36 protein-coding genes and 4 pseudogenes are annotated in these 45,350 nt (G+C 64.8%); 20 read left to right on the top strand and 20 right to left on the bottom strand.

The features are described from left to right. From EG19_RS14425 to EG19_RS05525, 12 genes and pseudogenes are all read right to left on the bottom strand, one after another. Positions 1 to 589, bottom strand: a pseudogene (locus EG19_RS14425) (alpha/beta fold hydrolase); the annotation flags it as partial. Positions 590 to 591: 2 nt separating this feature from the next. Further along, positions 592 to 721: pseudogene (locus tag EG19_RS14420) on the bottom strand (AIM24 family protein); the annotation flags it as partial. Between the two features lie 45 nt (positions 722 to 766). Continuing rightward, on the bottom strand, positions 767 to 1,531 hold the full coding sequence (locus tag EG19_RS12510; protein WP_053334953.1) for a class I SAM-dependent methyltransferase: 765 nt from the start codon (positions 1,529 to 1,531) through the stop codon (positions 767 to 769). A gap of 5 nt (positions 1,532 to 1,536) precedes the next feature. Then, positions 1,537 to 2,469, bottom strand: coding sequence for a radical SAM/SPASM domain-containing protein (locus tag EG19_RS05565; protein ID WP_152543936.1), 933 nt, complete (start codon positions 2,467 to 2,469; stop codon positions 1,537 to 1,539). Between the two features lie 17 nt (positions 2,470 to 2,486). Then, on the bottom strand, positions 2,487 to 3,968 hold the full coding sequence (locus EG19_RS05560; RefSeq protein WP_053334952.1) for a class I adenylate-forming enzyme family protein: 1,482 nt from the start codon (positions 3,966 to 3,968) through the stop codon (positions 2,487 to 2,489). Further along, positions 3,965 to 4,477 (bottom strand): hypothetical protein, encoded by a 513-nt coding sequence (locus tag EG19_RS05555; protein ID WP_038048426.1) that lies wholly within the window; start codon positions 4,475 to 4,477, stop codon positions 3,965 to 3,967. The genes EG19_RS05560 and EG19_RS05555 overlap by 4 nt, the downstream gene beginning before the upstream one ends. Positions 4,478 to 4,518: 41 nt before the next feature. Then, complete coding sequence (locus EG19_RS05550; protein WP_038048424.1) at positions 4,519 to 4,905, bottom strand: response regulator; 387 nt, start codon at positions 4,903 to 4,905, stop codon at positions 4,519 to 4,521. Continuing rightward, complete coding sequence (locus EG19_RS05545) at positions 4,898 to 6,184, bottom strand: dihydroorotase (RefSeq protein ID WP_038048423.1); 1,287 nt, start codon at positions 6,182 to 6,184, stop codon at positions 4,898 to 4,900. The genes EG19_RS05550 and EG19_RS05545 overlap by 8 nt, the downstream gene beginning before the upstream one ends. Further along, entirely contained in the window at positions 6,165 to 7,121 is a 957-nt protein-coding gene (locus tag EG19_RS05540) for an aspartate carbamoyltransferase catalytic subunit (protein ID WP_038048421.1), read from the bottom strand. The genes EG19_RS05545 and EG19_RS05540 overlap by 20 nt, the downstream gene beginning before the upstream one ends. After that, complete coding sequence (gene pyrR / locus EG19_RS05535; RefSeq protein WP_038048419.1) at positions 7,118 to 7,669, bottom strand: bifunctional pyr operon transcriptional regulator/uracil phosphoribosyltransferase PyrR; 552 nt, start codon at positions 7,667 to 7,669, stop codon at positions 7,118 to 7,120. The genes EG19_RS05540 and pyrR overlap by 4 nt, the downstream gene beginning before the upstream one ends. A 49-nt stretch (positions 7,670 to 7,718) precedes the next feature. Continuing rightward, complete coding sequence (locus EG19_RS05530; RefSeq protein ID WP_053334951.1) at positions 7,719 to 8,579, bottom strand: DMT family transporter; 861 nt, start codon at positions 8,577 to 8,579, stop codon at positions 7,719 to 7,721. Continuing rightward, on the bottom strand, positions 8,576 to 10,390 hold the full coding sequence (locus EG19_RS05525) for an N-acetylmuramoyl-L-alanine amidase family protein (RefSeq protein ID WP_038048418.1): 1,815 nt from the start codon (positions 10,388 to 10,390) through the stop codon (positions 8,576 to 8,578). The genes EG19_RS05530 and EG19_RS05525 overlap by 4 nt, the downstream gene beginning before the upstream one ends. A 136-nt stretch (positions 10,391 to 10,526) precedes the next feature. Here EG19_RS05525 and EG19_RS14415 point away from each other — a divergent pair. Beyond that, a pseudogene (locus tag EG19_RS14415) lies at positions 10,527 to 11,416 on the top strand (hypothetical protein); the annotation flags it as partial. A 317-nt stretch (positions 11,417 to 11,733) separates the two neighbouring features. Here the strand turns inward: EG19_RS14415 and EG19_RS05510 are convergent. Then, a complete protein-coding gene (locus tag EG19_RS05510) occupies positions 11,734 to 14,274 on the bottom strand; it encodes a M14 family metallopeptidase (protein ID WP_038048414.1) in 2,541 nt (846 codons plus the stop codon). 43 nt (positions 14,275 to 14,317) lie between these two features. Further along, a complete protein-coding gene (locus tag EG19_RS05505) occupies positions 14,318 to 16,636 on the bottom strand; it encodes a penicillin acylase family protein (RefSeq protein ID WP_038048412.1) in 2,319 nt (772 codons plus the stop codon). 104 nt (positions 16,637 to 16,740) lie between these two features. Here EG19_RS05505 and EG19_RS12500 point away from each other — a divergent pair, with 104 nt between their 5' ends. From EG19_RS12500 to EG19_RS05420, 17 genes and pseudogenes are all read left to right on the top strand, one after another. Then, entirely contained in the window at positions 16,741 to 17,751 is a 1,011-nt protein-coding gene (locus EG19_RS12500) for a PIG-L deacetylase family protein (RefSeq protein WP_152543933.1), read from the top strand. 24 nt (positions 17,752 to 17,775) lie between these two features. Continuing rightward, positions 17,776 to 19,155 carry a sensor histidine kinase gene (locus EG19_RS05495; protein WP_038048410.1) on the top strand — a complete coding sequence of 460 codons (1,380 nt, stop codon included), beginning with the start codon at positions 17,776 to 17,778 and terminating at the stop codon, positions 19,153 to 19,155. After that, entirely contained in the window at positions 19,152 to 19,511 is a 360-nt protein-coding gene (locus tag EG19_RS05490) for a response regulator (RefSeq protein WP_038048408.1), read from the top strand. The genes EG19_RS05495 and EG19_RS05490 overlap by 4 nt, the downstream gene beginning before the upstream one ends. Further along, positions 19,508 to 22,012 (top strand): sugar phosphate nucleotidyltransferase, encoded by a 2,505-nt coding sequence (locus EG19_RS05485; protein ID WP_038048405.1) that lies wholly within the window; start codon positions 19,508 to 19,510, stop codon positions 22,010 to 22,012. Before EG19_RS05490 ends, EG19_RS05485 begins: the two co-directional genes overlap by 4 nt. Further along, positions 22,012 to 23,952, top strand: coding sequence for a hypothetical protein (locus EG19_RS05480; protein WP_053334948.1), 1,941 nt, complete (start codon positions 22,012 to 22,014; stop codon positions 23,950 to 23,952). Before EG19_RS05485 ends, EG19_RS05480 begins: the two co-directional genes overlap by 1 nt. A gap of 36 nt (positions 23,953 to 23,988) precedes the next feature. Further along, a complete protein-coding gene (gene galT, locus EG19_RS05475; protein WP_038048402.1) occupies positions 23,989 to 25,035 on the top strand; it encodes a galactose-1-phosphate uridylyltransferase in 1,047 nt (348 codons plus the stop codon). Further along, on the top strand, positions 25,032 to 26,600 hold the full coding sequence (locus tag EG19_RS05470) for a 1,4-alpha-glucan branching protein domain-containing protein (protein ID WP_053334947.1): 1,569 nt from the start codon (positions 25,032 to 25,034) through the stop codon (positions 26,598 to 26,600). The genes galT and EG19_RS05470 overlap by 4 nt, the downstream gene beginning before the upstream one ends. A 9-nt stretch (positions 26,601 to 26,609) precedes the next feature. Further along, positions 26,610 to 28,037 (top strand): glycogen synthase GlgA, encoded by a 1,428-nt coding sequence (gene glgA, locus EG19_RS05465; RefSeq protein WP_038048463.1) that lies wholly within the window; start codon positions 26,610 to 26,612, stop codon positions 28,035 to 28,037. A gap of 101 nt (positions 28,038 to 28,138) precedes the next feature. Next, positions 28,139 to 28,717, top strand: a pseudogene (locus EG19_RS14410) (GTP-binding protein); the annotation flags it as partial. Positions 28,718 to 29,394: 677 nt separating this feature from the next. Further along, entirely contained in the window at positions 29,395 to 30,993 is a 1,599-nt protein-coding gene (locus EG19_RS05455; protein ID WP_053334945.1) for a LysM peptidoglycan-binding domain-containing protein, read from the top strand. Positions 30,994 to 31,225: 232 nt separating this feature from the next. Then, positions 31,226 to 32,341, top strand: coding sequence for a Re/Si-specific NAD(P)(+) transhydrogenase subunit alpha (locus tag EG19_RS05450; protein WP_038048399.1), 1,116 nt, complete (start codon positions 31,226 to 31,228; stop codon positions 32,339 to 32,341). After that, positions 32,341 to 32,622, top strand: a complete 282-nt coding sequence (locus EG19_RS05445) for an NAD(P) transhydrogenase subunit alpha (protein ID WP_038048397.1) — start codon at positions 32,341 to 32,343, stop codon at positions 32,620 to 32,622. The genes EG19_RS05450 and EG19_RS05445 overlap by 1 nt, the downstream gene beginning before the upstream one ends. Before the next feature lie 10 nt (positions 32,623 to 32,632). Continuing rightward, complete coding sequence (locus tag EG19_RS05440; RefSeq protein WP_038048396.1) at positions 32,633 to 34,018, top strand: NAD(P)(+) transhydrogenase (Re/Si-specific) subunit beta; 1,386 nt, start codon at positions 32,633 to 32,635, stop codon at positions 34,016 to 34,018. 144 nt (positions 34,019 to 34,162) lie between these two features. Continuing rightward, the gene (locus tag EG19_RS05435; RefSeq protein WP_038048392.1) at positions 34,163 to 35,314 is read left to right on the top strand and encodes a GGDEF domain-containing protein; all 1,152 of its coding nucleotides are present in this window, start codon (positions 34,163 to 34,165) and stop codon (positions 35,312 to 35,314) included. A gap of 58 nt (positions 35,315 to 35,372) precedes the next feature. Then, entirely contained in the window at positions 35,373 to 36,590 is a 1,218-nt protein-coding gene (locus tag EG19_RS05430) for an MFS transporter (RefSeq protein ID WP_038048389.1), read from the top strand. Positions 36,591 to 36,611: 21 nt separating this feature from the next. Beyond that, positions 36,612 to 36,794, top strand: a complete 183-nt coding sequence (locus EG19_RS05425) for a YgaP family membrane protein (protein WP_038048388.1) — start codon at positions 36,612 to 36,614, stop codon at positions 36,792 to 36,794. Positions 36,795 to 36,849: 55 nt separating this feature from the next. Then, positions 36,850 to 37,707: a metallophosphoesterase gene (locus EG19_RS05420; protein ID WP_053334944.1), complete on the top strand. Its 858-nt coding sequence runs from the start codon at positions 36,850 to 36,852 to the stop codon at positions 37,705 to 37,707. A gap of 9 nt (positions 37,708 to 37,716) precedes the next feature. Here EG19_RS05420 and sppA read toward each other — a convergent pair whose 3' ends face one another. The 3 genes from sppA to queA are packed head-to-tail and all read right to left on the bottom strand — an operon-like array spanning position 37,717 to position 42,327. Beyond that, a complete protein-coding gene (gene sppA, locus EG19_RS05415) occupies positions 37,717 to 39,432 on the bottom strand; it encodes a signal peptide peptidase SppA (protein ID WP_053334943.1) in 1,716 nt (571 codons plus the stop codon). A 21-nt stretch (positions 39,433 to 39,453) separates the two neighbouring features. Beyond that, a complete protein-coding gene (gene pepF, locus EG19_RS05410) occupies positions 39,454 to 41,262 on the bottom strand; it encodes an oligoendopeptidase F (RefSeq protein WP_053334942.1) in 1,809 nt (602 codons plus the stop codon). Between the two features lie 42 nt (positions 41,263 to 41,304). Then, positions 41,305 to 42,327 carry a tRNA preQ1(34) S-adenosylmethionine ribosyltransferase-isomerase QueA gene (queA, locus tag EG19_RS05405; RefSeq protein ID WP_038048439.1) on the bottom strand — a complete coding sequence of 341 codons (1,023 nt, stop codon included), beginning with the start codon at positions 42,325 to 42,327 and terminating at the stop codon, positions 41,305 to 41,307. 129 nt (positions 42,328 to 42,456) lie between these two features. Here queA and EG19_RS05400 point away from each other — a divergent pair, with 129 nt between their 5' ends. After that, on the top strand, positions 42,457 to 42,768 hold the full coding sequence (locus EG19_RS05400) for a nucleotidyltransferase family protein (RefSeq protein ID WP_038048384.1): 312 nt from the start codon (positions 42,457 to 42,459) through the stop codon (positions 42,766 to 42,768). Continuing rightward, the gene (locus EG19_RS05395) at positions 42,752 to 43,168 is read left to right on the top strand and encodes a nucleotidyltransferase substrate binding protein (RefSeq protein ID WP_053334941.1); all 417 of its coding nucleotides are present in this window, start codon (positions 42,752 to 42,754) and stop codon (positions 43,166 to 43,168) included. Before EG19_RS05400 ends, EG19_RS05395 begins: the two co-directional genes overlap by 17 nt. A gap of 153 nt (positions 43,169 to 43,321) precedes the next feature. Here the strand turns inward: EG19_RS05395 and EG19_RS05390 are convergent, their stop codons facing one another. The 3 genes from EG19_RS05390 to EG19_RS05380 form a co-directional block, all read right to left on the bottom strand. Then, positions 43,322 to 43,915, bottom strand: coding sequence for a YceI family protein (locus EG19_RS05390; RefSeq protein WP_038048382.1), 594 nt, complete (start codon positions 43,913 to 43,915; stop codon positions 43,322 to 43,324). 65 nt (positions 43,916 to 43,980) lie between these two features. Next, a complete protein-coding gene (locus EG19_RS05385; protein ID WP_038048380.1) occupies positions 43,981 to 44,451 on the bottom strand; it encodes a tRNA (cytidine(34)-2'-O)-methyltransferase in 471 nt (156 codons plus the stop codon). A gap of 288 nt (positions 44,452 to 44,739) precedes the next feature. Continuing rightward, positions 44,740 to 45,195 (bottom strand): transposase, encoded by a 456-nt coding sequence (locus EG19_RS05380; RefSeq protein ID WP_081799946.1) that lies wholly within the window; start codon positions 45,193 to 45,195, stop codon positions 44,740 to 44,742. Between the last annotated feature and the right edge of the window lie 155 nt (positions 45,196 to 45,350).

Raw genomic sequence — 45,350 nt, 5'->3', positions numbered from 1 at the left:
ACACCGGTTTTTCCAGGGTCGGCAGGTGCCCCGCTTCCGGAATCACCACCAGCCTCCCCCGGGGGGCCTGGGCGGCCGTTTCTCTGGCGAGCTCGTGGGGGATCAAAGGATCCGCCTCTCCCACCACCACACCCACCGGCACCTCAAGCTTCCGCACCGTTTCGGTGTGGTCCTTCCGCGCCGCCATGGCTTGCAAAAAGCCCACCAGCACCTGGTCGTTCACCGCCTCGGCCATGGCCCGCACTTCCTCCAAAAGCCGGGGCGCGTGCTGCCGGGTCCAGGGGCTTGGGAGCCGGGCCAAAAAGCCCTCCAGGAACTCCGCCCGTCGCCCCTGGCGGATGGCTTCCACGCCTTCCTGCCTTTTGGCCCTGGCTTCGGGGGTGTCGGCCCGCGGGTGGGACGCCAAAAGCACCAAGCCGGAAAGCAGTTCCGGCCTTTGCGCGGCCACCTCCAAGGCCACGTAGCCGCCCATGGAGTGCCCGATCAAAACCGTGCCTTGCAAGCCCAGGGCTTGCAGGAAAGCAACGATTTCCTTAGCCACATCGGCCAAAGAAAACCCGGGGGAAAGCGGCGGGGACTGGCCAAAACCNNACCCGGCAGGTCCACCGCCACCACCCGCCCCACCTGGGCCAGGGCCGGCATCACCGGGGCAAAAATGTCCCGGCAAAAGGGGAACCCATGGAGCAAAACCACCGGGATGCCTTCCCCCGCTTCTTCCCACGCCAACCTCGGCGCCTTGCCTGCTTCGGTCATGGCTGTCCTTCCTTTAGTTTACCTTCGGGCCAGCAGCCTTCTGAGCAAAAAACAACAAGCCCACGCCCCGGCCCGAACCCTCAAAAAGGCTGTCAAACGCAAAAAGCCAGCGCACCGCCGCCACCACCCAACGCCAGCGCCCGATTCTTGCCACCCAGCGGAGCTTGGGGTCCCCAGCTGCAGGTCCGGAAATCTCCAGGCGCCGGCGGTTCACCCGGCGGAGGAAAACCGCGTCGTAAAGCCGAACCAGAGGAAAGCCCCAATCCGTAACGCGGGCACGGAAGCCTGCTTGCGCAAGCTTTTCCAAAAGCTCCTCCTGCCGGTAACGGCGTACATGCCCGGCCCATTCGTCCCAAGCCGACCACTGCTTGGGATCGTGGGGCACGCTCCCCGCCAGCACCCCCCCTTCCTGCAACACCCGGGCAAACTCCGACAGGGCCTGCGAGTCCTCGGGGAGGTGCTCCAGGGTTTCCGCCGAAGTGGCCGAAGAAAAGGTGCCGGGGCGAAAGGGTAGCCGGCAAGCATCGGCAACCACCGGGAAAAACGCCCCAGCTCCGGCCAGCTTTCTGGCCACGGCCAACGACTTCAGGGAAGCATCCACCGCCACCACACGAAAGCCCCGGGCCGCCAGAGCCCGGCTCAACGAACCGAGACCGGCAGCGCACTCCAAATGCAAACCGGGCTTAGTGTCAGCCAGCAAACGGAGGATCCGGCTTTCCCGAGCCCCGTGTCGGGGACCGAAAAACTCCGCGTCCTCCCCCCACTGCGCTTTGGGCACGGTGCTTACCGGTTGATGAGGCGCCGAGCCAGAGGAACCACAGGCAGAGAGCGCTCCAGCCGGCGGCCCGAAGCAATGAGGAAGTCGTAAAAGGGCGGCTTGGCTTCAGCGTTTTTGTAGCACTCACCGCAGCGCGGTAAGGTTCCCCAATCCTTGGCCTTGAACGCCTCCATCATGGCGGGAATTTTGGCGCTTTCGAGGATTTCCTCCACGCTTTGGGTTTTCAAATCGCCAATGCACTGCTGACCATGGGCGTCGTAGCAGCAGTGGGTTACCCTGCCATCGGCTAACACGATGAACCAGGCAAAGGGGTAGCCCTGGAAGCAGCCGTAAAAGCTCTCGTGGAGGGGGGTTTCGTCCGAAGTGTCCAGCGGCTCGCAGGTTTTTTCAATGACCTTGGCTTGCGGGTAGCGGTCCAGTCCAAAGAACTCCTGGAAATCCCGCACGCTTTCATGGGCGGTTTGGGTGGTAATCATCCGCTGGATTTCCACCACGATGTCCTTGCCCTTGGAAAGCTCCAGGAACGTGCGGATGTTGGCCACCACCTCCTCAAAGATGCCACCCCGCCGGATGAACGGGTAAACCCGGGGGTTTACGGTGTCCACGCACAGGCGGATGCGCCGTAAGCTGGTTTGCAGGAGCCTGCGCCCCATTTCTTCGTCCAAAAGCATGGCGTTGGTGGAAACCGAGCAACCGGGGAAAAGGTCAATGGCTTCCGGCAGGCGCGGGTACAGGAGCGGCTCCCCCATTTCGTGGAGCCAGTTCACCCGGATGCCCAAGCGGGCAAATTCCCCGGCTACCTTTTCCACCAGCCACCACGGCATGTCGGCATCCGGACGGCCCAGCTTGTTCATGGGGCACATGCCGCAGCGCAAGTTGCAGCGGTTGGTGAGCTCCACCGCCACCTTGGCCTTGCGGATATCGAGTATTTGTCGCACGAGGTTATCCTAGCAGATCAGCGGGGAGCGGCCAGAAAAAAGCGCCGGAGCTTACCAGTGAGGGTGTAGGGCAAGCTTTCAACCACTTCAAACTCCCGCGGCACCTTGAAGGCGGCCAAACGGCGGCGGCAAAAGCGAAAGAGCTCGTTGGCCTGGGGCAACTCCCCCGGGCGGGGTACGATGAAAGCCTTGAGCGTTGCCACCCCGGCCCCCCGCTCCACCGGCACCACCGCTGCTTCCGCCACCCCGGGGTGCTTCTTGAGGACCTCCTCCACCTCGCTTAAGAAAACCGCAATGCCCGAAAGCTTGACCAAATCGTCCCGCCGCCCGCAGTGGTACACAAAGCCACCGCGCACGCTCACCAAATCGCCGGTGCGCAGCCAGCCTTCCTTAAGGACCACTGCGGTTTTTTCCGGCTGGCGGAAGTACCCGTCCATCACCGAAGGACCGGAAACCCAGAGCTCCCCCACCTGGCCTTCCGCCACCGGTTGCCCTTGCTCGTCCAGCACCTTCAGGGAAAAGCCGGCCAGGGGTCGCCCCACGCTCCCCGGGGCCACTTCCCCGGGGCGGTTGGAGGTGAAGTGATGGAGGGTCTCGGTCATGCCCAGGCCGTCCAGAACCGGCACCCTGGCCCGCCGGGTGAGGAGCTGCCAGAGCTCGGGGGGAAGCTTTTCCCCGGCGCTTACCGCACAGCGCAGGCTCCTCCACGGCACCCCGGGCTGTGGCGCCAGCGCCCGGTAAAGGCTGGGCACAGCAAAAAGCACCGTGGGGCGGAAGCGCTCCAGGATCTCCCGCACCACACCCGGCAGCACCGGACCCGGGTGCACCACGGCCGCGCAACCGCAGGCCACCGGGATGTACACGGAGTTGCCCAGGCCGTAAGCAAAAAACATGCGCGCTGCGGAAAAAACCCGGTCCTCGGGGGTTAAGTTCAAAACCTGGGGGCCTAAGCCGCCGGCCGCCGCCAGCACGTTGCGGTGGCTGTGCACCACCCCTTTCATGCGGCCGGTGGTGCCCGAAGTGTAAAGCATGAGCGCCGGCTCCGAACCCCCGGACTTTACAGGCGAAGCCGTATGGGTGGTGCTGCTCCAGGGTGGCTTGTCCTCGCAAAAGAACAACCGCACCGAAAGCCCCTCGGCGGCGGAAGCCAGCGCTTTGGCGGAGGTGGCATCCCCCAGGGCTATACGTGCCCCCGAATCCACCAGGATTTCCCGCAGCTCCCGGGGGGAAAAGGAGGGAGCCACCGGCACCGCCACCATCCCTGCCCACAGCGCTGCCCAAAAGGCCACCACCATTTCCACCCGATCCCCCATGGCCAGAACCACTCGCTCCCCCACCTCCCCACCGTGAGCCAAAAGGAAAGCGGCCGCACAGGTGACTTCCTCCAGCACCTGCTGGAAGCTCCAAACCCCTTCCAGCGTGCAAAGGTAAGGGTTTCGGCCGCCGTGGCCTTCCGCCGCCCCGACCAGAAGCTGCCACGCCGGCCCTGAGGGAGTCATTGCGCCCCTCCCAATGCGCTTGGGAGCCAGAGGCTCCAAGGCAGAATTTCCCACACCCGGACCGCCCTTTGACCCCCCTCCCCCACCCAAAAACGCCGCACCCAGGCAGGAAACGCAGAGAAACCCAGGCTTTCCCAGGGCAGGTGAGCCAAAAGCCCGGAAGCCTCCGGGAAAAAGGACACCGCGAGCTGCTGTCGAGGCCACCCTTGCCCTTCCAAAAGCGCCCCCAGCCTCTCCCCGGCCAGGAAAGACCCTGCAAACCAGGGCGGCAGAGCCCCCGGGTGAAAGCGCACCAGGTGCAGGGAAACCGGCTTCCCGCTCACCAGGTAGCAGGAAAGCCGCTCCACCGTGGGGGAGGTGCCGGCCACGGCCAAGAAGCGCTGGCTCACCACCTGAAAGCGCGGCGGCTGGCCAAAGCGGGAGGCCACGATGTCCATCAATGGGCGGTCGGCGGAAAACTCCCGCGGCCAGGAGGCACGGCTTGGGGAAAGCTCAATCATGGTTTTCACTCGCTCACCAAAACACGCCTGCGGCAAGGGAGATTCCGCGCCTACCGCCTCATGATGGAGTCGAGGATTTGCAAAAAAGCCGCCTGCTGCTCCGGTTCGTTCTTTTCAATGACGCACAAACAGCCGGTGGTGTCGAAGACCTCGTGCAGGCGATCGGCGGGGTGGGCGGAGGTGACGATGATGCGCTTGGGGTTAACCCCGCGCATGACCGCTTCCTCCAGCACCACCTTGCCGTCCATTTCCGGCATTTCCCAATCCAAGAGCAAAAGGTGAACGTCCGAGCCCAAAGCCTGCAAGGCCTGCTTGGGGTCGGTGTAAGTTTCCACCCGCACCCTGCCCGGGTACCGCTCCTCCAAAAACTTGCGGAACGCCGCGCACTGGGTGGCGGAGTCGTCCACCACCACCACACGCTTTTCCCCTTCAGCCACGGCGGTACACCACCTTTCCCCCCACCACCGTCATCACCGGCCACCCCCGCAGCCGCTTGCCGGCAAAGGGCGTGTTGCGGGAGCGGGAGCGGAACTTCTCGGGGTTGACCACCGCTCGCAGCTCGGGGTCAAAAACCGTGATGTCAGCCGGCGAACCTACCTTCAAGGTGCCGCCGGGCAGCTTGAAAAGCCGGGCGGGGTTGGTGGACCAGCAAGCCACAAAACGCGAAAGAGGCATGCGGTGCTTCACCACCAAAAGATCGAAGGTAAGCGGCAGCGCGGTTTCCAGGCCCACGATGCCAAAGGGGGCCTTGTCAAACTCCACGCTCTTCTCGTCCCAGTGGTGGGGCGCATGGTCGGTGGCCAGGCAATCCACCGTGCCGTCCAGAACCCCTTCCACCAAAGCCTCCACGTGCTCCGCCGAGCGCAGGGGAGGGTTCATCTTGGTGTTGGTGTCGTAGTTGCTCTCGGCCACCGCCTGGTCGGTGAGGGTCAGGTGATGGGGGGTGACCTCGCAGCTCACCCGCAGCCCCCTGGCCTTGGCCTGCCGTACGGCCTCCAGCGAGCCGGCGGTGGAGAGATGAGCGATGTGCACCCGGGCACCGGTGAGCTGGGCCAGGATGACGTTCCGCCACACCATGACTTCTTCGGCGGCTGCGGGGATGCCGCGCAACCCCAGGCGGGTAGCCACCGCCCCTTCGTGCATGACCCCGCGGGCGGAAAGCGTGGGCTCCTCGCAGTGATCCACGATGGGCACGTCAAAGAGCAGGCTGTACTCCATGGCCCGGCGCATGAGGTAGGAGGAAACCACGGGCTTGCCGTCGTCGGAAAAGGCCACCGCCCCGGCCAGCACCATTTCCCCCATTTCCGCCAGCTCCTCCCCAGCAAGCCCCTTGCTGATTGCCCCAATGGGGTACACGCGGGCGGCAGCCGCTTCCCGCGCCCGCGCCAGGATGTACTCGGTCACCGCCGGGTTGTCGTTGACGGGGTTGGTGTTGGGCATGCAGCAAACGGCGGTAAAACCGCCGGCGGCGGCGGCCTGGCTGCCGGTTTCGATGGTTTCCTTGTACTCGTACCCCGGCTCCCGGAGGTGGACGTGCACGTCAATAAAGCCCGGCGCCACCACGAGACCTGTGGCGTCCACCACCTGCGCGTCCTTGTCGGTGATGCGCTCGGCAATGCGCGCGATCTTCCCGTCCACCACCAGGACGTCCAGCCCCTCGTCCAGCTTCTGGCTGGGGTCCACCACCCTGCCGTTTTTAATCAGCAACCGGCTCACCGCTGCCTCCCGCCAAAAGGTACAAAACCGCCATCCGCACCGCCACACCGTTGGTGACCTGTTCCAGGATCACCGATTGCGGGCCGTCGGCCACCCGCGAGTCAATTTCCACGCCCCGGTTCATGGGCCCCGGGTGCATCACCAAGCAGTCCTTCTTCGCCAGCTTCAAGCGCTCCGGCGTCAACGCAAAGAGATCGAAGTACTCGCGGACCGTGGGGAAGTTCATGCGCTCCTGGCGTTCCAGCTGAATGCGCAGCATCATCACCACGTCGGCGCCGCGAATGGCGTCCTCCATGCGGTAAAAGACCTGGCACCCCAGCTTTTCCATGCCCACCGGCACCAGGCTGGGCGGTCCCGCCACCCGCACCTGGGCGCCCATGCGGGAAAGCAACAGCACGTTGGACCGCACCACCCGGGAGTGCTGCAGGTCCCCCACAATGGCCACCACCTGCCCCTCCAGGGTTCCCCGCCGCAGGCGGATGGTGAGGGCGTCCAGGAGCGCCTGGGTGGGGTGCTCATGGGTGCCGTCGCCGGCGTTGATGATCGAGGCCTTGAGCACCTTGGCCAGCATGTGGGGAGCGCCGGGGTGGGGGTGGCGAATCACGATGAAATCGGGCTCCATGGCCTCCAGGTTGCGGGCGGTGTCAATGAGGGTTTCCCCCTTTTCCACCGAAGAGCCGGAGGCGGAAAAGTTCAAGGTGTCAGCGGAAAGACGCTTTTCCGCCACCTCAAAGGAAAAGCGGGTGCGGGTGGAGGGCTCCAAAAACAGGTTCACCACGGTTTTGCCGCGGAGGGCCGGCACCTTCTTGATGGGCCTTTTGGCAATTTCCCGCATTTGCTCGGCGGTATCCAGGATGAGCTGGATTTCCTCCGGCGTGAGGGGGTCAATGCCCAACAGGTGCCGACTTTTCAAGGCGCTGGCTGCCTTCACGCTCATGGCTTGGCCTCCTTGACGATCCACACACCCTCTTCCCCGTCACACTCGGAAAGCCGCACCTGCACGTCCTCCTGCCGCGAAGAGGGCACCACCCGCCCCACCACATCGGCAGCAATGGGGAGCTCCCGATGGCCGCGGTCCACCAGCACGGCCAGGCGGATGGCCCGCGGGCGACCGTAGTCCATGAGGGTGTCCAGCGCCGCCCGCACGGTGCGGCCGGTGTACAGCACGTCATCCACCAGGCAAACCACCATGTCGTCCACGGGCCTGGGGAGCTCTGTAGCCCGCAGCAGCGGCTGCTGGTGGGCCGGGCGCCAGGGACCCACGTCGTCACGGTACAACGTGATGTCCAAGGCCCCCACCGGCGGCGTGATCTTGGTCTTTTGCGCCACCAGGGCCGCTAACCGCTTGGCCAAAGGCACCCCCCGGGTCTGGATACCCACGAAGTAAAGCTTCTTTTCCTCTTGCACCTTTTCCAGGATTTCCGCTGCCATTCTCTCAAGGACGCGGGCAAGCTCCCGCGCGTCTAAGATGAGCACCCGCTGCATGGGGGCCTCCCCTTCCCGCTGGGCAGGGATGCTAGCACAGGTCAGGCCTTCAGTTTGCGGAAGTCGAAGAAGCCGGCCAGTACTCCAAAACCAGGGCGCTCACCACCAGCACCGCCCCGGGGATCACGTGCAACGGCGGAGCCTCTCCCAGGAAAACCCAAACCCAAAAGGAGGCCAAAACCGGCTCCAAAAGCACCGTCAGGTTCACCTGGTAGGTGGGCAAATGGGCCAAGGCCCAGTTGAGGAGCGTGTGGCCCACCAGGGTGGGGCCTAAGGCCATGCCCACCAACGGCCACCACGAGGAAGCCACCTCCGGCCAGGGTCGAATTTGGCCAGCGGTCAACACGCCCCACAGCAGCACCGCCGCAAAGCCGTTAACCACCCAGAGGTATGCACCCAAGGGCAACTGCGAGCGCAGCTTGGTGCCCACCAGGAGGTAGCAGGCCATGGCCACCGCTCCGCCCAGGGCCATGAGGTCCCCCACTAACGCCCGCAGGGAAAGCTGCATGTCCCCCCAGGCAATGAGCACCACCCCGGAAAAGGCCAAAGCAAAACTCACCAAGTTACGGGCGGTAGCTTTGTGGCCCAAAACCCGACCCTGCAGCAGCAGCACCCACAGGGGCTGGGTGGTCACCAAAACCACCGATGCCGAAACCGAAGTTAAAAACAGCGAAGGAATCCACAGGCCAAAGTGCAAAGCCAAGAAGAACCCGGCCCACAAACCCCGCGCCAAACCCACCGGCAAAGGCCAGTGGCGGGCAATAACCCAGGGGGTGAGGAAAAGCGCGGCAAAGGTGAGCCTCCAGGTAGCCACCGCCAGGGGCGCCGCGTGTGTCATGCGGGCCAGCGGTGCCCCCCAGGATATGGCCAGAACCGCCACAGCCAGCCCCACGAGCACCTTGGTCTTCATCGCGCAAAGCCCTCCGCCAAACCCGCCGCCAGGGCGTGGGCGAGCTTTTCCCGGAACTGCCAGGAGAGCAAAAGCTCCCGGTCCTCCGGGTTGTTCAGGTTGACGATTTCCACCAGCACCGCCGTGGGGACCCCGCAAAAGCGCAGCACCGCCGGCACCCAGGCCCGGCCGCCGCGGATCACGTGGGAACGCACCGGGTCAAAGGGGTGCACCGGCAGGTTAAAGCGCCGGGCCGCCCGCACCAGGCTTTCGGCAAGCTGCGTGGAGAGCGCCTCCGAGCGGGAGGAAAAACTGCGGGAAAAGCGCAGGCTCCCCACCTCCCGCAGCTCCCGCACCGGCGGCAGGTAGGAAGGGGGTCGGGCCTCCGTCGGCCGGAACCTCCTCCCCGGCACGTACACCATCAACCCCCGCACCGCCGGGTGCAGCGAGTCGGCGTGAATGGAAACGAACACCATTTGCTCCGGCGCCACCCCCTGCTTTTTGAGCCTGGCTACCAGGCTGTTGGCCAGCACCCAACGCAGGTGCACGCCGGTGGCCGAATCCGCCAGGTCGTAAGGGGGGCTGGTGAGCAGCACCTGCTGCCGCTTGGGGGGGAGCTGGTTTTTGGGGGGAGGATCATCGCCCAGCACCTGGTCCCTCACCACCAGCCAGACCGTGGCTTTGGTGTCCCGCTCCAAAACTCGCTTGAGCCTTGTCATCACGTCGTAGGTGTAGGTAGCTTCCCACACCCCTTCGACGATGGCGCCGGTGTCGCTGCCGCCGTGGCCGGCATCCAGGATGATGTGGATGCCGTCCAAATTGGCGGCGCGGATGACCCGGCGGATGCTGGCCAGCTCCTCCCTTTCCCGTTCCCACTCCCGGCGCCGGGGGTGATCCAAGGGCAGGTACTCGGGAAGCAAGAGGTCCAGGGGGATGCGGATGGGGTAGCCCACGGGAATGGCGGTGACATCGGAAATCCCGGAAAGCTGGGCGAGCTTCATGGCGGTGGCGTTCACGTCGGCGGCGTGCAAAAGACCGGTAAAACGCACCACCACCGCCGAATAAAGCGCTTCCCCCGGGGCCAGGCGGTACACCGCGTAGCCGTCGTGGTATTCAAGGGGAACCCCGGAAGGTGCCTGCCCTTCCCCACCGCCCGGTGTGGGCGTAGCGGCGGGAGCAGGGGTTGGGGTGGGTAGCGGCGACGGGGTCGGAGGCACCGGGGTGGGGGTCGCAGTGGGCGCGGGCGTCGCCGCAGGTGCCGGCGTAGGGGCCGCCGGTGTTGAGGCAGCGCGATTGGGGGAAACCGGTAGCGCTCGCAGCTCCGGAAGCAGCAGCCGCTCCGGGATCACCACCCTGGTTCCCACCGGTGGAAAAAGCGGCACCTGCGGGTTCGCCTTCTTCAGCTCACCGTAGAGGCTTCCGTCCCCACAAAACCAGTGCGCCAGCTCCCACCAGGACTCCGGCTCCCCCTCCCACGGCGCCACGATTTCGTGCTCGAAGCCCCCCTCCACCCGCCGGTCTTTGGGGAAAACCGCCTGCAGGATTTCCGCTTTTTTCTTGGAAGAAAGCAACGACCATGGGATGCGCACCCGGACGCCCTTCAGTGGCCGGGCAAACGCCGGGTTGGCTTGCGCCAGCTCCCGGGCCTTTTGGGCACTACCGCAGAAGGCCCTGGCCAGGTGGGAAAAACCCTGCCCCGGTGCCGGCAACACCCAGAGCACCGGCATTTGCCCCCGCTCCCACCTCACCCGCACCGAAGAGGTAAGGTCCACCGAAAAGCTGGGGGCTTCGCCTGCCAAAAGCGCCGCCAGCAAAAGCGGCGCTGCCGTCACCGGGCACCTCCACCCCATACCCGTGGGCAAGCCGCAAGCCCGTGGCCAACTGCCACCCGCATCACCCGGGGATGGTAGCAGGAAGGGCGCGCGTTGCCTTTTGGCGGGAAAACCCGTAAAACTTGGGCCCGTGGACATGCTGGAAGCCACCATCCGCTTGCGGCGCTTACGGCCGGTGCGGGAGCTTTCGGCCTTTTTTGCCGAGAACACCGCGTTTTTGACCGGCGGCACGGTGCGGGACGCGCTTTTGGGCTTGCCCGTGAGCGAGCTGGATGTGGCGGTCATGGGCGAGGCAGAAACCTGCGCCAGGGAGCTAGCCCAGCGGTTGGGAGGAACGTACTTCCCCCTGGGGCGCACGCCCCTGGTCACCTACCGGGTGGTGGCGGGGCCTTTCCAGGTGGACCTGTGGTCGGTAGCCGGCAGCCTGGAGGAGGACATCCTGCGCCGGGATTTCACGGTTAACGCCGTTTTCTTTCAACTGCCCGCCGGGCCGCTTCTGGATTTGGCCGGAGGCCTCGAGGATCTGGCAGCGGGCAAGCTGGAGGTGATCCGGCGGGAAAACCTGCTGGCCGACCCTCTGCGGGTGCTCCGGGGCTTGCGCTTGAGCTTGACCCGCCCCCTGCGTTTATCGCAACGCTCGGTCCAGCTTTTGCGGGAAACGGCCGGGGGGCTTTCCCACGTGGCCCGGGAGCGCATCCGCGAGGAGGTGGGCAAGATCCTCGCCCAGGCCCCCCTGGCTGGCGCCTGGGAACGAGGGCTCACCCTGGGGGTTTGGCACGCTCTGGGGGTGGTTCCCCAAAAGCCCGCGGGCGACCCGGTACCGGTGCTCCAACGGCTGGAGGCGCTGCGGGAAAAACCCGGCCCCTGGGGGGAGGCCGCGCGCCAGCTGCTCTGGGCTGCCCTGGCCGTGCCCCGCCTGGTGGGGGGAGAAGACCCGCAAACAGCGGTTCCCGCCGCTCTGGCACCCGTGGGCCTCTGCGGCCGGGAGCTTTCAAAGCTGCTGCGGCTTGTGGCGGTGGGCGAGCANNGCAGTTGCTCACCGAGCCGCAACCCAAGGCAGTGCTGGCGTGCGTTGCCCCAACCCGCGCAGTCCTGGCCTGGTATTTTGCCCGCAACCTGAAAGCAACCTGGCCGGAAGTGCAGAGGCTCTGGCGCTGGTGGCTGGCTTTTTCCCGAAAACCCCCGCTTTTGGCCTCCCGAGAGGTGGTGGCGCTTTTGAACCTGCCACCGGGCCCCGAAAGAGCCCAGGCCATCACCCGGCTGCGGCAGCTCCAGGCCCTGGGCTTACTTCGTTCTCCGGCAAGTGCCCGGCGTTACCTGCAAGAAGGCTTCAAGCCTGCCCCCTAGCGTTGAACGGTGCTTGACGAAAGCCACACGGCGTTGTACACCAGCGGGAACAGGTTGGCGGTTTGCCCGCGAAAATGGGGGGCAAAGCTAAAGAGAACCGCTTTCCCCTTGCCCACGGTAAAGGCCAGCACCGCCGCCTTCCGGCGCAAATGCCCCTCACCCCGCAAAAACCCCGAAAGCACTTTGGGGTTTTCGGGGAAGCGCGCGATGACCTCCCGGGCGCCTTCCGGGGTTGGCCGGGGCGCAAAGGCCACCGCCCCCTCCACCATAGCGGCGGCCTGCCCGGGCAAACCCCAGGCGTAGGGGCTATCCGCTTCCAGCTCCAGCGTCACCAGCGAACCGGGGGCAAAGAACTCGCTGCGCCCCACGCCCTTGAGGGCGTTGCTCACCGGCAGCCCCCAGGCTTCGGCCAGCCACTCGGCGGAGCGCTCGAAAGCCAAAACAGTGCCCCCCGCTTCCACAAACTCCCGCAGAGCCTGGGCCCCACCCTTGCCCAGGCCCACCCGGTACTCGGGGGGAAGCGGCACCAGGCCAGGAGCAGGACCCTCCACCAGGCGGCTTGGCTCCAGGTCGGGAAGGACCAGCACGTCCAGCTTTTCCCCCAGCTTGCCGGCGGTGACCTGCGGCGGCTCCACCACCGTCACCGCAAACCCACCCTGTTCCAAAACCCACCGCAGCCAGCCGGCATCCTCCACAGGGGTGTACGGGTGCAAAACCCCCACCCGCGGCGACCGCAGCGGGCTGCAGTCCGAAGGCACCTGGGAAAGCCTCACCGGCACCACCGGTTTTCCCGCAAAGAGCGCTGCCAGCTTGCCCGCCTCGCCCGTCAAAACCAGCGAACCAGGGGCCAAACCCTGGCCTGCGGAGCGCCCCAGCCGACAGGGGACAAGCCCCGCGCGCAGGGCGTCGTTGGCCAGCCGGGAAAGCCAGAGGTGATGGGCCGGCACTGCCACCACCGAGCCCGTGACGCTACCGCGGAAAAGCCCGTAATCCACAGGCAGCGGCCCCTTGTGTCCCGCCGGCGGTTCGTTAAGCCGCTGGACGTTCACCCCCAGCATCAGCGGCAGGTTCCAGGCGGTCACGTCGTAAGGAACGAGAATATCCGCGCCCGGAGCGGGATGGATTTCCGGGTACTCCTGGGGCTCCAAAACCTCCCACAAAAAACGCGCCAGCGGCTGCGCCTGGGGGATCAGCACGGAACCGGCGGGGACCACGAGCTGCCCGCTGCGGAGCTCCTCCTCCGCCACCAGCGCCTCTGCCCCCGCCTCCACCAGCAGCGAAACCAGCCGTTGGCGCCGCCCCGGGTCTCCTTCCGGCGGCACCACCCAACCCCAGAAGCCGCTCTTGCTGGAAACGGCCTGCTCGGCCATGTGTGAGGTTTCGGCAAGCAAATCCCGGCGGTAGGTGGCGGCAAACTCCAAAGCCGCACGCATCAGCTCCCGCTGGTAACCCACGGCGTCCGCTAAGCCCCAGCGTCCACCCCGCCAGGGGTTGGGGAAGTTCACCTGGGGTTGGTACTCCCAGAGGCCCTTTCCCCCGCCCCGCAGGTCGGTGGTGTCCACAACGATGGGGGTGGCCAGCGCCGCCGAGGCGGTTTCCGTGAGCACCCCAAAGATGTTCTTCCACCACGCGGTGTTGCGGGTGCCGCCGATCCAGTGGCCGTCAAAGGTCCAGCCGGAAACCACCCCGGACTTCCCCGCTTGCTCCAGCCGCAGGCTCATGAGGGTGCCCAAATGCGAGGTCAGCCGCCAGATGACCGGTGGCAGGTTGGTGTTGATGGGATCGGCAAAGGGGGGTACGAACTGCCGGGGTCCCACCGGCCCCATTTGGTGGAGGTCCACGAACAGCTGCGGGTGCCAGCGGTGGTACACGAAGCGGTTGAGGGCCCGGCTTTCCGGCTGGGTAAGGAAAACAAAGTCACGGTTGTTGTCGTGGCCGGCGTAGGGGTGGTAAAGAAAAGGCGGAGAGGAGCCCTCAAAGGGCGTGCCCAGGTGCTTCTGGTACCAGGCCACCACCGCTTCCTGCCCGTCGGGGTTGAGGGAAGGCACCAGGAAAACCACCACCCGCGAAAGGAACTGCCCCAGCCCGGAGCTTTCGCCCGCCGCAGCCAGCTCGTGGGCAAACAGGAGCACCGCTTGCGGTCCCGCCACCTCGGTGGAGTGGATGCCGGCGGTTACCAGAAGACCGGCGGGCAAGTCGGAAAGCAGTGCTTCCCGTTCGGCCGGGTTGAGCTGGCGGGGATCGGCCAGCCTGGCCCAGCCCCGGCGGATGGCCTCCAGTTTGGCCATGTTGGCGGGAGAGGAAACCACCACCGCAATCATGGGCCGCCCGGAAACCGTTGCACCCAGCTCTTCCACCCTGACCCGCGGCGAAAGCTCGGAAAGCTTCCGCAGGTACGCCACCGTTTCTTCGTAGCTGGCCAGCACCCGATCCTGACCCACGGCCTTGCCCAGCGCCGCCTCCGGTGACGGCAGAGAAGCGGCCAGCGAGCTGACCGCCAGCAAGCTCAAAAAAACCAGCACGGTGGCCCGTCTCATGACTCCCCCCTGGTTGGGTTTACGCAAGGCCGGCATGCAGGTTTTACGGCACAAAGCGCGTGGTACGCGGGGCTTCCCGGGCCAGCGCTTCCTCGGTGAACGGCATGGCGTGGGCTTTCCCCGCAAGCCAGAGGGGCAGCTGATCCCTGGCGTGGGAGGAAAGGGGATGACCCGACTGCCCCAAGGGCAGCACCAAACGGGAGTTATCCCAGCTCTGGAGGTCCGCCACAAAGCGCATGGAGGGCAGGGAAACCACCGAAAAGTCCCGGGCCTGGCCCCGATAGGCGGTGGCGTTGAGGCACGGCGCAGCACCGCCTACCCCCACCGGCCCCACGTTGAAAAACTTGCCCAAAAGCGGCACCCCTCCCAGGGGATGGGCAAACAGCAGCTGGTGCTCCTGCCCCCAGGTTTTCCCCCGGGAAAGCGCCGCGGCTTCTTCCAGGGCCTTGCGGATGGCTTCCGCCGGTCCTTCCACTGCAGGCGTGGTGACGTCGTCCCACCAGCGGGGATCCACGGCCCCCGCCAGCAGCCGCAAAAACACCTCACCGGTGAAGGGCGAGCGGGAAAGGCCTGCGCCCTGCGCTTCATCCAGGCCCACCTGACGCACCAAAGCCCGCAAAAAGTTGGCCCACAGCAACGCTTCCCGGCTTTCCCCACGCATTTCCCCGTCCCACTGCAGCAACTCCCGGGCCTCCGGATGGGGAAGCTTGGCAAGAAAAGGCCGCAAAGCCGCCAGAAGCTCCAGGGCCTGCGGGTTCTTCACATCGGTTTGCAGCTTCAAAAAGCCCTCCACATCCCATTTTTCCTGCGCCGCCAGGGCCTTCTTTATGGTGCGGACGCGGTGGGGTGGGGCGAACTCTCCCGGAAAAGGCTCTCCGGAAGCATTGCCTTCGGCAAAGGGATCGTGGTTGGCCGTGGCCAAAAACCCTGCGGGGGGGTTCACCACCCGGGGGTTGCGTTCGTAAGGCTCAAAGCCCTGCCACGCCCACGCCGGATCGTCACCGGGGGCAGGCAGCTTTCCCGCGCCCTTCCCGCGTTTGGGAATGCGCCCGGTGACCTGCCAGGCGATGTTGCCGTGACGGTCGGCCAAAAGCAGGTTCATGGCCGGCGATTCGCAGGTGGCAAAGGCCTCCACACCCTCGTACACGCTTGCCGCCGAAGCGAGCCGCAGGAAGCACTCCACCGGCGAGCGGGCCTGCAGCGCGGTCCAGGCCAGGGCATAGGCTTGTCCGTTTTCCTCCCGCACCACCGGCCCGTGAATGGAGCGCTTGAGCACCACCTCCCGGGGCTGGCCTTCCCCCCGCACCTTGAGGCTTTGCTTTTGCATGACCAACGGCAGCCAGCGTCCGCCAAAGAGCTCATGGGTACCCTGCTCGTTGAGGGTGAGGCGGAAGAGGTCCTGATCGTCCAGCATCACCATGGTGAGCCCCCATGCGACCTGGGGGTTATGGCCAATGAGCACCCCGGGAGCCCCGGGCACCGAAACCCCGGCCAGGGCCAGCCCCGGCGCCTGCAGGTGGATTTCGTACCAGGTGGCGGGGTTGGCCACCCCCACGTGGGGATCGTTGGCCAAAAGCGGCATACCGGTGACGCTTCGGCTAGGCGAAACCGCCCAGTTGTTGGAGCCCACCCCGGAAAACACCGGCGGTGGTGGTTCTGCCGGCGCTTTCGATGGCCGCGGGGGGAGCTCCGGGGGAAGCCAGGCTGCCGCCTGTTCCTCGCTCCAACCCCAGAGGTTCACCGCCCTTTCCCCACCGAAGGCGCGGAGCTCTTCCAGCCTCTGCAGCTCCTCCCCTGCCGCCCAGGTGAGCGTGTACTGCAGAAGCAAACCCACACCCAGGGTGTCCTCCACCTGCCAGGGCTCCGGCTGGCAGCCTAAAAGCAAGCACTCCGGGGCCAGCCGCCAGGCCGGGAGCCGCAAGATGGCAGCGTTCACGCCCGCGGCATAAGCCGCCAGCGCCTTTTCGGCCTCCGGGGGGAGCATCTGGCGCTGGCGACCCACCGCTTCCGGCAAGCCCCAGCGCCGAAACCGCGCATCCACCGCCACCACCTTTTCCCCCAAAAGCTCCGCCAGCCGACCGGAAGCTGCCCGCCGGGAAAGCTCCATTTGGAAAAAGCGCTCCCGGGCGTGCAGGTAGCCCTGCACGAACCAGGCGTCCCGCGGGCTTGCGGCCTGCACGTGGGGCACCCCCCAGGCATCGAACCGCACCGTTACCGGCTGGGAAAGGCCGGCAAGCTTGACCTCCCCCGGTACCGGCACAAACACCGAGGCCCGCAGCAGGTAAAAGACGATGGCTGCCAAGGCCAAAAACACCGCTAAAACCACCCCCAAAACCACGCCCGTTCGCTTTTTCCACGCCACGGCTTACCCCTCCCGCTCGTGCTAAAGTAACGCACCCTTGCCTCGGTGGGAACACCGATGAGGGTTTGCGGCCAAGGCGGTGAAAACCCGTGGCTTTCGAAGGCATGAGCGAGCTATCTCTCCGCAAGGACGACCGCATTTTGGGCCTTTTCCCCCATCCCGACGACGAGTCCCTGGGGGCGGGAATCCTCCTGCAGCGGGCCACCGCTGTGGGGGCGGCGGTGTTACCGGTTTTCCTCACCTCGGGGGAGGCCAACGCCTGGCCCCAGCGGGTTTTGGACCGCAAGCTGGTGCTCACCGCTGAAGACCAAAAGCGCTTTGGTCTGCGCCGCCAGGGAGAAGCCCGGGAAGCGTTGGCGACCCTTGGTGTCAACCCCGACGCCGCGGTGTTTTTGGCCTTCCCCGATACAACACTCACCGCGCTTCTGTTGGCCAATGGTGAGTCTGCTCTCGAACCTTTGCGCAACTTGGTTCGCGAATTTCAGCCCACACTGGTGCTGGCCCCGCTTCTGGCCGACTGCCACCCCGACCACAGCGCCACGGCAGCGCTGGCGCTTGCGCTTTTCACAGAAGCTAAGTCCGGTAGCTTTCGCCTTTTGGCTTACCCCACGCACGCCAACCTGGCCAGCAGCCAGGAGGCTACCCAGATCGCCGGAACGGCAGCCGAAAAAGCCCTCAAAAGGCGCGCCATTGCTGCCCACCGCAGCCAGCTGGTGTTTCGTCGGCGCTTCCACCTGAAGTTTGCCGGGGCCCCCGAGGTCTTCTTGCCCCTTACCACCCCACCTCGCACTCCTCAAGTGAAGGCCACCCTGGAAGGCAACGTGCTGCACGTGAGCTTTCATCTCCCCTTGAGCTGGCGCTCGCTTCGCAAGCCGGTGCTCACGGTGGTCACGTTGCAAGCAAGCCTCGGCGGCTTTTCCCTGCGGCTTTCCCAGCGGCAGCTGGCACCTCTTCCCCCTCAGGTGCAGCGTTGCCGTTGGCAGCGAGAGGGGAAGTCCCTCCGGGTGCTGGTGGAGCTGGCAAACGCCCCAGAGCTGGCCCTGGTGAAGGTGAGCAGGCCGGCCTTTCTCTACGACGAAATGGGTTTCGTTCTCGCCGACAAAGCCTCGGTTTGAGCTACACTTCGCCACGAGCGGAAGGTGAGGGGCGAAACGCGGCGCAAACCGTGGGCTTTTCCCGGCCTCCGGCGAGGACGAGGGGGCGGCTATCAAAGGGACCGGGGTCGTTCCACCAAGATCCTCGCCACCCTCCACCTCGCCGCTGAGCTCTTCGAGCGAGCCCTCACCCCCGAGCACGCCGGCTGGATTGCCCTGGTGGCCCTCACCGCCGGAGAAGGCTTTGGCTTTAACCGCGCCTTCCTCCTGCGGAGAACAAACGGTCTTTTGGAAGGCTGGCTGGGGATCGGTCCCCGGAGCGGTGAGGAAGCGGCGCAGCTCTGGCAGCAGTTGCAGGCCCTGGAGGTAAAGCCCCTGGCCACTTTGGGCACCTTTCAGCCGGAAATCATCAGCCAGGAAAAGGCTCGGCTGGCCGAAACCCTGCAAGCCCTCAAGACCCCACTGCAGGAGGGCTGCGGTCGCTGGCGGCGGGCCTTTGTGGCCCGCCGGGACTTCGCCGACCCCTGCGTGCGGCACTGGATGCACGCGCTGCAGTCCCCTTTCCTGGTGGTGCTCCCCCTGGTGCGCCAGGGGACCTTTTGGGGCGTGGTGCTGGCGGATAACTTCGTCACCAGGGCCCCAGTTTCTGCCCCGCTTTTGGAGGGTGCCCAGGCGCTCTGCCATAGCCTGCAAGCTGCCCTGGAACGCACGGAGCTGTGGGCCCGCTTCCAGGCGGAACAGGAAGCCCGACGCCGCGCCGAGCAGGCGGTGGTGCTGGTGGAAACCGCCCGGGCTTTAGCCCACGACATCAAAAACCCCCTCACCGCCGCAGCTGGTTTGCTCCAACACCTGCTGGAGCACAAACCCACCACCGTGGAAGAGTGGGAAGCCTGGGGGCGAAAAATTGCCGACGGGCTTTCCCGGGTGGAGCGGCAGGTAAACCAGCTGGTGCAGGAGCTGGCCAGCCGCGGCCAGGGCATGGAGCTCACCCGCACCGACGCCGTGGCTCTGCTGCTGCGCCTGGTGGCCTCATGGCAGCCGCTGGCGGAAAGCCGAAGCATCAGCTTGCGTTTTGACCCGCCGGAAAAACCGGTTTGCGTGTGGGCCGACCCGGCCTACCTCGACCGCTGCGTGGAAAACCTCTTGAGCAACGCGGTAAAGGCGGTGGGGCTAGGAGGTGAGGTGCGCGTCAGGGTAGAAGAAGAAGGCGAATGGGTGCGGCTTTCGGTGGCCGATAACGGGCAGCCCCTGCCGCAACCCCTGCGCTCGGACCCTTTTTCGGGAGGCCTGGGGCAACCGGGAGGCAGCGGTGAAGGCCTAGCTTCGGTGCGGCGTCTTACCGAGGCCATGGGCGGGAAAGTCGAGTATGATGAAAACGAGCCCGGCTGGGTGCGGTTTTCCTTGCTCTTGCGGAGGTGCGTATGAAGCGGGTGCTGTTTGTGGATGACGATGAGGCCATCCTTGAGCTGTACCGCCATGTCTTTGGTGGAGAAGGGTACGAGGTGAGCACCTGCTTGACCATGGACGAGGCGCGGGAGCACCTGGCCAAGTTTCCGGTAGATGCGGTGGTTTTGGACATCCGCCTGGCGGAGGGGCTGGGCCTGGCGCTGCTTCGCGAGATTAAGGCGAAAACCCCCACGCTACCAGTGATCCTCTCCACCGCCTACGCCCGCTATCAGGACGATTTTTCCTCGTGGCTGGCCGATGAGTACGTGGTGAAGTCCGCTGACCTGGCAGAGCTGCGCTCGGCCCTGCGGCGCCACCTGGGAGAAGCGCCATGATCCCTATCATCATGGCGGGGGGGTTTGGTACCCGCATCCGCCCGCTTTCCGCCAACATCCCCAAGCCGCTGCTGCCGGTGGTCAACCGGCCCATTTTGGAGCTGGTGCTGGAGCACCTGCGCCAGCACGGGATGAGCGAGGCGGTGGTTCTCACCTACCACGAGCCGGCCAAAATCCGGCAGGCGCTCGGTGATGGCTCCCGCTTTGGCATGAAGCTCACCTACTACCAGGCGGAGCAGGACTTCGGCACCGCCGGTGCGGTGGCCCACGGCGCGCGCTTGGTTTCTTCCGACCGCTACCTGGTGCTTTCCGGGGATGTGGTCTGCGACTTCGACCTTTCCGCCATCCTCCGCTTTCACGAAGCCAAAAAAGCGGCGGTCACCATTACCCTCACGCGGGTGGCCAACCCGCTTCAGTTCGGCATCGTCATTACCGACGGCGACCTCCGCATCCGCAGGTTTTTAGAAAAACCCACCTGGGGCGAGGTGTTTTCCGACACCGTGAACACCGGGATTTACGTGCTGGAAGCGGAGGTTTTGAAGCAAGTGCCGCTGGATGAGCCCTTTGATTTTTCCCGGGATTTGTTCCCGCGTCTTTTGCAGGCCAACGTGCCGCTTTTCGGTTGCATCATGCAGGGGTACTGGCGGGACATTGGCGACCCCGAATCCTACCTGGACGTGCACCAGGACTTCTTTTCCGGCACCCTGCGCCTGATCCCCCAGGGGCGCCTGGAACAAGTGGGGGGGCGCCCCTACTGGGCCGCCGGCGCGGTGGAGGTGGCGCCCTCGGTGGAGGTGCGGGGGACGGTGGTGTTGGGGGAGGGCTGCCGCCTGGAGGAAGGGGCGCGGCTGGAGGACGTGGTGCTGGGGCCGGGGGTGGTGGTGGGCCCCGGGGCGGAGCTGCGCCGCTCGGTGGTTTGGGCAGGCAGCCGCATTGGTGCCGGCGCCAGGCTGGAGCGGGCGGTGGTGGGTGCCGAAGTGCAGGTGGGCGAGCAGGCCGTGGTCGAACGGGGGGCCATCATTGCCGACGCCACGGCGCTGGGGCGGGGGGTGCGGGTCAAGGAAGGGGTCAAGATTTGGCCCTCCAAAGTGGTGGAAGACCACGCGGTGGTGCACTCCAACCTCGTTTACGCCGAAAGGTGGCGCACCTCCGCCTTCGAGGAAGGAGCGGTCACCGGGCTCACCAACCTGGAGCTCACCCCGGAAGTAGCCGCACGGCTGGGAGCTGCCTACGGAACGCTTCTGGCACCGGGCAGCACCATCCTCACCGCCCGCGACGGCCACCCCGCCTCCCGCATGCTGCGCCGGGCCTTCGTAGGGGGTGTGGGCTCCACCGGCGTGCATGTGGTGGACCTGGGCCTCATGCCCATCCCCGTGCTGCGTTACAAGCTCAAGGGGTTTGGTGAAAAGGGTGGGGTGTCTTTTCAGCAGGTGCAGCTGGTGCGGGGCATGACCTCCATCCGCTTTTTCGACGAGCATGGGGTGGACATCTCCACCGCCTTTGCCAAGTCGGTGGAACGGGTGTTCCTGCGGGAGGAGTTCCGCCGGGTCCAGCATCAGGAAATCGGCTTGATCTTCGAGCAACCGCGGGTTTTGGACCTTTACGCCGAGGCGTACCTCAAGGCTTTGGGGGACGCTGCTCTCCCCGAGCGCTTCCGCTTGGTGGTGGACTACGCCCACTCCCCGGCGGTGGTGATCCTCCCCCGGCTTCTGGCCGAGCTGGGCTGCGACGTGGTCACCCTCAACGCCCACACCGAAAGGGAGGAAGCGCTGCTGCCCGCGGATATCCCCAAGGCTCTGGAGCGGCTGGCCGCCATCGTGCGGGCTTTGGACGCCCACATGGGGGTTTTCCTCTACCCCGACGGGGAAAAGCTCGTGGTTTTGGACGACACCGGCCGCATCTGGCAAGGGATGGAGCTCGTCAGCCTGGTTCTGGCGTTGCTTCTGGCCCAGTCCCCGCCGGCGGGCGAGGTGGTGCTCCCCGCCTTTGCCCCTTCCACCTTCGCCCAGGCTCTGGCCAAAGCCAACATCCGAGTGCGGGAAACCCTTTCGGCGCCGCGAACCCTCATCGAGGCCTCGCGGCAAAAGGGGGTCATCTTTGCCACCAGCGGCGAAGGGGACTTCATCTTTCCGGCCTTTCACTACGCCCCCGACGCGCTGTTTGCGGTGGGAAGCTTCCTGTACCACTTAAGCCGGGTGGGGCAACCTTTGAGCGAAGTTGGCCGCCGTGCCCCCACCGTCAACGTGGTGCACCGCACCATTCCCTGCCCGGTGGAAAAGAAGGGGCGCATCATGCGCCAGGTGGTGGACCGCTTTGCCGGCAGGGAGCTTTCCTTCCTGGAAGGCGTCAAGATCAAGCAGGACCAGGGGTGGGTGCTGCTGCGGCCCGACCGTCTGGGACCCGCTCTGCACGTTCACGCCCAGGGGCCGGATCAGGAGGCGGCCGCGAAGCTGGCAGCCTCCTTTGGGGCCCAGGTGGAAGAGCTGGTGCGTGAGGAGTAATGGCCAAGCTCACCTTCCTCTGGCACCTCCACCAGCCCCGCTACCGCACCGCCGATGGCCGGGTCCACGCCCCCTGGGTGCTGCTTCACGCCGCCGGCGAGTACCTCACTTTGGCTTACGCCCTGAAGCAAACCGGGGTGGGTGGGCAGGTGCTGAACCTCACCCCGGTTTTCCTGGAGCAGCTTTTGGCCTATCAGCAGGGACGGGCCCAGGACCCACTGCTCACCGCGCTGGCCACCCCCACCTCCGAGCTTTCACCGCAATCGATCAAAGAGCTGGTGCGCTGGGCGTTCATGCTGCACCCGCGGCAGCTTTCCCGCCTCCCCCGCCTGCGGGCGCTGGCCGGACAGTTGGCGGGGGCCAAGGACGACGAAATCCCCTCCCGCCTTCCTCTTCCCGACCTCACCGACCTCCAGGTGCTCACGGTGCTCGCTTACGCCGCCCCCAACGCCCGCTGGGAGCCGCTGGTGGCCGAGCTTTTGGCCAAGCGCCGGGGCTATTCCCAGGAAGACCGCCGGCTCATCGTGGAGTGGCTGGTGGGCTGCCCGGGAAAGCTCCTGACCCTTTACCGCGAACTCGCCGACATGGGCGTGGAAATTGCCACCTCGCCTTACGCCCACCCGCTCTTGCCGTTGCTCCTGGACACGCAGGTGGCGGCCGCTTCCGTGCCTCCCCCACCAGGTGGTTTCCCCGTTTTCCGATCCCGGGAGGACGCCGCCCTGCACGTGCAGAAAGCGCAGGCCTTCATGGCCGAGCTGGGTTTTTCGGTGCAGGGTTTTTGGCCCCCCGAGGGGGCGGTTTCCGAAGAAGCGGTGGCGCTTTACGGCGAGCACAAGGTGGCGTGGTTGGCCACCGACGAGGGGATCCTGGCGGCCTCCCTGGGGCATCCGGTTTCGGGAGAAACCGGGGTGGCTGCCGAGCTGGCCGTGCCCTGGCGCCTGCGCGGGGAAGGTCCTGCGCTCTTCTTCCGACATCGCGGGCTTTCCGACTTTGTGGGCTTTAAAGCCCAGGAGCTGCCGGAAGCGGAAGCCGCCCAGCAATTCGTGGCGGCCACCGTTTCCGCCAGCCGGCACTTACCTCCGGAGGGCGGGCTGTTGGTGGCACTGGACGGGGAAAACCCCTGGAGCAGCTACCCCGAAGGCGGCGCCACCTTCCTCACCCGTTTGGGCGAGCTTTTGGCCATGACGGGCGAGCTCCGTTTGGTGACCTTGCGCCAGAGGGTGGCCGAGGAAAAGCCGCGGGAGCTCACCCGTTTGCACCCCGGCTCGTGGATCAACGCCTCCTTTGCCACCTGGATTGGCCATGAGGAAAAGCGCAAAGCCTGGGAGCTTTTGGCCCGCTGCCGAGAGGCGGGAGCGGCTGCAGGGGGTGAGTCGTGGTTGGCGGCCCAGGGCAGCGACTGGTGGTGGTGGTTTGGCGACGACAACCCCACGCTCCTCGCCCCCCTTTACGACCGCCTCTTCCGCTGGCACCTGGCCGACGCCCTGCGCGCCGCCGGAAAGGAGCCGCTGGCCGAGCTGGGGGTGCCGGTGCGCAAGGGTGAGACCCCGCTCACCGTGCCCCTTTCCCGCTCCTGGCCCACACCGGTGCTGGACGGCCGCACCACCACCTACTTCGAGTGGGCGGTGGCCGCTTGGGTGGAAGCCGAAGGCTGCCGCCTGGCCTTGCGGGCCGACGGGGACTCCCTCTGGGTTCGCTTTGAGGGTGCCTCCCCGGGAAAGGTACCCCTGCCCGTGGGGGTGACCCTGGCTTCCGGCTCCCACGTGGTACGCTACCTGCTCCCGGTGGACCGCCCGGGCTGGTGCGCGGTGAACAGAATCCTGGAGGCGGCGCTTCCGCTTCCCGGCGGCAACGTGCTGATGGTGGTGGACGCACCGGGGGTACGCTTTCCGGCCTGGGGGTCCTACCGTCTGGAGCTTTTGGAGGTTGACGAGCCGTGAGAAAAGCCCTGGCTACACAGAGGAGCAAACAAAACCATGCCTGAGCTGCGCTTTGACCCCATCCGCCGGCGATGGTCCATCATCGCCACCGAACGCAAGTTTCGGCCCCACGAGTTTGCCCAACCGCAACCGGAAACCTCATCACCGGAAGGCTGCCCATTCGAATACGGGCAGGAAGCGGCCACCCCGCCGGAAATCCTCGCCTACGGCCGCCAAAACCACCAGCCCAACACCCCGGGCTGGCAGGTGCGGGTAGTGCCCAACAAGTTTCCGGCGCTGCGCATTGAAGGCGAGCTCACCCGCGAGGGCGTGGGCATCTTCGATCGGGTGAACGGCATTGGCGCCCACGAGGTCATCATCGAAACCCCAAACCACCACGCGGAAGTGGCCGACCGCTCGCCGGAAGAGCTGCAGCTGATGTTTAAGGCCTGGCGGGAAAGGCTCACCGACCTGCGGCGGGATATCCGCATCCGTTACGTGCTGCTGTTCAAGAACAAAGGGCGGGATGCCGGTGCTTCTCTCCCCCACCCCCACAGCCAGCTCATTGCCACGCCCATCATCCCCACGGTGGTGGTGGAGGAGCTCAACGTGGCCCGCAACCACTGGGCCCACAAGGAGCGATGCATCTTTTGCGACCTCATCCACCAGGAAAAGGCCTTTGGCGATCGCGTGGCCCTGGAAACCGAACACTTCATCCTGTTGGAGCCCTTTGCCGCTTCCTTCCCCTTTGAAACCTGGATCCTCCCCAAACAGCACAGCCATGACTTTGCCCTGGCCAGTGATGCTTTACTTTTGGAACTGGGCAAGGTGCTGCGGGACTTTCTGCGCCGCATCCGGCAGCTTCTGGCTGACCCTCCGTACAACCTCATCCTCCACACCGCCCCCAGCCCCCACCCCCGACCGGGACAGCCCCAGTACTGGACCACCATCGAGTACGACTACCACTGGCACATCGAGTTTGTGCCCCGCATTACCCGCATTGCCGGCTTTGAGTGGGGCTCAGGCTACGCCATCAACCCCACGCCCCCCGAGGAAGCGGCCCGCTTTCTCAGGGAAGCCACCAGCGACGGGGAGCAGCCATGAGGGAAGCCCGGGGGCTTGCCATCGTCCTCCACACCCACCTGCCCTGGGTGCTGAACCACGGGGCGTGGCCTCACGGGGAGGACTGGCTCTTTGAAGCCACCGTGCACTGCTACCTGCCGCTTTTGGCCATGCTGCAAAGGCGGGGGAGAAAAGGCGCAAAAAACCAGCTCACCATCACGGTTTCGCCGGTGCTGGCCGCGCAGTGGCGCCACCCGAGCTTCCCCGGCAAGCTGGCCACCTACCTGCAGAACCGAGTGGCAGCCGCGGAAGAAGCCAACGACCTGGCGCTGGCCGGCTTCTGGCGGGAGCTCTTTGCCGATCGCTTGCGCTTTTTCGACACCATTAACAGCGATCTCGCCGCTGCCTTCGCGCAACTGGCCCACGATCAGGTCATCGAGCTGGGAACCTGCGCCGCCACCCACGCCTACCTTCCGCTGGTCCACGACCTGCGCTCGGCGCGCCTGTCGTTGCTTTTGGCCCAGGCCTACCACCACCAGGTCTTCGGGCGGAAAGCCGCAGGTGTTTGGCTCCCCGAGTGCGCCTACCGCCCCGCCGGCCCCTTCCGCCACCCGGTCACCGGGTTTTTTGAGCCCTTCCGTCCGGGCCTGGAAACGCTTCTGGAGGAAGCCGGTTTTTCCTGGACGGTTTTGGACTCCCACCTGCTCCTGGGGGGAAAACCGGTGGCTTCCTCGGCTGCCCAGCAGGTCAGTGCGGAAATCCCCACCTCGCCGTCGCTTTACCACCCCGCGCTGATCGCCCGCTCGCAGGTAGCGGCCTTTTTCCGGGACCCCCATACCTCCCTGCAGGTTTGGTCGCGGGAGCACGGTTACCCCGGCGAGGAGCGCTACCTGGACTTCCACAAGCGGCACTGGCCCTCGGGCCTCAAGCTGTGGCGGGTCACCCACCCCAAGGCCGACCTGGCGGACAAGCTCCCCTACGACCCCGAAGCCATTGCCCAGGCCGTGGACTCCCACGCCCATCACTTCCTGGAGGTGGTGGCAGGTCTGGGCGATGCCCGGGGAGGCGTGGTGGTGGCCCCCTTTGATACCGAGCTCTTCGGCCACTGGTGGTTTGAAGGGGTGGCGTTTTTGGAAAAGGTGCTGGAAAAAGCCGAAACCCACCCCCTGGTGCACCCCACCACGCTTTCCCAGGCGCTGTCCGTCGAAGCTCCGTCCCCGGTGGAGCTCCCCGAGGGCTCCTGGGGCGAAGGGGGGGACCACCGGGTTTGGGTAAACCCCGAGACCGAGCACTTTTGGCGGGAGCTGGCCTCCGTGGAAAAGCAAGCCTGGGAGGCTTTGGTGCAATCCTCAGCCCACGACGGGTTCCGCTCCGCCCAAGCCCACGAGCTGCTTTTGGCCCTGGCTTCCGACTGGCCTTTCTTGGTGACCACCCAGGCAGCCCGGGATTACGCCGAGCGGCGCTTTGCCCTCCACGTCCAGCGCTTGCGCCAGCTCATCACGGAGGCCGGCGGTCCGCTTCCCCCCTGGGTGGCGGAGGACGCCGCCTTCCCCGACGGTCTTTTGCTTTCGGTGGTGGGCGAGGTTGTTTCCCACCCAACCCTTTAAGGAGTGCCCATGCGTTTGGCCCACGTGGTTTCCGAAGCGGTACCGTTTTCCAAAACCGGCGGCCTTGCCGATGTGGCGGGAGCCTTGCCCAAAGCGCAGGCGGCCCTGGGTCTTGACGTCAGCGTGGTGCTCCCCGCCCACCGCCTCACCGTGCAAGCCCCTCCGCCGGGCACGCCGGTGGGCACCGTGGAAGCGCTGGGTCTCCAGGGAAAGGTTTACGAGCTCCTCCAGGACGGTGTGCGCTTTCTCTTTCTCGACTGCCCACCGCTCTTCGTGCGGCCTGCGCTTTACAGCTTGCCGGAAGGGGACTTCCCCGACAACCCCATGCGCTTTGCCTGGTTTTCCAGGGCTGCCTTGCAGGTGACCCAAGACCGGCAGGTCATCCACGTTCACGACTGGCAGGCGGCGCTGGTGCCTTTCCTACTGGCTTGCCAGGCGGACTCTAGCCGACCTCAACAGGCCACCGTGATCACCATCCACAACCTGGCCTACCAGGGGGTTTTCCCGCCCTGGGTGCTTTCCGCGTGCCAGCTGCCGGAGGCCTACTTCACCATGGAGTGCCTGGAGTACTACGGCCAGGTGAACTTCCTCAAGGCGGGGCTGACCACCGCCTCGGCCATCACAACGGTTTCCCCCACCTACGCCCGGGAAATCCTCAACCCGGCCTTTGGCTGCGGGCTGGAAGGGGTGCTGGCCAAAAGGCAGGACCGCCTTTTCGGCATCCTCAACGGCCTGGATGAGGACCTCTGGGATCCGGCCAGGGATGCCGCTTTGCCGTTGCCCTACACCCGGGAAAACCTCACCGCGGGAAAGGAAGCCGCCGCCCAGGAACTCCGGCGGGTGCTGGGCATGAGCCCCAGCTCCCGGCCGATCCTGGGGATGGTTTCCCGCATTACCGAGCAAAAGGGCGCCGACGTGCTGGTGGCGGCGCTGGAAGACATCCTGCAGTTGGGGTTCGATGTGGTGGTGTTGGGCACCGGCGAGGGGCGCTTTGAAGAGCTTTTGAAGGCTGCTCAGGCAGCCCACCCCGATCGCGTGGCCGTGGCCCTCCGCTTTGACGACCGGTTGGCCCGGCTCATTTACGCAGGGAGCACCCTCTTCCTCATGCCCTCCCGCTGGGAGCCCTGTGGCCTGGGGCAAATGATTGCCATGCGCTACGGCACCCTGCCGGTGGTACACGCCACCGGCGGTCTGGCCGATACGGTTCGGGATGCTTCCCAGCCGGACGGTAACGGCTTCGTGTTTTCCCCGCTCACCCCCCAGGAGCTGGTGCGGGCTCTGCAGCGGGCCAAAGAGCTGCTGGCTCAGCCGGAAGCCTGGCAGGAACTGCAAAGACGCGCTGTAGGTCAGGATTTTTCGTGGAAATCCTCAGCGCAAAAGTACCTCGAGCTTTACCGCTGGCTTTTAGGGTTAGAGCCAACGGGAGCGCGCAGGTAGCAAGGGCTGCTGGCAGCGTTTTTCCCGCGCCCCGGGCCGTCGCGTTGACCGAGGCTCCTGCGTGTGCTAGGGTTTTCTTCGTGGTGAGCGGAGAGCCTTAGATGGTCTTCTTTAACTGGGCCACCATGCAAATGGCGGCCAAGATCGTGTACTACGGTCCTGGCCTTTGCGGCAAAACCACCAATCTGTCGTACATCTACGCCAAGACCGCCCCCACTTCCCGGGGGGAAATGGTTTCTCTGGAAACCGAAACGGACCGCACGCTTTTCTTTGACCTCCTGCCGCTGGAAGTGGGAAAGGTGGGCGGCTTCCGTACCCGGTTGCAGCTTTACACCGTGCCCGGGCAGGTGTTTTACAACACCACCCGCAAGCTGGTGCTGAAAGGTGTAGACGGCATCGTGTTCGTGGCCGACTCCCAGCGCCCAATGGCCGATGCTAACGTAGAAAGCTTCAACAACCTCCGGGAAAACCTGCAGGAGCTGGGGATTGACTTCGACTCGGTGCCGCTGGTGCTGCAGTACAACAAGCGCGATTTGAAGAACATCCTGTCGGTGGAAGAGCTCAACGCGGCGCTCAACCCCGACGGCAAATACCCATACTTCGAAGCAATAGCCACGCAGGGCGTGGGGGTTTTTGAGACCCTAAAGGCCATCACCAAGCTCACGCTTAAGACGCTGCGGGCGCGGATGGCCACGCAAGAGGCCAAAGTGGAAGAGGTGCGCCCAGCGGCGGCTGCTCCTCCGCCACCTCCCCCAGCTCCTGCACCCGCACCGAAGGCCAGCTTTTCCCCGGACCGGCTAGCCAGTGCGGTGGAGCAAGAGCTGCCCCCGCCGCCGGTGGTGGAGGTGCTTACCGAAACCGTGCAGCCACCGGTGGAAGAGCTGCCGGCAAGCGCGGTCACCGGTCCAGCGGCAGAAGTTGCCCCGGAAGCCCCGCCGCCCGCCACTCCGGAAGCCGAACCAGCGGTGGAGTTCGCCACCACCACCGAGCCGGCCCCACCCTCCACCCCGGAAGTCCGGCACGTCCGCGTGTCGTCTTCCCTGGACATCCTGGCGGAGCTTGAAAACCTGCGGAAGGCCAGCACCTACAAGGCCCCCGTGGAGGAACCAGCGAAACCCGCGTTGGACCTGGACGCGCTGTTGGCGGGGTCCCTCAACTCCCGCCAGGAAGTTCGCAAGAAGGTCGAGGAACACGTAGGCAAAGCTCTGGGGCAAGCTGCCCGCTGTCGGGTGCGCATCGAGCTGGTGGACGACAACGACGCCACCGTGGCCACGGTGGCCCCCGTGGATGTGGAGCTCAAGCGGGGGGAACGGGTGCGGCAGCTGGCCCTCACCCTCACCGTCAACCTGCAGGGCGAATGAAGGGGAGCTGGTTCTTCTCGGCGGCGTTGGCCGGGCTTTTGCTTGCCTGCCAAACTACCGTCCAGCACAGGCCGGTAGTGAGCGTTGCCAATACCAGCGGAAAGCCGGCAAACCAGCCGGAGGAAAGCGCCGGGGAAAAACTGCGGCGAAATGCCGAAAAAGCTCTGGAGTCCGCCCGGGAAGCCGCCGTTGCCGGCGACGAGGATGGCTTTCTGGCCTGCGAGTCCACCCTTGTGCAGCAGGTAGGGGAGGCCATCGCCGAGGCTCCCCAGGACCCCGAGCTGCCACAGGCCATCGCTGAGCTCTGGCAAGAGCTGGACGACCTTACGGCCACCCTGTACGCCGAGGAGGAAACTCCAGAGCAGGAAGAAAGCGCTCAGGTTCCCGAGGAGGTTTTACCGGCAAAACCCGAACAGGTGGAGCAAGCCGCCCGGGAGGCCCAAGAGCTCACCTTTGACTTACCGGTGAAGGTGACCCCGGAGGTTGCGTCGCTCATTGACTTCTACACCGGCCCATACCGGGAAAGGCTAATTGCCGCGCTGGAGCGGGCGGCCCGCTGGCTGCCGCTCATCCGCTCCTACCTTTCGCAAATGCAGCTGCCCCAGGATCTGGCGTACCTGCCCCTGGTGGAAAGCGCCTTTCACACCCACGCCCGCTCCCGGGCCAAAGCCACCGGCCTCTGGCAGTTCATGGCCGGCACTGCCCGCCTGTACCAATTGCGCTGCGACGGGTTGGTGGACGAGCGTTTAGACCCCCAGCGGGCCACGCAAGCGGCGCTGGCGCACCTCTCGGACCTTTACGCTACTTTTGGCAACTGGGAGCTGGCTCTGGCGGCCTATAATTCCGGCGCCGGACGGGTGGAGAAGGCCATCAAGCGCGCAAAAGGCAACACCGACTTCTGGAGCATCCGCCGGTTTTTGCCGCGGGAAACCCGGAACTACGTACCCGCCTTTTGGGCAGCGCTGATCGTGGTCAAGCAGCCTCAGCGCTTCGGCCTTCCCACGTTTCCGGAGCAAACCTGGTGCCGGGACATGGTGCCGGTGGAAGGGGCGCTGGACCTGGAGGTTTTGGCCGAAAAGGGCGCGTGGGACCTTGAGACCCTGCGCCAGCTCAACCCTGCTTTGGTCCGCGGCATTACCCCTCCAGCTGGCGTGTACCAGGTGGCGGTCCCCTGCGGACAGGGGGAACAGGCCAGAACCGTCATTGCCTCCATCCCGCCCAGCGAGCGCATCAAGCGGCTTTTCCACACCGTGCGGCCGGGGGACACCATTGCCGCCATTGCCCGCCGCTACCGGGTTTCACCAGAAACCATCATGGCCGCCAACAACATCACGAACCCCAGGGCCTTGCGGGTGGGCCGGGAAATGGTGATCCCCAAGGCCGGCTGGTCAGCCGCCACCGTGGCCGAGAACCGCGAAAAACCGCGTTCCCGCGCCCAGAGCATCCGCAACCCCCTGCGCTACCGGGTGAGGCCAGGGGACACCCTCTACAGCATTGCCAAACGCCATGGGCTCACGGTGGAGGCCATCCGCGCCAAGAACAACTTGAGCGGCACCGTCATCCGACCGGGTGATGTGTTGTACCTAGCCCCGTGAAGGCTGCTCCCAGCCTTTGCGTGGCTCTCCGGCAAAAACCAAAGGCTAAACGCAGAAAACTCGCTTTTGGCCCCAGGAAAACAAAGAGGCCACTAGCTTTTTACCCGGTAGCGTTGTGACGGACAACGATTTCTTTTAACTCCAGGTCACATTCCTGTGAAAGTTGATGCAACCCTAGGGTAAAATACCCAGCCGCGCCTTAAGAGAGGCGGCGGCAGAAGGGGGGAAGCCCGTGAAGATCGGAGTACCACGCGAGGTAAGACCCGGGGAACGTCGTGTGGCCCTGGTCGCCGATGCCGTGAAGAAGCTGGTGGGCGCCGGCCACGAGGTTTTGGTGGAAAAAGGGGCGGGAGCGGCCGCAGGGGTCACGGACGAGGAGTACGCCCAGGCGGGTGCGAAAATCGTAGCTCCCGACCAGGTTTGGGCCGCGGACATTGTGGTCAAGGTGGAGCGCCCGACCGACGAGGAAATCGCCAAGATGCGCCAGGGGCAAGTGCTGATTGCCATTTTGCAGCACCTGGCCCACCCCGAAACCGCAGAAAAGCTGGCCAAACAGGGTGTCACCGCCTTTGCCATGGACTGGATGCCACGCATCACCCGCGCCCAGGATATGGACGCCCGCTCCTCCATGAGCACGGTGCAGGGATACAAGGCGGTTTTGGCTGCTGCTGACCTTCTGCCGCGCTTCATGCCCATGCTCATGACCGCTGCCGGCACCATTTCCCCTGCCCACGTGCTGGTGATTGGCGCGGGGGTGGCGGGTTTGCAGGCCATTGCCACGGCCAAGCGCTTGGGGGCGGTTGTGGAGGCCTTCGACGTGCGACCGGCTACCAAGGAGCAGGTGGAGTCCCTGGGCGCGCGCTTTATCCCCATGGACCTGAAGCTGGAGAAGGCCCAGGACGAACAGGGGTACGCGGTGGCCGTGGGTGACGAGGTGCTGGAGCTGGAAAGGCAAACCCTGGCCAAGAGACTCCCCCACAGCGATGTGGTGATTTCCACGGCCCTGGTGCCCGGGCAAAAACCGCCGGTGCTGCTCACCACCCCCATGGTGGAAACCATGCGCCCCGGCTCGGTGATCGTGGACCTGGCCGCGGCCTTTGGTGGCAACTGTGAGCTGACCCGCGCCGGTGAGGTGGTGGAGCACAAGGGGGTCAAGATCGTGGGCTACACCGACTGGGAGAGCCGCGCCGCCGTCCACGCCAGCCAGATGTACTCCAAGAACGTGCTTAACTACCTCAACTTCCTGCTCAAAGGTGGTCAGCTTAACCTCAACCTTGAGGACGAGCTGGTGAGCTTCCCGCTCATCACCCACGCCGGTGAGTTCCGGGCGCGGAAAGGAGGTCAGTAATGGAATCCCTGGTGATGATGCTGACGGTTTTCGTGCTGGCGGTTTTCGTTGGGTTTGAGGTCATCTCCAAGGTGCCTCCCCTGCTCCACACCCCGCTGATGTCGGGTTCCAACGCCATTTCCGGAGTCACGGTGCTGGGCGCCATCATTGCCACCGGTGCGGCCATTACCAGCGGCATGAAGTGGCTGGGTTTTGTGGCGGTGGTGCTGGCCATGACCAACGTGGTGGGCGGGTTTGCGGTCACCCACCGCATGCTGGGCATGTTCCGGCGGAAGAAGTAAGGAGGCGACGATGCTCAACTTGCTCTACCTACTGGCAGCCGTGAGCTTTATCTTTGCGTTGAAAATGCTGTCCTCCCCCAAGACCGCGGTGGCCGGCAACCTCACCGGTGCGGTGGGCATGCTGGTGGCCATCGTCGCCACCCTTTACGCCGGAGGCGTGGTGGACTTCCCCACGGTGCTGGCGGGTCTCGCCCTGGGCTCGCTGTTCGGGCTGTTGTTGGCGCTCTTTACGCCCATGACCGCCATGCCGGAAATGGTGGGGCTTTTAAACGGCTTTGGCGGCGCAGCCTCGGCTCTGGTGGCTTCCGCCGAGCTGGTGCGGGTGCACCACACCCCCGAGGAATCCCTGGGGATGGTGGCCATCATTGCCATTGCCCTTTCCCTGCTCATCGGTTGGGTGACCTTCACCGGCTCCATGGTGGCCTTCCTGCGCTTGCGGGAGTGGATCTTGGGTGGCCGCCCCACGCTTTTCCCCGGCCAGCACTGGCTGAACCTGGCGCTGTTTCTGGCTTCGGTGGTGGCGGCGGTTTTCCTGGTGCAAAAACCGGAAGTGGGCACGCCCTTTTACGTGCTTTCGGCGCTTGCGGCGGTTTTAGGTGTAGGCCTCACGATCCCCATTGGCGGTGCCGACATGCCGGTGGTCATTTGCCTTTTGAACTCCTATTCGGGCATGGCCGCATGCACCACCGGCTTCGTGCTCAACAACAACGGCTTAATTATTTCGGGGTCGCTGGTGGGCGCTTCCGGCATCATCCTCACCAACATTATGTGCAAGGCCATGAACCGCTCCTTCACCAACGTGCTGTTCGGTGGCTTTGGGGCCACCGTGCAGGAGGTGGCGGCGGCAGGGCCTGGCGGACCTAAGACCGTACGCCGCGGCGATGCCGAAGAAGCCGCCATGATCCTGGAATCGGCCCGCACCGTGGTCATTGCCCCTGGTTACGGCATGGCCGTGGCTCAGGCCCAGCACGCCGTCAAGGAGCTGGCCGACGAGCTGGCCAAGCGGGGTGTTGATGTCAAGTACGCCATCCATCCGGTGGCGGGGCGCATGCCCGGGCACATGAACGTGCTCCTGGCTGAAGCGCAGGTTCCCTACGAGCAACTTTGGGAAATGGACAAGATCAACCCGCTCTTCCCCGAAACCGATGTGGTGCTGGTCATCGGCGCCAACGACGTGGTCAACCCCGCAGCCCGCACCGATCCTTCGTCCCCCATTTACGGGATGCCCATCCTGGATGTGGACCGCGCCCGTACGGTGATGGTCATCAAGCGCTCCCTCAACCCCGGATTTGCCGGCATTGATAACCCGCTTTACTACCTGCCCAACACCATGATGCTGTTTGGGGACGCCAAGAAAATGGCCCTGGAGCTGGCGGAAGCCCTCCGCAGGCTGTAGCCACGAAGTTTTTTGCCACGCAGGGGGCGGGTCATTCCCGCCCCTTTTTCGTTGGCGCGTTAAAAGGACGCATGCTTTGCATTCTTCCGGGTTGGCCTTAGAATCCAACGAGGAGGTTTGCTTGACACTTAAGCACATTCGAACATGACGCTCTCGCAATGGTCTGTGGTGGTGCAGTTAGGGGTGGCGAGTTTGCTGGCCATTTTCTTCTTTACCCTTGCCCGCTCCCTGCGCCTCATCGAAGTCCGCCTGTGGGCCCGGGCCTGGCTAGCGGACACCGTAGCGTTGGTAGCCGTTTATCTTGCAGCTTTCTTTTCCGACACCGGCTTCCTCCGCCAGCTCTTCCTGGCCGCGTACCTTGCCGCCAAAACCGCCTTTGTGATTTGGGTGGTAGCCGGAGTGAGCCAGCATTTGGCCCCGGGAAAAGAGGCCGTTTTGGGGAAAAGAAACGCCTGGTGGATGGTGGGGCTCTGGGGCCTTAGCCTTGGCCTGGCCAACCCCTCTCTTTCCGCCGCCCTCATGGCCCAATCCACGCTGGTGGCCGGTGCTTTCCTGGCCACCGCCTTTTGGGTTTGGCGGCGCCCCCGCTTCCCCCGGTCACGGTGGCTCGCCGCTTCGCTGTTTCTGGAAGGCGTTCTTTTTGCCGGATACGTGGCCGCCCTCGTTCCCACCGTGTGGGGTGGGGCTCCTCCCCGCGGCTTGCTGCCGGTGACGTCTTTCTTTGACGCGGGGGCCGAGCTGGTGCTGGCCATGAGCATGCTCATCGTTCTGGAGAGCTCCTCCACAGCCCAGCTCAACCACCTTCACGCTGAGCTCATGGACTCCTACGACCGCCTGCGCGCCCTGGTGGAGCAGGATCCGCTTACAGGCCTGGCCAACCGCCGGGCCCTGGAAACCGAACCCCTGCGCCAGCACAACCAGCCAGTGGTGGTGGCGTTTTTTGACGTGGACAACTTCAAGGAAATCAACGACAGGTACGGCCACGTGGTGGGGGATGCCTGCCTCATCCGCGTGGCCACCGTCATCGCCAGTCGCTTCCGCCCGGAGGACCGGGTTTTCCGTTGGGGCGGGGACGAGTTCTTGGTGCTGGCTGCAGGCATGGATCCATCCAGCGTCGAGGAGCGGTTTGCGGCCATCGTTCAGGACCTGGAAAAAGCCGAAGAGGGGCTGCCCCCCTGCCGGCTTACCATGGGCATAAGCCAGCTCTCCCCTGGCCAATCCCTCAACGAGGCCTTAGCGGCTGCCGATCTGGCCATGTACCGCGCCAGACAGCAACGGACTGCCAGTCAAGCCTGACGTCAGCCGAGATTCCATCACCCTTTCGGTCCTTTGGCCAGCAAAGCTAAAATGGCCCGTGCGGCTGCGGGAAAAGCTCGGTTGGATTGCCCTCCTTTACTTTGCCGAAGGGCTCCCCTTTGGCATTGCCTATGACGTTTGGCCGGTGTACTTCCGGGTTCACGGCGTTTCCCTGCGGGAAATTGGCTTTATGAGCCTGTTGTCCCTGCCGTGGACGCTCAAGCTGCTGTGGGCACCGGCGGTGGACCGCTGGGGGATGCGTCAGCACTGGATTGCTGCCGCGCTTACCAGCCTGGGCCTAACCACGCTGGTGCTCCCGGCTCTGGACGCCGCTCACCCGGGCCCCCTCCTCTGGGCCCTCATGCTGGCGTTTACCCTGGCTTCCGCCACCCAGGACATTGCCGTAGATGCTTACGCCGTGGACCTGGCCAGCCCCGGGGAGGAAGGCGCCATCAACGGCATGCGGGTCACCGCCGCGCGGGTGGCTTTGCTTTTGGGCGGCGGAGGGCTCATCACTGCAGCTGGATGGTGGGGGTTTGAGCCCCTTTTTGCCCTCACCGGTGTGCTCTTCTTCCTGCTGGCCGGGGCCGCCTGGTTCAGCCCCCGGGTGCCGCTCGCTGCCAACCAGCGACGGTCTCCCATCAAGCCGGTGTTGCGCTGGCTTTTCCGCCCGCAAATGGTGCCGGTGCTGGCGTTCACTCTGCTCTTCAAGCTTGGGGACTCCACCTTGGGCCGTATGGTCAAACCCTTCTGGGTGGACCGGGGGTACAGCCTGGAGGAGATCGGCTTGATTTCCGTGACCCTGGGCACCGTCCTCACCATTGGCGGGGCGCTTTTGGGGGGCTGGTTCGTAAGCCGTTTTGGCATTTTTTCCGGGCTTTTGTGGCTGGGGGGCCTGCAAATGGTTTCCAACCTGGGGTACGTGGCGGTGGCCGCGCTCACCCTGCCCCGGGAAAGCATTTACCTGGCCTCGGCCTTTGAGTCCCTCACCCAGGGGCTGGGAACCGCCGCTTTCTTGTCGTTTCTCATGGGCCAGTGCGAAAAGGAACACGCCGCCACCCAGTACGCGCTGCTTTCCGCAACCTTTGCGTTGTCCCGCGACCTGGTGGGGGCCTTTTCCGGTTTGGGCGTGGAAAACCTCGGTTACGCCGTGTACTTTGGCGTGACCACGGCGCTGGCGGTGCCAGGGCTGGTGCTGCTCTTGCCGTTGCGGAAGGTCCTGCTTTCGCAACAAGCTCCGGAGGCTGCAGGGGCAAAACCCCAGGGAAGCGATTAGAATGGCTTGCAGGAGGTGCCTATGAGTGCCAACGTGGGAGGCGCTGACAAGGTCATCCGCATCGTCGCTGGGCTGGTGATCTTAGGGCTGGGGCTGGCGTTTAAGAGCTACTGGGGGCTTGTGGGGCTTCTCCCGCTGATCACGGGGCTTGTGGGCTTTTGTCCCGCCTACGTGATCTTTGGCATTTCCACCTGCAAGAAGTGAGCTTGAGGGGCGTGCTAGACTTCAGGGTCCCCCGGCTGTAGGGGGGCAGGATCCAGTGCACGCGGTCACGTACATCACCCGTCATCGGCGTTGGCCAGCGCGGTTGGGCTGGGGCGGCGAAGGTCTTTACTCCCGCTTCCGCTGGCACCGCGAGCGCAGCCTCCCCCTGGTGCGCCGGGTGCTGCTGGTGCACCCTCGCCTCCCTGAGGCTTTCGATGGCCTCACCGTGGCGCAGGTGAGCGACGTGCACGCCGGCCAGTTCATGACCCCCGATCGGCTGGAGAAGGTCCGCGCGCTCGTGTGCCGACTGGCGCCAGACATGATCGTGTTTACCGGGGATCAGCTGGACCGCCGGCCGGTGGATGCCGAGCTCTTTGTGCAAGCTTTTGCTGGTCTTTCCGCCCCCTTGGGTGTTTACGGCATCCTTGGCAACCACGACTACCTGGCAGGCCGGGAGCTGGCGGTAGCGGCGCTGGAAGCGGCGGGGATTACCCCGCTGGTGAACGAGGCGGCGCTGGTCCAGCGCCGGGGCGCTTCGCTGCTTTTGGCAGGGGTGGACGATTTGGATGCCCCCCGTCCCTTTGGCCCCGATTTTTCCGTGCTGCAAACCGACAACGGCTTTTTTAAGCTGCTGCTCTGTCACCAGCCGCGGCTGTGGCCGGAAGCCATTCGCCACGGCGCCGACCTCACGCTTTCCGGGCACACCCACGGCGGGCAAATTTCCCCTATCGGTGAGCGCTTTTCCGTGGCCCGCCTAGCCACCCGGTTTGTGGCCGGCGCTTACGTTTCCGGTTCCCACCTGCTCTACGTTTCCCGGGGCGTGGGGGTGGGCGCGGTGCCGCTGCGGGTGGGCACCCTGCCGGAGGTGGACCTCATCACCCTGCACCGCGGCCAACCCGCCGCAAGCCTTTAAGGCCAGAACTTACCGCACCACAATGGGTGGCAACCAAACGGGCCCGGGAAGGGCTGCCTTCCCTTGGGCCAGCAGGGAAAACCACGTTCTGGCTTGCTCTTCGTCATCCGGACGCAGGATTCGCTCGAAGAGCTCAATCTTTCGAGGGTAAAAGCGCAGCTCCACCGGATCTTCGGGACCCAACCCGGCAAGCTTCCTGGCTTCCTCCAGGGCCACGTCAAAGCCTCCCAGGCGGTCCACCAGACCCAGCTCCAGCGCCTGCTCCCCGGTAAAGACCCGGCCCCGCCCCATGCTGTCCACCTTTTCCCGGCTCAACCCCCGGGCTTTGGCCACCCGCTCCACGAACTGGTCGTACACCCGGTCAAGCCAGGCTTGAATGATCTGCCTCTGCTCCGGTGTCCAGGGGTGCAGGCTGCCGAAAAGGTCGGCGTTGGGGCTGGTGGCCAACTCCCCCCAGGTGACGCCCAGCTTTTCCTCCCAGAACCTGGCCATGGCCAAATGCCCCGCAAAAACGCCAATGGAAGCGGTAATGGTCCCCGGGTTGGCCACCACTTTTTGGGCCCCGCAGGTGATCCAGTACCCACCGGAAGCCGCCACGTTGCCCATGGAAACCACCACCGGTTTTTCCTTGGCAGTGCGTTCCATTTCCACACGGATGATTTCCGAAGCCACGGCGCTACCCCCTGGGGAGTTGATGCGGAAGATCACCGCCTTGGCGTCCGACTCCCTCACGTCCCGGAAAACCCGGGCCATGGTTTCCGCCCCCATCACGTCACCACCGAAGAAGGGCACCGGAGAAAAGCCGCTTTCCCCCCGCATAATGGCCCCTTCCGCCACCACCACGGCAATGGGGGTTCCGCTGGAATCCGGCCTTCCGGAGCGCAAGTACCGCCGCAAGCCCACCACCTCCAGGCTTCCGCTTTCGCCTTTTGCGGTCTCCTCGGCAAAGCTATCCCAGTCCTGGATGGCGTTCACCAGCTTGAGCTCCAGCGCTTTAGGTCCCAGGTACGGCCCCTGGGCCATCAACGTTTGCGCTTGCGCTTCCGACAGGCCTCGAGAGGAGGCAATCCCTTTCGCGATTTGTCGGCCTATGGAGCCCAAAAGCCACGCCGTCATTTCCCGATGGGCCGGGGTAAAGTCCTTTTCGATATAGAAATTGCGCGCGGTTTTGTAGTCGCCAATTCCGGGAAAATCCGGCTCAATTCCCAGCCTGTCCAGGGTGCCGCGAATAAAGGGGACCTCGGCCTTCAGACCCACAAGCGTGAGGTCACCCATGGGACCCAGCACCACCTTTTGGCAGCCGGTGGCCAGAAAGTAGGCCATGTTTCCGGAGTAGCCTTCCCCTGCGGTTTCCAGGTAAGCGTAGGTGGGCTTTCCGGCAGCAGCCACCGCCTGCAGCTGCTCGCGGATTTCCTGCACCGTGGCCAGACCAGCAAAGCAGTCACGGATTTTCACCCGCACGGCCTTAATACGCTTGTCAGACCGCGCTTTGACCAGAGCGTCCCGGAGGTCCTGGCGGGAAACCACCCGGGGCCCAAAGAGCTCAGCCCAGGGCTCCTCGCTGCTCCGCTCGGGGATTTCGCCGGCAATTTCCACGTGCAGCACCGCACTGGAGGGGAGCCGGCGCACGGTCATCTTTACCCCCACGATGATGGCCAACACCCCGCCCACCACCACCAGCACCAAGCACCCCAGCGCTGCGAACACCTTGGATCGTCCAGCCATAGCTCCCTCCCGTCTTTCACCCTATGATACGGTCAGCGCCAGCCCTTTGTTCTCGTCCTGCAACAGCTTTTCCGCCCGCTCCAGCAAGCTCGCGAAAAACACCCCCAGCTCCTGGTACGGTTCGGGGCTCGCCAGATCCACGCCCGCCTGGCGGAGAAGCTCGTAGGGGTACGCCGAACCGCCGGCTTTCAGGAGGTTGAGGTAGCGCTCCCTTGCCCCCGGTTCCCCCGCCAGGATTTGCCGGGCAAAAAACGTGGAAGCGGCAATGGAGGTGGCGTACTGGTAAACGTAAAAGCCGTAGTAAAAGTGCGGGATGTACGCCCACTCCACGGCAAATTCCCCGTCCACCATGACCTCTTTTCCGTGGCCTAACCACCGGCGCTGTTTTTCCCCGTAAAGGGCGGTGAGGTTTTCGCCGGTGAGGGCTTCCCCTCTTTCCACCTTTCGGTAGACGGCCAGCTCGAAATCGGCAAAGTTAGCCTGCCGGAAGAACGTTCCCCGGATGTGCTCCAAAAGGTAGGAAAGCACGAAAAGCTCCTGGCCCTTATCGAGAGGGCCCCGCAACAGGTGATGGAAAAGCAGGGTCTCGTTTAAGGTTGAAGCAATTTCCGCAAGGAAAATCGGGTATTCCGCTGTAGGGTAAGGTTGGTAGCGGTTGGCCAGAGCCGAATGCACCGCGTGACCCCACTCGTGGGCCATGGTGGCCACGCTGTCCAGCGACCCGTGGAAGTTCAAAAGCACGTAGGGGTGCACATCGTAGGCTTCACCCGTGCAGTAGGCCCCGGACCTCTTCCCTGGGCGCGGGTACGGGTCCATCCACCCGCCCCCAAGCCCTTCCTGCAGCACCTGGCTGTACTCCTCGCCCAATGGGGAAAGGCTTTCCACCAGCAGCTCGCGGGCTCGTTCAAGGGTGACCTCGCCGAAGCTGTCCTCGCCCCAGGGCACGTAAAGGTCGAAAAAGGCCAGCGGCGAAATGCCTAACGCCTTGCGGCGCAGGGCAAAAAGCCGATGCAGAAGCGGCAGGAGGTTTTCCGCTTCGCGCAAAAGGCGGTGGTACACCGCTTCTGGGATAGCGTTGGGGAAAAGCGCCGCCTCCAGGGACGAAGCAAAACGCCGCAAGCGCGCCTCCGTGGCCTGGTGGCGCACGTGGGCATCCAGGGCGCAGGCCAGGGTGCGGGCAAACTGCTGGTACGTGGCGAAAAAGCTGCGGGCGGCCTTTTCGCGCACGCTGCGGTCGCGGTGTTCCCGCAGGCGAGTGTACGCCGTCTGGTCCACCCGCACCTTTTGCCCATCGGCAAGCTCAATTTCGGGAAAGGGAAACTCCGCATGGGTGAGCACCTGGTAGAGGTTGTACGGGGATCTCCCCACGGGCGAAAGCTCGGCCAACACCCGTTCTTCCCCCTCGGGCAAGAGGTGGGCGCCGTGGCGTACCGCATCCCGCAGGTAAAAGGCAAACTCCGCAAGCTCCGGCTCCTGGGCCAACAGCGCCTCCACCCGTTGCTCGCCCAGTTGCGCCAGGCGCGGCGAAAGCCAGGACCACGCCGCCGCCAGCTTGCCCCCCAGGTCCTGCACCTGCAGCCGGCGGGCCCAGCGCTCGCTATGGCGGGTATCCTCGTCGGAGCTGGCAAAAGCGTACACCGAAAGGCGGCCAAACTCACGAAACGTTTGAAAGAAATCCCGAAGCGCCCCCAGCAGGTTGGGGCTCTCATCGAGCGAAGTCTTTTCCCATTGGGCACCCAAATCGGCCCGCGCGGAAGCTTCAGAAAAAGCCTGCCAAAAGGCCTCGTCGTTGGGGAACAGGTGAGTAAGGTCCCAGCTTGCTTCGGCCACGTGACAACCCTCCAAGGAAGGCGATGGTAGCAAACCAAAAGGCTAAAGGATGAGCATGGCGTCGCCGTAGGAGTAAAAGCCAAACCCCCGGGCTTTGGCCATCTCGTAAGCGGCCAGCACCCTCTCTCGCCCCGCCAAAGCCGACACCAGCATCAACAACGTGGAACGGGGCAGGTGGAAGTTGGTGAGGAGAGCCCCCGTGCCGCGAAATACGAAACCCGGGAGGATGTAGGTGTCGGCATGGGCGACTCCGGGCAAAACCCTGCCCCCGCCTCGCTTCAACGCATCTTCCAGCGCCCGCACCGAGGTGGTCCCCACCGCCACGATGCGCCTGCCGAAAGCTAACGCCCGGTTGAGGGCACCGGCGGTTTCGGGGGAAATCTCGTAAAGCTCGGGATCCAGACGGTGCTGCCTGGGGTCCTCGCTTTTTACCGGCTTAAACGTGCCGGGGCCCACGTGCAGGGTGAGGCTTACCACCTCCACCCCCCGGGCCTCGCAGGCCGCCAGAAGCTCGGCCGTTAAGTGCAAACCCGCGGTGGGGGCGGCCACCGCCAGGCCCCTGCGGGCAAAAACCGTCTGGTAGCGCCGGCGGTCTTCCGGCTGCGCCCTGCGTTTCTTTTCGATGTAAGGGGGAAGCGGCACCTCCCCGAGGGCTTCCAGGGCGGAAGCGTCCAGAGGCGGCTGGAAAGCCACCAAAAGCTTGCCCTCCCCTTGCCGCCCCTGGATCACCCCGCGCCCCCAGGGGAACGACACCACCGTTCCCTCCCGCAGCCTGGCCGCCGGACGGCCCATGGCCTCCCAAACGCCCTCTCCCGCCGGCCGCAGCAAGAGCAGCTCGCAAACCCCTCCCCCGGGGCGCCTTCCGAAAAGCCGAGCGGGGATGACCCGCACATCGTTGAGGAGCAGCAGGTCCCCGGGCGTCAGAAGGGCGGGGATATCGCGGATGTTGGCTTCCCACGGGCTGCCCTGCCGGGGCAGCACCAGCAGGCGCGAGGTGCCCCGCGGCCGCGGAAAAGCAGCAATCAGCTCAGGGGGAAGCTCGTAGGCAAAATCCTCCGTCCGCACAACGCAAACGTAGCCTGTTTCCCGCCAACCAGCAAGCCACACCGCATTGCCTGCCGCTGCACGCTGGAATTAGCCGATGTGGCAAGACCCATAGCCCGCTTTTTGGCAAAGGTGCGCTAGACTGACGATGTGAGCAAGGTCGTTGAGCAGGAAGAGGTATTGCACGAGCTTACCCGACGGGTTGCCCAGCGGCTTCAGGGTCGCCGCTATAAGCTTTACCTTTTTGGTTCCCGGGCCCAGGGCAACGCCAGCCCCCGCTCCGATTACGACCTGGCCCTGTGGACCGACCCGCCGCTGGATCTGGCAACGCTGGCCCGTTTGCGGGAGGAGCTGGAGGAGGTCAACATCCTCCAGCGGGTGGACCTGGTGGAGCTGTCCTGGGCACCAGGGCTCAAAGAAACCGTGGAAAAGGAGGGGGTGCTCCTTGGCCAGGGAGGATAAGCTCAAAGCTCAAACTGCCCTTTTGCGCCGGGCTGTGGAGCGCCTGGAGGTGGCCTTATCGCGGCCTAAAGACGAATTTGTTCGCGATTCGGCAATTCAGAGGTTCGAGTTTTGCTTCGAGCTGGCGTGGAAGGTGCTCCAAACTTACCTGGAGCGTGAAGGCCTGGAAGCTCGCTCCCCGCGCTCGGCCATCCGCGGAGCCTTTCAAGTGGGGCTTTTACCCGATGACGCCCAGTGGCTTGAGATGCTGGAGCTCCGAAACCTCACCAGCCACACATACGACGAGGCCCTTGCGGAGAAGATCTATGCTGCTCTCCCCGGCGCTCTCCAGAGGCTCCAGGACCTTCTGCATCGCCTGGAGACGCAAGGACTCGCTCCAGGGAATTCCCAGCCAGCATAAAAGAAAATCACTCCCGAAAATAAAAAGCCCCGCCCGAAGGCGGGGTTTGGAGCTTGCGAGCGTCCAGTTAGAAGCGCACCCCCGAAGCCCGTAAGACGTCCCCAGAGGCTCGGGCAACCGCAAAAGCAGGGGCTTACTTAGCGGCAAAAAGCTTCAGGGTTTTCTCACTAGCTCCACGTCCAAAATCACGCGCACGTCGTCGCCCACCACCACCTCACCGGTGTCCAGCACCTTGTGCCAGGAAACCCCGAAGTCCTTTCGGTTGATGGTCGTGGTGGCGTGCACGCCCACCCGCAGGTTACCCCAGGGGTCCTTCATCACCGGGCTCACCTCGGCCTCCAGAACCACCGGTTTGCTGACCCCCTTGATGGTGAGATCCCCGGTCACCCGGAACTTCCCGTTCCCCGCCGGCTCCACTTTCTTGGACACAAAGGTAATCGTGGGGAATTTTTCCACGTCCAGGAAATCCGCCGAACGTAGGTGCTTGTCGCGGTCAGCAATGCGAGTATCAATGGAGGCCGCCTGGATGCTCACCTCCACCTGGGCGGTTTCCGGCTTGTCGGCCACGGTGGTCACGGACACCGAAAACTGCGTGAACTCCCCGCGTACGTTGGAAACCATCATGTGCCGCACCGAAAACCCTACCGAGGAATGCGCCGGGTCAAGACTCCAAACGGTCTTTTGTTCTTGCGCTTGGGCACCCAAAGCGAGCAAGCTTGCCGCAAATACCAAGACAACCTTCCTCATAACAACCCTCCCTTTCTGCCCAGTTTGCATCCGGGCTAGCCCCAAAAACCCAAAAGCGCCTTTCTTTATTTCGGCACCCGCTGCTGGCGGTATACCTCGGCCAAGGCCACCGCCACCGCCGAAGAAAGGTTCAGAGAGCGAACCACTCCCGGTTCCTGGGGAATCCGCACCAGCCTTTCGGCAAACTGCCGCCGCAAGCTTTCAGGCAAGCCCACCGATTCCCGCCCAAAGACCAGCACCGGGTGGGGCGGAAAGGCAATCTCGAACAGGCTGCGCTCCCCTTCCGCAGAAAAAAAGAACGCCTCGCCCAGCACCGGCAAAGCCCCCGCAAAAGCCGGCCAGCTGTCCCAAACCCGCGGCTGCACGTGCTCCCAGTAATCGAGGCCAGCCCGCTTCAGGGCTGAAGATGAAAGAGAAAACCCCAGGGGCCGCACCAGGTGGAGCTGAGCGCCAAAGGCCAGGCAGCTGCGACCCACGTTGCCGGTATTCCAGGGGATTTCCGGCGAAACCAGCACCACGTGCGCTAACACCGCCATAGGCGAAGTCTAACGGAGAACGAATCTTCAAAGGCGACTCCACACCGCAAACGCGACCACCTCGGCAAATGTGGGACCCGCGCTAAAAAATGTGGGACCCGCGCTCCTGCGCGGGTCTTTTTTCTGCCGCCGCGGAGCGGCGGCCCCGCACAGAGAAAACTGCGGGACCCGCGCTCGAAATGTGGGACCCGCGCTGAAAAATGTGGGACCCGCGCTCCTGCGCGGGTCTTTTTTCTGCCGCCGCGGAGCGGCGGCCCCACAAGTGGACCGGCGGCGACACACGCCGAGCTACCCGTCTCCCTGTTCACAATCGCCCATAATGCCGGCCCAGGGCCACGGTTTCCCTGGAGCCATCAAGCCCGCACGTATCGGGTTCCCTACGATGTACCGCGCCACGACGGCGAGCTTCTCCTGTTTCCGGAGCACATGCTCGAAGAAACCCGGCTGGAATTGCACGTCAAATTTGCCGAGCCAACGCTTAAAATCCGCCACCCAGCGGCCTAGGCTATCCTGTTCTTGCCGCAGAGCCATGAGTACATGAATGTGGTCCGGCATGATGCAGTAAGCAAAAAGGTTGATCCGGCTTTGGCCGTAGAAGCGCAGCGCGTCAACTGCAGCCTGGGCAAGCTTGGGGTTCGAAAACAGTGGTTTCCGATCCAGGCAGCCGATACGCACGTGAAACACTGGTCCCGGACGATCATAGGGGAAACCCTCCAGGCGACGAGGGCGTCCCGGGAAGCTCATGGGGACAATTTACCACGATCAACTCTAAGGTTTCGAGACTGGGCTTCGGATGTGGATCCGCGACCTGTCGCAAGTTCAAGAAAAATGTGGGACCCGCGCTAAAAAATGTGGGACCCGCGCTCCGTCGCGGGTTTGCCGCCGCGGAGCGGCGGCCC

Origin of the sequence: Thermoanaerobaculum aquaticum (assembly GCF_000687145.1) — a bacterium.
GTDB classification, from domain to species: Bacteria; Acidobacteriota; Thermoanaerobaculia; order Thermoanaerobaculales; family Thermoanaerobaculaceae; genus Thermoanaerobaculum; species Thermoanaerobaculum aquaticum.
Note: the sequence above shows the minus strand (reverse complement) of the source record. Positions and strands in the feature narration are given on the sequence as shown.

Bases quoted from the DNA above. Each gene is read 5' to 3' on its own strand.
- EG19_RS05485 (WP_038048405.1), top strand. From the start codon at position 19,508: ATGATCCCTATCATCATGGCGGGGGGGTTTGGTACCCGCATCCGCCCG.
- pyrR (WP_038048419.1), bottom strand. From the start codon at position 7,669: ATGCAGCGGGTGCTCATCTTAGACGCGCGGGAGCTTGCCCGCGTCCTT.
- EG19_RS05540 (WP_038048421.1), bottom strand. From the start codon at position 7,121: ATGAGCGTGAAGGCAGCCAGCGCCTTGAAAAGTCGGCACCTGTTGGGC.
- EG19_RS05480 (WP_053334948.1), top strand. From the start codon at position 22,012: ATGGCCAAGCTCACCTTCCTCTGGCACCTCCACCAGCCCCGCTACCGC.
- EG19_RS05470 (WP_053334947.1), top strand. From the start codon at position 25,032: ATGAGGGAAGCCCGGGGGCTTGCCATCGTCCTCCACACCCACCTGCCC.
- EG19_RS05380 (WP_081799946.1), bottom strand. From the start codon at position 45,195: ATGAGCTTCCCGGGACGCCCTCGTCGCCTGGAGGGTTTCCCCTATGAT.
- EG19_RS05440 (WP_038048396.1), top strand. From the start codon at position 32,633: ATGCTCAACTTGCTCTACCTACTGGCAGCCGTGAGCTTTATCTTTGCG.
- EG19_RS05385 (WP_038048380.1), bottom strand. From the start codon at position 44,451: ATGGCGGTGTTAGCGCACGTGGTGCTGGTTTCGCCGGAAATCCCCTGG.
- EG19_RS12500 (WP_152543933.1), top strand. From the start codon at position 16,741: ATGAGCGAGCTATCTCTCCGCAAGGACGACCGCATTTTGGGCCTTTTC.
- EG19_RS05425 (WP_038048388.1), top strand. From the start codon at position 36,612: ATGAGTGCCAACGTGGGAGGCGCTGACAAGGTCATCCGCATCGTCGCT.
- galT (WP_038048402.1), top strand. From the start codon at position 23,989: ATGCCTGAGCTGCGCTTTGACCCCATCCGCCGGCGATGGTCCATCATC.
- EG19_RS05490 (WP_038048408.1), top strand. From the start codon at position 19,152: ATGAAGCGGGTGCTGTTTGTGGATGACGATGAGGCCATCCTTGAGCTG.
- sppA (WP_053334943.1), bottom strand. From the start codon at position 39,432: ATGGCTGGACGATCCAAGGTGTTCGCAGCGCTGGGGTGCTTGGTGCTG.
- EG19_RS05510 (WP_038048414.1), bottom strand. From the start codon at position 14,274: ATGAGACGGGCCACCGTGCTGGTTTTTTTGAGCTTGCTGGCGGTCAGC.
- EG19_RS05530 (WP_053334951.1), bottom strand. From the start codon at position 8,579: ATGAAGACCAAGGTGCTCGTGGGGCTGGCTGTGGCGGTTCTGGCCATA.
- EG19_RS05445 (WP_038048397.1), top strand. From the start codon at position 32,341: ATGGAATCCCTGGTGATGATGCTGACGGTTTTCGTGCTGGCGGTTTTC.
- EG19_RS05390 (WP_038048382.1), bottom strand. From the start codon at position 43,915: ATGAGGAAGGTTGTCTTGGTATTTGCGGCAAGCTTGCTCGCTTTGGGT.
- EG19_RS05435 (WP_038048392.1), top strand. From the start codon at position 34,163: ATGACGCTCTCGCAATGGTCTGTGGTGGTGCAGTTAGGGGTGGCGAGT.
- EG19_RS05455 (WP_053334945.1), top strand. From the start codon at position 29,395: ATGAAGGGGAGCTGGTTCTTCTCGGCGGCGTTGGCCGGGCTTTTGCTT.
- glgA (WP_038048463.1), top strand. From the start codon at position 26,610: ATGCGTTTGGCCCACGTGGTTTCCGAAGCGGTACCGTTTTCCAAAACC.
- EG19_RS05560 (WP_053334952.1), bottom strand. From the start codon at position 3,968: ATGACTCCCTCAGGGCCGGCGTGGCAGCTTCTGGTCGGGGCGGCGGAA.